This is a genomic window from Pricia sp. (assembly GCF_041745955.1).
Lineage (GTDB): Bacteria > Bacteroidota > Bacteroidia > Flavobacteriales > Flavobacteriaceae > Pricia.
In genome coordinates, this window is record NZ_JBGTHY010000488.1 from 1 (window position 1) to 57,671 (window position 57,671).

A 57,671-nucleotide genomic window follows, 5' to 3' on the forward strand; every position below is an offset into this window, starting at 1 on the left:
GGTGAGGTCACTCCCGAAACGCTGCTAAAGAACAACACCTTTATCATCTGGCAGGACGGCCAACCGGATGATTTTGAACTGAAACTCGAGGTCAAAATAGCGGAATCCGGAAATAGCGGTATCAACTATCGCAGCGAGACAATCGATACCATACCGAACGCCTTGCGTGGTTATCAGGCCGATATTGACGGAAAGAATACGTATACAGGCCAGAACTATGAGGAGAAAAAACGGGCGACATTGGCCTATCGAGGCGAGAAGGTCCTAATTAATTCACAAAACAATCCCGATGATCCAGGGTCATTACGCGCCAACGTGAAAAAAAACTGTTGGCAGAGTAGGGAAGTGGTCGCGTCACTTGGGGAATCCGATTCCCTGAAAACACAGATTAAAAGCGAAGATTGGAACAAAATTCACCTGATTGTCAAAGGAAATCGATTGCAACATTATGTCAACGATGTACTGATGAGCGACGTTACCGATAACGATTCCATCAACCGTAAAATGTCAGGATACATGGGGGTACAAGTACACGTTGGTCCACCAATGACGGTCGAGTACCGGAATATTCGATTGAAGAATCTGTAAATATGATCCTACTAAAAAGGGGCGAATTTTTTTTTCGCCCCTTTTAAACTAACTAACTCAAACAACATGGAGGTTATGAGGCTCCATATATACGATATTACTGCATTTTTAGAAAATCTGCATCCTGTACTGTACTGCTTTTAGAAGATATTTTAGTTTTTTATAAAATATCGTACTTCATCACTATCTATAGCCATTGTTCGTTGGATCTGATTCCAATAAATTAGGATTAATTTGCAACTCTTGTAATGGAATCGGCAAAAGTACATGCCAAGGTCTTATATTTTCATTGGGTTTCCAGAATCGATACTCTAGATTTTGTATCACATCCAGTAAAATACCCCATCTGTTCAAATCATATTTTCTATGGGCTTCCCCGGCCAATTCCCATTTACGTTCATCATAAATCGCTTCTCTGAACTCTTGCTGGGATAAACCAGAAAGTTCCCATTCTGATTGAGTTGCATAAGCGCGTTCTCTTACAGCATGTATATATTGATAAGCGTTTCCTGGACCATTTACCTCATTCTCACATTCAGCAGCCATTAAATACACATCTGCTAGGCGGAAAACCATCCTGTTATCTGAATGATTAAAACGTGGCGATGAATCTAAATTCAAATTCATGAACTTAGGCATATACGGGAATGCCAAATCAAAACCTAAATAATTGTCCAGAACATTCAAAGGTCTCCTTAAATCATTCATTGGAAATTTTTCAACAAAATCTTTAGAGGCTATTTGCAAACCTGTACCATTGAATGCTTCTCCTCTAGCAGTAAGTGCATCAGACAAAGCCGTTCTTTCATCTGTATTAGCTGGTTCGTCTCTTAATCTTGGATTAAACATGCTCGGTCTCCAGTTACCATTACCAGCAATACTAGGTACACCTTCTTCAAATTGCCCCCTAATATCTTTTGCGAAATCCAGAGACCAAATAATTTCTGCATTATACTCATTAGCAGGATCAAATACATCGTCATAATTTGGTAATATACTATGCGGTGACTGATTTATAATTTCAAGACATTTGCTTAAACCGGCTTGCCAGTTTTTTTGTTTCATATAGATTTTGGCCATAACCATAGCCGCTGCCCATTTTGAAGCACTACCCCTTTGATCGTCGGGTATTGTAGCTGGCATATTGTCTTGTGCAAATTGTAAATCTGAGAGCACCCCATTTAAAATTGTTTCCTCATCTGTTCTGCCTAATACTTTAATCTCATCAATACCTAGGTTTTCAGTATAGTAAGGGGCGTCACCCCATAGGCTGGTGATGTGCCAATAGGCCAATGAACGTAGAAATGTGGTTTCCGCAACAATTTCGGTTTGCACTTCTGGTGATAGCGCTTCGTTGCCATTCACTTGGTCGATAATGATATTAGTATTGAGTACAACTTTATACAAATCTTTCCAAGTATCGGATACACTCATTTTCTGTTCCGACCTATCTGCTACGGCTTCATTTATTGTATAATTGCCAATAGGCTCAACAAAACCAATAACACGATTTGGCTCAATGATATCGGCACCATTATCATAGAAATTATCTAACCCCACTTGACCATAAAGGGAGTTGTTTTTAAAAATAGCATAAACTCCCGTAACCGCCTGTTTTGCATCTGCCACTGAAGTAAAAAAAGTTTCTGGAGCTATAATATCTCTGGGTTCCTCTTCTAAAAATTTCTCACAACTAAGACATGAGAAAGTAACTAATACGTATAAAAAAATGCTTTTTGTTCTCATTTTGATTCTTTTAAAAGGTTACGTTAAGGCCAAGGCTTAAAATTCTGGCATTCGGATACTCTCCATTTGAAAAACCTTGGGCAATGTTGCCTAATCCATCTCTTCCAAATTGACTCGTTTCAGGATCAATTAATCTAAAATCTGAGAATAGGAGTAAATTTGTTCCGGAAACGTATACTGACATGTTTTTAACGCTATTCCATCCTAATTTATTAACTGGGAAGTTATAAGTTAATGTTGCAGTCTTTAAACGAAGATGCGAACCATCTTCTACATATTTTGAATTACTTGGTATACTTGTAACGGCATCAGAGCCCGCTCTGGGTATATTTGAATTCGGATTATCTGGTGTCCATCGGTCCGCTATATCCGCATATTTAGTAGTTTCCCCACGGGCAAAATAGTTGTTCCATGTCCTTAAGTTATAAACCTCATTTCCTACCGTACCTTGAAAGAAAAAGTTCAGATCAAGATTTTTATAACTCAAGGTATTATCAAACCCATAAATCAAATCAGGAAATGGGCTGCCCAATACCACATTATCTTCAGTAGATATGATACCATCTCCATTTAAATCTTCAAATCTAGGTCCGCCTAGTACCTGTGTCCCAGGAAGCAAGCCAGATGCATCAATATCAGCTTGACTTTTCCATGTTCCTAAATAATTCACACCGGTAAATACTGGAACTGTTTCCCCAACAAGTATTCGTAAGCTACCAGCACCCGTAATTTGATCGACTACAACATCAATAAACTCTTGGCCTCCAAGATCCAATACCTTATTTTCATTTGATGATAAGGTCAATGTTGTTTTCCAGTTAAAATTGTCGGTTGTGATATTCGTCGAATTTACCAAAAACTCCCATCCTTTGTTTTCAAGAGACCCAACATTCTGCAATTGGCTTGTAAACCCGGTTTGTCTAGCAATAGTCACATCTAGTAATAAATCCTCTGTCTTTTTATAGTAGTAATTAAATTCCGTAAATAGCCTACCTCCAAAAAGCGAAGCTTCTAGCGCTATATCAAACGAGCTTGTAGTTTCCCATTTTAAATCAGGATTCGATGGTCTACCCAATGACAAACCCGGTTGCTGAATACCATTGAGCGGAGTATTTGCTTCAACCAAAACACCTAAGGTATTATAAGAACTTATAGCTTGATTTCCTGATTGACCATAACTTGCTCTTAATTTTAAATCTCGAAAAATATCTTGATCTTGCATAAATGACTCTTCTGAAATTTTCCAAGCTCCCGCTATTGATGGATAGAAATTATACTTGTTTCCCGGAGCAAAAACTGAGCTACCATCACTTCTTCCTACTAATGTTAAAAGATATTTATCTTTAAAGGCATAATTAACCCTGCCAAAAAAGGACGCAATTTGAAACTCATTAAAGCCACTACCAACTAAATTTCTTGTGGGGTCTGTACCTAATCCTATATTATTGAATTCAGTGGCATCTGTTGTAATTCCAAAGGCTTGAGCCTCAAAAGTCTCAACGGCGGTTCGTTGGAAAGATGCCCCGCCAAGAACTGTCAAGCTATGATTTTCTCCAAAATCTGTTTGATATTGAACTGTATTTTCATTGTTCCAACCAAAAGATGAAGCTCCTGATATTCGTGCATTACCATTTTCTCCAACTACAAGAAGATCAGGCCTTTGACTTGAAGTAAATTCGTTCCTTTTAAAATTATTGATTTCAGGATTAAATGTTGATCTTATGATCAAGTTTGAAATAGGACTATACTCTAGGTAAACTGTTCCCAGCAGGTTATTTGAGAACGTCTCATCGGTATCTAACTGAGCAATAGCGACAGGGTTTCCAAATGGCGCTCCAACTACCTCATTAAAACCATTAAAGGAACCATCTTCATTATACACTGGCTGTGTAGGCAGAATATTCAAAAGACCACCATAGCCAACAACACCATTTTCTTGCTTTATTCTGGAATAATTAATACGGAATCCGGCTTTCAACTTATCACCTAGTTTAAAATCGATGTTCGATCTAAAAATATATTTCTCAATGCCTGAATTTTTAATTAAGCCATCTTGATCAAAAAAGTTCAATGAATTATAATAGTTTACGTTTCCATTTTCTGAAGCACCCGCAATGGATACATCTGCATTGTAAATATTTGATGCATCCAATAATAAGTCAAAATAATCATTATCGGGATAAGTTGACGGATCGTTGGGAAAGGGTTCTGAAACTGATCTAAATCGAGCGTCTTCGTTAGTGTAATCTATTTGTTCTGCTTGAGATAAATAATCGGGTCTTTCTGGAACTAACTGGGTGCTTGTATATAATCCTACACTTACTTGGGGTTTGCCCCCTCCCACACGGGCTCCACTTTTGGTCGTTACCAATACTACGCCGTTTGCACCCCTAGACCCATAAATGGCAATAGATGATGCATCCTTCAATACCTCTATTGATTCGATGTCATTGGCATTAAGATTATTCAAATTGAAATTTGTACCCACAATTATACCATCGATGACCCATAACGGTTCGTTACTACCGGTTATAGAATTGCCTCCTCTTACCCTTATGGATGTGCCAGCACCCGGTGCGCCACTGGTTTGGGTTACTTGAACACCCGCTGCTCTACCCTGCAAAACTTGGTCTACTCTCGAACTGGGTATGTTGGCAATATCTTCTGCGTCTACCGATGCCACCGAACCTGTCAAATCAGATTTACGTTGCGTACCATAGCCGATAACTACCACCTCGTCCAACTCATTATCCGCTGATAAATTTACATTGATTTGATTCTGGTTCCCGACCAAAACTTCTTTAGGGGAATAGCCGATGTACGAGAACACTAAGGTATCCTCGGCTCCCGCCTCGATCGCATAGTTGCCGTCAAAATCGGTAACGGTACCCCTTGTACTGCCTTTGACCACAACGGACGCCCCTGGCAACGGTCCGTCTTCACTTCCGACGTTTCCGGTGATGGTCTGCGCAGATGAGAAAGCCGTACCTATAAATAATAGCAGAACGGTCGCGACAGACGTCAACCTATTTTTGATACATTGTTTTTTTTTCATAAGTAGTAGCGTTTAGTTAGTTGTTCGATAGTTAACGCTGTAGCCCTAGAAATCGATTTGGTCAGGTTGTGCATTTTCTATCTTAATTTGGTGTTAAAAGTATTTATAGTATTTATAACGAGTATCCTGTACTGTACTGCTTCATGAATTTTTCCGTCGCTGAAACTATTTAAAAAGTGGTTTCTGTTCGATTATTAAGCGCATTGTTATTTAATTGGGGATGGACAAAAAAATTACGGAAGGGCGAATGCTACATAGGAATCCCCCGAATTAGCGCCTTCTCGACCTCCTCCGCAGGCGATTACCACATACTGTTTGCCATTAACGGAGTAGGTGGCAGGTGTGGCAACCCCGGATGTAGGCAGGTCGGCTTCCCATAATTTTTCTCCGGTTTCGGTATCGAACGCCCTAATTTTACTATCGGCGGTGGCGGCAATAAATAGCAGTCCGCCTTTTGTAACGATGGGGCCTCCATAATTTGGCGTTCCCGTAATTGGATGGCCGGGAATGTTCAATGAATCATAATTACCAAGGGGAATCTGCCATTTAATTTTGGCGCTGTTCAGGTCTATGGCGGTCAATTGTCCCCATGGCGGTTTTATCATTGGCAGACCATCATCCATATTCACTCGCCCGTGACCGCCAAAAGTATAGGGATAGGGCCATTCGCCCTTTTCGGAGATCGTATCTTTTTCTTGTTGGGTCAAAAAAGCGATTATCTTATCGATTTCACTTTCTTTCAATTCCTTAAAGGCCGGCATAACACCACTTCCCTGTGTTATGATCTTATGCATTTCAGGTTTTGACAACGAATCCTTAACATTTTTTAGGGCAGGGACACCCCCGAACATTTGAGATCCTTCCAGTTCACTGCCATGACATGCTTGACAATACATATTGTATAAATTCCTTCCGGGGCTTTCCGCAACCAATGGAGCTAATTTTGGCTTCCAGGGAAAATTGTTGGAATTGACATATAAGACCCCGGTACTGGGGTCTATACCAGGCCCTCCCCATTCACCGCCTCCATAATACCCGGGGAAATTCAGGGTGCCTTTAACGGATGGCGGGTCATACATGCCACTATAAATGGACTCTTCCCAGACCTTGCTGGCTTGCGTATGGCTATCTTCGGTTCTAATGGCCAAATCCTCTTTTGTTAATTTTTGCCATGAAAAGTGTGGGTAAACCGTAGGTATCGGTTGAGTTGGCCAGGCTTCTTCACCATCGAGATCCGAAGCAGGTACCTCAACTTCCTCGATAGGATATATAGGCTCGCCGGTTTCCCTGTCCAAAACGAAAAGAAGTCCCATTTTTGTAGTTTGGGCAAGAATGTCGATTTTACGACCTTCCTTTTCAATGGTCGCCAAAACGGGCGGGGAAGGCAGATCGCGATCCCATAGATCGTGATGGACCGTTTGGTAGTGCCATATTCTTTTGCCCGTATTGGCATCCAATGCAATGATACTGTTGCCAAATAGGTTGGACCCTATTCTATCGCCTCCATAAAAATCGAAAGAGGGTGAACCGGTCGGTGCAAAAACAATTTCCCGCTCCTCGTCCAGGCTGAAACCCGTCCATACATTGGCACCGCCACTTTTTAGATAGGCATCCTTCGGCCAGGTCTCATAACCAAATTCTCCCGGATGGGGAATGGTGTGAAAAATCCACTTTATTTCTCCCGTATGCACATCGTAGGCCCTGATATGACCGGGAATAGGTTTAATGGTCTCGGAAACCTTCCCACCGACGATATACATATCCTTAAAAATAATACCGGGCGTATTCATATGGTAGCGAAACCCATCGACCTCTCTTCCCAGTCCTTTGGTAAGATCTACGATACCGGCATTTCCAAAGGATGTAATCAACTGGCCTGTATTTGGATCTATAGCAAATAGATGTTCTCCAGAGGCATAAAAGATTTTTTTGACATCATCTTTTTCCCAATAGGCCAGGCCACGATTGAGCCCTTTAGTGATAACCGTATCCTTATCGGGTTCGAAAATCCATTTTTGCTGCCCCGTTGCGGCATCCAGGGCAAATACCTTTAATGTAGCGGTCGTGCCATATAAAATACCGTCGATAATCAAGGGGTTGCATTGGATCATGGACCGGTTCTTGGCACTGGCCTCCCCATTATCAAATTCCCATACCTTTTGAAGTCGGTGCACATTCTCCTTATTTATTTGATCCAATAGGGAATAATGGGTCGTGCCCTTGTCGCCGAGATAGGATGCCCAATTTTCCTTGGCGTAATTTTCAGTTGGTCCCCATTGGCAGGATAAGACCAAAATAAGGCAAACAGAAAACAAGGAAACGAATTTTATACTCTTTTGCATAGTTTATTTTTTTTGTCGGGCTTTGAGACGCGCTATCTGTTTTTTGTATTTTTTCGGAATCTCTGTAATCGCCTTTATTCCAATGTCTTTATAGTAGGCCTCTGCCCCTTCGGATTGCAGCAAGATCCTACCACTGGAAAGAGGTTGCGGAGTCTCCTTTAAGGTGGACTTCGCATTCTCCACTGCGGACACCACCTTTCCGTTGATGACGTGAATACTTGAAGTACCCAGACAAACGACTTCCAAAGTGTTCCATTTGCCAACAGGTTTTTCCCTGTCTTCCGTTTTTAAAGCCCGCCCGACATCGACAAGCTTCGCCCTTGGATCGTAGGTGCCCCTGATTTCACCCTTTACCTGATGTATGCTGTCTACGTGGGCCTGTGCGGTAACATCCCCCATCGCAATAAAATCACCAAAATGGGTCTCCTGTATCTGGCTTTGCAGACTGCTCATCCAAGCATTGGCATAAGTGCCTTGTGGGCCTACACAATGATAGAGTATGCCACTGTCCCTATTGCCATCGGGTGATCCCCATTTTTTTCCGGCCCATTTGAACTTTGCCTTAAAATGATAATTCCCGTACTCCTGTTTGGTACTGATCCCCGCATGTATCTCCCCTGTAATGAAGAGCATGGGCTTCCCCTTTTCCTTTACAATGGAATAGACCCGTTTGGGGTCGTTGTTAAAACCTAAGGGCTTATTTTCATCGCGGGTTCCGATATTTGGTATTCCGCTCATATCTACTGTTGGCTTTGGTATTCCAATATAGGTATCCCATTTTTTGAGGCCTTGATCTAATAAATCTTCCCATTTTTTGGGAGTGGGGACATCCATTTTTTTCCCCGCCCATTGTATCGCAGCGATCACATGTTTTTTATAATCCTCGTTGTCATATATTTCATCGGTATGGCCTAAGCCCGTATAAAATACTCTTCCCCCTTCATAATAATGGTACCAGGCTATCGGATGCTCTTCATCCATTTTTTTACCGGTGTAGCTACTTTCGTCCAGGGTTAGAACGACGTTTACATGGGGTAAAACGCTTTCCTCAAAATTGTACCATTCATCGACAATTTCGAAAGTATCGCCCAAGTGCGCAACGGATGGATGCCGAAAAGTATGATTTACGAACATTCTGGCCGATTGCACTTTGGGATGGTCCTTGAACTCGGTCCCGATCATCTGATGGAACCAAGACCAATCGGTCTCCGTGCCAGAGGCAAGATGGATGCCTACAAAACCACCGCCTTTATTAATGTACCTGACAAGTGCCTCTTTTTCAGGATTACCTAAAATGTTACCCGAGGTATTCAAGAACACCAATACATCGATTTGATTTAAAACCTTATCGTTGATTCGGGTCGAGTCTTCGGAAAACTCGATGCCCCAATGTTCCCCCTTCGACCAATCGTCCATTTTCTCGATGCCTTTCGGAATGGATGTATGCCTGAAACCATTGGTCTTGGTAAACACCAGAACGTTTAGATCTTCTTGGCAGCATATACTATTTGAAACCAATAGGGCATAAAAGCAAATTGCCAGCTTTGTTAGGCGAACACCATTCGATTTTTTTGTCATGCCGGCAGATTGTGGATAATCACTGGAATACCTTATAAAATTGGTGATTATGATATAAATAGGTATCCTGTACTGTCCTGCCCCGGTTAAGAACAGGGTAAAACGGTACTAAATTATTGCTTCATTTTAGGGTATGTTAGGTAGAGAATACTTTGAAATTTCTCAGTAATTTATATTTTTCATTTGGTTACGACATCCCAAACTTTGGAACGCACGGATTTGCCCTCCGGGCCGACTATGGTGAGCACGACGGTCCATTCCCCTCCTTTAGTATACTGATGTGATGGATTTTGTTCCGTGGAAGTGTTTCCGTCCCCAAAATCCCAATGCCAATTTTCTAGTTTACCAATGGATTCATCTTTGAACTGAATCCATCTTTTACTCCTGTCGATTTCAATGAAGGACCAGTCTGCCCGAATCGTCTCCATATACTTTTTTTCCAAAGGCATAAGTCGAAAAGTGTTCAAAAAATCGGCATCGAATACCATTCTTGAATCATGGGCAAGGTTCATGAAAGATTCCATTGTACCGCCATCGTATTCAAGTATGCACCAACCCAGGCCGATGACATCGTTCTCGGTCAATTTTGTTTCAGTGGATCTATCCTGACCGGAAAAATCGGCATGATCAAAGGGGGTAATCCAGAATTCCATTCTAAATTTTCCGCTCTCGCCATGTTTGAAGTTGTAATCAACCGCAGAATTGAAATAAGGGAACTCCTTGATCCATGGGGTGTTTCCCCAGACCATAACTTGATCTTTGTTTTGGGCCGGAGTGAATATATGATAGTTTTGGGCGTGGGCTCCGTGGCCCTTAAAATGCAATTCGTCTTTGGAAATCCTGCGGCTATTTGCATTACTTTTTTTAACGATCGGGCCTCCCGACAGATTGCCGTCTACGACCACCTCAAAAATATCCTGTTTTAGGCCCTTGTCATCAAAATCCCAGTAATCATCGTAGGCCTCCACATAAAAATACAGCCGATTCAAGTTCCTGACCCACCCGACCTTTACCTGAATATCATAATCTTTTGGCTCCAAATCTGTACCGAGGCCGAATTTTGTATCCATTAATTGATCAAGTCCGATGGCATAGCTGTCCGGAACCATTTCCCAATCGCTAAAATCGCCATCGATACGCGGCATCATGTGCTTCGGGAACTGAAATATTCGATATTCTGTTTTGGGATTTGAAAAAGCGGCCAACAAAATCCCAATAAAAAATAAGACTATTTGAGAAAAATGACTAGCCTTTGTTTCCATAAACAGTACAAGTGTTAATTCTTTATAGCGTCGATCATCGCACCTAACATTTCACTTAAATTATGTGTGTCAAAGCTCGAATAAAAATGATGCTTATATTTTTAATTATCATCCTGTACTATCCTGCTGTTTTTCTTTCGACCAACAAAATGTAAATTTGGACCATACGGGATAGTACAGGATAGTTCATACTATCTTATTCTCTAATTTTCGTTCCGATAAAACCATAATGAAAAGTAAAAAGAATCCAAACATGAAATATATACAAAACTACCTATTAGCTTTATTTCTATTAACGATTGTCTTTTCATGTCGGAACCAAAATGAAGCTTGGGCGGATCGCAACGATAAGGTAATCGCCGAGTACACTTTGGAAAATCGTACGCGAACCGACATACAGGACACGAAACTGGTATCGAATATAAAACCGGGCGAAAAAGTGAATTATAATGACCTGCCTGCTCTTCAGCTCTCGCAAGGGGTTAGTGCAAAGGCCTATTGGGGAAAAGGGGGCTTAATGAGCTTTATCAGGCTGGAACCCAATAGCTCGATACCCGAAAAAACGATTCAGGGCGAACGCTTTCTTTTTGTTTTGGAAGGAAGTGTCCAAGAACTGGTCAAGGGAGCGTACGCAACCTTAAGCGCGACACCCCGGGAGGCCCCCGGGGCAGTGCTATCGGCCATGCCGGTAAACGAGTTCCTGTACCTGCAGGAGGGAGCCAAAACGTCCATAAAGGCTGGTGACAAGGGTGCCGCGATTTTGGAAGTCTATAGCCCGGCCGCGATGGATTATCTGGAAAAGACAGGATATCGGGACATACCGGAGCCCATATCTATAGAAAAGTATCCGGTGGCACCGAATGTGGAACCCCAAAAAGTATATGACCTGAACGATTTTCAATACACGGAACTGGTGCCAGGGGCGAATTCCAGGATTATATCCGGCAAGGGAGTGCAGATGAGCTTTATCCGTATGGATCCTTCGATAACGTTCCCGCACCACATTCATCCCGAAGAACAGGTCATGACCGTACTTCGGGGATATTCCGATCAAATAATAATGGATACCATAATACGACTTGAGAAGGGCGATGTCATAGACCTCCCCTCGAATATGGTCCATGGAGGAACGATGGGTCCAAATGGCTGCGATGCCCTTGATATATTCTTCCCTCCCCGGGCCGACTATTACGAAATGGGTATGGCACAACAGAACAAGTATAATGCCATCATACCCAAAGATGCCGAGGTGCAGTTGGTCATCGATGGTAGCGAGAGTCAACCAGGCCTGACTTTTACCGAGGGTCCTACTTGGCTCAATGGTAAGCTTTATTTTTCCAATATGTTTTTTGACGAAGCGTTCAACGGCGACCCGGGCAAAAGCACATTGGTCGAAATGGATCCCGATGGCACTTACAGGAACATTGTGGAAAACAAGATGCAGACCAATGGTTTGATATCAAATGGCGATAATTTGATCGTATGCGACATGTTCGGGCATCGTATCGTTGAAATGAATACCAAGGGTAAAAAAATCAAGGTACTGGCCGATAAATACGACGGTAAATCGCTCGACGGACCGAATGACCTGATAATGGATTTAAAAGGTGGTATCTATTTCTCCGATCCGCAGTTTACTCCTGATACTACGAAGAACCAACCTGGACGCACTGTCTATTACCGTACACCACAAGGTAAAGTGATCCGCCTTTTAGAGCCTAACGCTTTCGCCATGCCAAATGGTGTGGCCTTGAGTCCCGACGGCAAGACATTGTACATCAACAATACCTACGACAATGAGGAATGGTGGAATGTGGACAGCGATAAGGATAACTTCATTTGGGCGTATGATGTAAACGAGGATGGCACGATTGCCAACGGACGGAAATTCGCCGAACTATCGTTGATAGAAGATGTGCTCGAACGTGGGGGCAAATCTTCCGGAGCCGATGGAATGAATGTCGATGTGGAGGGCAACCTTTATATAGGTACCTGGGCCGGAGTCCAGATTTTCGACAAAACCGGTAAAGCGGTCGGGATTATCAATACACCTGATTATCCTGTTAGCTGTGCGTTTGGCGGAGAAGACATGAAAACCCTATATATGACGGCAGTGGATAAAATCTATAGTATCCGGACCAATATCCCGGGCTTTGTGGTTTCGCCTAATAAATAATTGCGACCGTTTTCATAAGATGGGATGTCCAAGATGAAAGAATACCGATCCTTTTACTTTTTTGCTTTTTTGCTTTTCTTTGGAACGCATGGAAACAGTCTTTTTGCCCAGGATAAAGAGGACAGCCCACAGCAGGAGGTTAAAAAGCAATCCGAACTTTATTTGCGGGCACCGAACGTGGTACCGGGCACTATGCCCGAAATGCGGGAAGCTTCTTATTGGATATCGAAAATGAAAAGTCCTGATAAGGTGGTGCTCGACCTTGGGGAAATAAAAAGTAGAAATGCGGCCTATCGGCAACGAATGGCAGATTCATCGGAACTGGATAGTGCGGTGGCATTACGAATCGAAAAGCAAATCAAAGACCGTCCAGGGCTTTTGGCAAACGTTCCCGACATTGGTCCCATGACACCTACTGAACTGGCGGACCTTACCCAACGCATGGTGCAAAGTGGGACGGCTTATTTGAGAAGCAGGGAATTCGGTAATATCATGGCCATTGGCTACGGCGAGAGTGAACTTGAAGCCATCGAGAAAGAGATTTCCTATACCCCGGAAAGAAATATAACCACACCTCAAACGGCAATAACGGTTACCCAATGCCGATTGCACATTATACCCCCTATCAAACCGGAATACATCGGTCTTTTTACGAATGGCAAGGCGCGTTGGGACCTTTGGAACCTTGACGTGCTCCCTGTAGGAACCCCGGTCCACGTCTTGTACGCTTCCAAAACAGGTGCGTTTTCGTTCATCCTTTCCGAACGAGGTTATGGTTGGGTGCCATCCGAGGAGATTGCTATCGGTTCAAAATCGGAAATCACTAGTTTCGATAATCCAAATGGTTTCATCATTTGTACAAGCGACCGTGTACCTTTCTATTCGGATGCGGACTGTACATATGTTTCAGGATGGTTGCGTATGGGAGACCAGCTTCCACTGGTCGGTACGGATTCCAGGTCGGTTCGGATACCTTCTCGAAATGCGAACGGAAAATTTAACTTTCAAGAGGCTTGGCTAAGACCGGATGCGGATGTTCATGTGGGTTATTTGCCCTATACACAAAAAAATGTAGCGGTACAGGCATTCAAACTTTTGGATAATCTGTATGATTGGACAGGAGCTTGGTATGGCAGAAACCACGCAACCAATTTGAGGGATATTTTTAGTTGCTTCGGATTTCAGTTACCAGCAAACGGAATTTTGCTAGCTGCCTTTGAAAAAAATCCACAAACGATTAGCCCGAATGAAGGTAGGGAGGCCCAATTCAAGCATATTTTATCCAATGAACCTTTTTTGACGCTCCAAGTTTGCGAAAACAGCCATAGTCAAATGTTTATGGGCGACTATGATGGTGTACCCATTGGCTTTGATGCCCATGGCTACAGTTATAAAGACGGGGACGGAAATGATTTGGAATTAAAGCGCTGGGTGGTAAGCACCATAGAAATGCCCGATTATTTTCTAGAACAGGAGATTACTTTTGTAAAGTTGTATTAAAGACCTGTGCAAATATCAAAAATAGAGACATCCTGTTAGAACCACTTTTTTCTATCGAACAGCTTGGTACATGATGCGTAATTGGAGAATGGGCATTGCATTTCTCCAAAATAACTTAACAAAAGTACATCCTTAACCCCTTGAATCTGATGACCAGAGTTATCCTTCTAATTTTTTCTTCGCTAATGTTACTTGGATGCAATTCCGAAAAACAATCTAAAACTCTGGAGAGCCAGCAATTTCGACCTAACGTCCTAGTAATCCTTACCGATCAATGGCGTGCACAGGCAACCGGTTATGCGGGCGACCCCAATATAAATACACCACATCTTGATAGGTTGGCTTCCAGAAGTGTCAACTTCAAAAATGCCGTTTCCGGTATGCCGGTTTGCTCCCCGTTCAGGGCATCCCTTATCACAGGACAACGACCGCTCACCCATGGTATCTTTATGAACGACGTACAATTGGACACCGCAGCGGTTACTTTCGGGAAAATCTTTTCAAAAGCGGGATATGACACCGGCTACATCGGAAAATGGCATCTGGATGGGCATGGACGACTTTCGTTAATACCCCCAGGGAAAAGAAGACAAGGCTTTGATTTCTGGAAAGCCAACGAGTGCACACACGACTACAACCATTCGGTTTATTACGAGAACCATGATCCGGAACGTAAAATTTGGGAAGGATACGACACCTTTGCCCAAACCGTTGCCGCCATTGACTATATAGTAGGAAAAAAAACGGAAGAAAAACCGTTTTCATTGATCCTCTCCTACGGAACGCCCCATGCCCCCTATCAAACCGCTCCCGAAGCTTACCAAAAACGTTTTCATCCCGATAGCATTCAGCTGCGCGAGAATGTGCCTGAAGATATGAAGGAGCAGGTTAAAAAGGATTTGGCAGGCTACTACGCCCACATTGCAGCGCTCGATGATATGGTAGGAAAATTAATTTTAAATTTGAAAGAAACTGGACAATTGAATAATACGATTATCGTGTTTACCTCAGACCACGGTGATCTGCTCGGTTCCCACGGGGCTTATAAAAAACAGCAGCCTTACGATGAATCCGTTCGGGTACCCATGTTATGGCATATTCCCGAACGCTTGGGTATCGCTACGGGCAAGAAAGACGCCTTGCTAAACTCCGAGGATATTCTGCCGACCTTGTTGGCATTATGCGACATCCCGATTCCAGAAACAGTGGAAGGCATCAATTATAAAGGATATTTGGAGGACGCGGAAAATATAGACCGCGCCGCACTGATTACCTGCGTACAACCTTTCGGACAATGGAACAGAGTACAATACGGGGGCCGGGAGTATCGAGGATTGCTTACCCAGCGTTACACGTATGCCCGCGATCTGAACGGCCCGTGGCTGCTGTTCGACAACGAAAAAGATCCCTATCAAATGAATAATCTCGTTGGAAACGCCGAATACACCGACTTGCAATCCGAATTGGAAAACCGTTTATCAGCAAGGCTAAAGGAAAACGGCGACGAATTTCTGCCCGGTATGACCTACATACAAGAATGGGGCTATCCGGTGGATAGTTTAGGTACAGTACCTTATTCTGAATAAAAGGTCTCTATGGTAACATCTTTACTTTTATAACACTTACTAGATACCAAAAAGGAGGTCGATATAATGGCAATGTTCTGGCCAAAGCCGATTACAAGCTTACGAACTGGTTGACTTTCGATACCCAGATTACGGCCAACTTTGAAAACTCGGATAAACCTGCAGCCGTTGATATCAACACGCTGATACGGATAGAGCCCATCAGGCCCTACCTTGTGCCCCGTCTTGAAGGGTAAGAGCAATACGAGGGAATGAGCTGGAACCATGCTTTTCCAATATATGAACAATTACAGAACGGGGGACGTACCAAATTCACAAATCAAGATATATGGCTTAAGGCAGGCTTAGTCGCCAATCCCGTTAAAGGTTTTACTTTAAACGGTAATTTTTCATATAACGCTTTCAACCGTCAATTCGAGCATGCCAGACCAGCCTTTGAAGTGGTAGACTTTGAGCTAGACCAAGATAATCCGGTTTTCGTGACCGGCGATGACACCATCGATGCACTAAGAAATTACAATCAGAATTATGTACTGAACCTCTTTGCGGAATACGAGATGAGCCAACTTGACGATCACTACTTCAAATTTATAGCAGGTTTTAATCAAGAATGGGACTTCAATACACGGCTTGCAGGTGATGCAAACCAATTGGTATCTTCAAATATCATTGACATCGGGGCCGTTACCGGAAACCGCTTCGTTTCTGGCGGAAAAGGGGAGGCGACCCTTCGGGGCTACTTTTATAGGTTGAATTATATCTACAAGGAAAAATATTTATTGGAGGCCAGCTCACGCTACGATGGAACATCACGTTTCCCAAGCGGAGACCGTTTCGGACTATTTCCTTTCATATCAGCAGGATGGCGTATTTCGAATGAAGGCTTCATGTCAGGTACCCGTGATTGGCTCGATAACTTAAAAATAAGGGCTTCTTATGGGGAGTTGGGAAACCAGCTTTTAGGTTCTGGCAGTCAGCTTTTAGGAAATGACAATTTTTACCCCTACATACCTTCATTAATGTGAACACCTCAAATTTTATTTTATCATCAGGGGAAATACCTATAGTGCAGGCTCCCGGTCTGGTCAGTCCCACCCTGACTTGGGAAAAGGTGGTCAGCAAGAACCTGGGCCTTGACATGGTATTGTTCAAGAACAAACTTGATATGTCCTTCGATATATACAGTAGAGAAACTTTGGATATGTTGTTAAGACGGGCCTATCCCGGTATTTTGGGGGCAACGCCACCACAGGAGAATGGTGCGGACCTGAAGACTACCGGTTGGGAAGCCTCTTTAAAATGGAGGGATAATATTTCGGACGATTTCAGCTATTTTTTGAACCTAAACCTATCGGACTGGACAACGGAAATCACCAAATACGAAAATCCCACCAGAGCTATTGGAGAAAACCCGAATACCGGTAATGCATTGGATGCCAGAGCATCCAACAATTATTATACAGGCCAGTGAATTGTTGAAATCTGGGGCTATGAGACTGTCGGCATCATTCAAGATGAAGAACAATTGGCCAATTTGCCCGACCAAAGTAGGCTCGGAGCGGGATTTAAGGTTGGGGATCTCGAGTTTGCCGACCTTAACGGTGACGGTGAGATCAGTCCTGGAACCAACACTTTGGACGACCCGGGAGACCGACGGATTATTGGCAATACGACCCCTCGGTACACCTATGGTATCAATGGCGGGGTGAACTGGAAGAACTTTTCCATCGATTTCCTTTTTCAGGGAGTGGGTAAAAGGGATTATTATCCGGGCAACCAAAACTGAACGTGGTTCTTTCCATGGCGTTCCTTCAACGGCGACAAATCCTGGTTGACGAACACTTGGACATCCGATAATAGGGACGCCTATTTCCAGAGGCGCAGGTAAGCGATAAGAATAATGTAGAACAGACCAGATTTTTACAGGATGCCAGCTACATAAGACTCAAGAACCTGAACCTTGGCTACGCCTTTCCCGCATCATTGACCGACAAATTGGGCCTATCGGGATTACAAATCTATATTGCGGGCCAAAATCTTTGGGAATATTCAAAAATCCGTAAACCCTTGGATCCCGAGTATGTTTTCGACAGTTCTATCAATTATCCATTATTACGGACTTACAATGCCGGCATGGTCTTGAATTTTTGATTGACCAAAGATGAACCCTGAACCCAATTGAATTACAAATAAAATGAAGATCTGCCCAAAGTATTGTACTGGATAGGCACGGTCCGATAAATAAAAAATGAACCAATGAAGACAAGACACTATTTGCTGGCATCTATATTAATTGGCCTGGTAACTTCTTGCAGCGATGATTTTCTGGAACGTGCTCCGCTGGACGAGATGATATATCACTTGAATATAGTCTAATTTATGTAGACTTTTAACGAATTGAGTTTCTTACTTTGAGTTAGTTCTTCCGTTCGGTAAAAAATGCTTTTTACCGAAGGGATTTTTTTGCAGCCTTCCACAAAGGTATTTTGGTAAAATTATCAGGACAGTACAGGATACCCAAAAACCAGGAAATGCTTAAGTTCGAAGAGTGTCAAAATGAAACTTCCGAATTTAACGGCTAAATAATCCAACTCGCTATAAGAACACTTAAAATCACAACGTAAATGCATATGATAAAAAACGGTACGGCACTCCTTTTAATGGCCTTGTTATATGGGAACATCTTTATCGCTATTGCTCAAAACAGAAAAGGCACGGATGCCGATAAACCGAACATCATCTTCATTCTCACCGACGACCAACGCTTCGATGCCTTGGGATATGCGGGCAACAAACTGATTTCAACACCCGAAATGGACAAGCTTGCCAAAGAGGGCACCTATTTCGAGAATGCTATGGTCACCACGCCGATATGTGCTGCAAGCCGGGCCAGCATCCTGACCGGACTTTACGAACGAACCCATAACTTTAATTTTCAGACGGGCCACATTCGAGACTCTTATATGGAAGATTCCTATCCCACCATCCTCAAAAATAACGGATATAAAACCGCTTTCTACGGCAAATATGGTGTACGCTATGATGATTTGGAAAAACAGTTCGATGACTTCGAATCTTACGATCGTAACAACGCCTTTGATGATAGGCGCGGTTATTACTATAAAACGTTGGGAAAAGATACCGTGCATCTAACCCGCTACACCGGACAACAGGCCTTGGATTATATAAACAAGGCCGATGTATCACAACCCTTCTGCCTTTCGTTGAGCTTCAGTGCACCCCATGCCCATGATTCCGCGAAGGACCAGTATTTCTGGCAAGCGGAATCCGACAAAATTTTACAAGGTATATCTATGCCCGGCCCCGCACTGGGCGAGGACAAATACTTTCAGGCCCAACCAAAAATTGTACGCGATGGTTTTAACCGCCTGCGCTGGACTTGGCGCTACGATACGCCGGAAAAATATCAGCACAGTGTTAAAGGCTACTATCGAATGATTTCCGGAATCGACCGTGAAATCGCAAAAATACGTGCGAAACTTAAAAAGAAAGGACTTGATAAAAACACGGTCATTATTTTTATGGGCGACAATGGCTATTTCTTGGGCGAACGCCAATTGGCCGGTAAATGGCTGCTGTACGATAACTCGGTGCGAGTACCTTTGATAGTTTATGATCCGCGGATCAACAAACAAAAAGACAGCGAGGAGATGGCCTTGAACATCGATGTACCTCCCACAATTTTAGATCTGGCCGGAGTACAACCCCCGAAATCTTGGCAAGGTAAAAGTTTGATGCCGCTTGTCTCGGGTAAAACAAACAGTTTAGAAAGGGATACCGTTCTCATCGAGCATATCTGGGAATTCGAACATATCCCTCCAAGTGAGGGGGTGCGTACCAAGGATTGGAAATACTTTCGATACGTTAACGATAAATCCATCGAGGAGTTGTACCACCTGAAAAGCGATCCCCAAGAAATAGAAAATCTTGCCAGTACTAAAAAATACAATGATACGCTGAAAGCTTTCAGACAGAAAACCGATAAGCTGATCGACAAATTCAGCGACTCCTATTCCGACGGCCCCGATAATTTAATTGTGGAATTCATCCGTCAGCCTAAAGCGGTGAAAATTTTAGATGCCAGGCCCGAATTTGGTTGGGTTGTTCCCGAGGGTGCCGTTACCCAATCGGCCCATCAAATTTTGGTGGCTTCATCCAAAGGAAATATAGCCAATAATATCGGTGACGTTTGGGATAGTGAACAGGTACGTAGCACTATATCCTCCGAAATAGAATACCACGGTCAGGAGCTGAAACCTGGGGAGACTTATTTTTGGAAAGTCCGTATCTGGGATCAAGACAACCGGCTTTCAAAATATTCCGAATCACAGTCCTTCACCATGGCTTCTGCAAAGGGGCAAACCATAACCACACCCAACAGTTTCCAAATCGATAGTATCAAGCCGAAGGTTTTTGAGAAACGCGGAGATACCGATTTTATGGATTTTGGGAAGGCCGCTTTTGCGACCCTAGACTTTAGCTACCTTACAAAAACCTCCCATACCCTAAAATTCCGAATCGGGGAGCAGTTAGATGGTGAGAATATCAACCGCGAAACGCCCGAGAAGAGCCATATCAGATATCAAGAAATCGAAGTCGATGTAGAACCCGGGAAAACCCGGTATCAACTCCCCATAAAGGCGGATGAAAGAAATACACTTCCGGGCAAGGCGTTACCGCTTCCCGAGGGTTTTCCGGTACTTATGCCCTTCCGGTATGCGGAAGTGGATGGTGCGCAAGAGCAACTGTCAGCCGAAAACTTTACCCAATTGGCCTTCCATAGTTATTGGGAAGACGATACGAGCAGTTTTACAAGTTCAGACGATATCCTCAATCAAGTGTGGGACCTCTGTAAATACACGATCAAGGCCACAACCTTTAACGGACTGTATGTCGATGGAGACCGGGAACGCATTCCCTATGAAGCCGACGCCTACCTTAACCAATTGAGCCATTATACGACCGACCGCGAATACGCTATAGCAAGACACACCATAGAATATTTTATGGAACACCCTACCTGGCCCACCGAGTGGCAACAGCATGTCGCGTTGATGTTCTATGCCGATTATATGTATACCGGCAATACGGAGCTTATAGAAAAATACTATGAAGATTTAAAGTATAAAACGCTGTATGAACTTGCCAATGAAGATGGGTTGATCACTTCCACCAAAATGTCGCCGGAGCTCATGAAGAATTTGGGCTTTCCCGAAACCATGAAGGAAACCTTTCGTGATATTGTAGATTGGCCTTCCGCGGGCTGGGGAGGAGACCCTTCGAACAAAGGGGAACGGGACGGCTATGTTTTTAAGGATTATAATACCGTCGTAAATGCCTTTTACTATCAAAACATGGTAATCATGGCAGAGTTTGCCGACGTTTTGGGTAAAACACAAGAATCCCTCGATTTTGAACTTAGGGCACTAAAAGCAAAAAAAGCGATTAATTCCCAAATGTTAGATACCGAAAGAGGGGTGTATGTTGATGGCATCGGAACGGACCACGCAGCCCTACACGCCAATATGCTTCCTTTAGCGTTTAACCTAGTGCCCGAAGAGCACATTGAATCTGTGGTCGAGCACATAAAATCAAGGGGAATGGCCTGTAGTGTCTACGGGTCGCAATATTTGATGGACGGGCTTTACAATGCTGGCGCGGCCGACTACGCCTTATCCCTTTTGACGGATACCAGTGATAGAAGTTGGTACAATATGATCCGTATCGGCTCGACTATGACTTTAGAAGGCTGGGATTTAAAATATAAAAATAATATGGATTGGAACCATGCTTGGGGTGCTGTTCCCGCAAATTCCATACCTCGTGGCCTTTGGGGCATTCAGCCTAAAACACCAGGCTTTGGAGTGGCGATTATAAGGCCGCAAATGGCGAATCTCAAAAATAGCGATATCAAAGTGCCCACTATCAAAGGAACCATTAAGGCGAACTACGAATTTAAGAATCCCCGATTACAGGTGTATAGGATTGAAATTCCAGCCAATATGGTTGCTGAATTCGTAATAGAACCATCACCAGGCAAAGAGTTGATGCACAATGGCAAAAAGGTCAACTCCGCTTTTGAAAGTATCCGATTGACTCCCGGAACGCATGAAATACAGCTCGTAATCAATTCATTTTAAATTTTATATATCATTATTCAATAATTGAAATAAATATAAAATGGTGGGTCATCAAAACGGTTAACCAATATGGGACATAAAATTTTCAGTATTCTTTTAGTAGTACTCAATGGTTCCTGTCAAGCCAAAGCCGAGGTTGAACTTAAGGGGGAACTAAAAAAATGGCATCGTGTCGAAATCTCTTTCGAGGGACCGGACACTGGTGAAATGGACGAAAACAAACCTTTTCTTAATTATCGTTTGGATGTTACGTTTGAAAACCAAGGGAAAAGCTATACCGTTCCCGGATTTTATGCGGCGGATGGCAATGCTGCCGAGACCAGTACCGATTCTGGAAATATTTGGAAAGTCCGTTTTAGCCCCGATGAAATAGGGGAGTGGTCCTATTCGGCATCATTCAAAAAAGGAGGGAATATAGCCATTGAAAATACTCCTAATGCCGAAAGCGCCGGTTTTATGGACGGCCAACAGGGTATTTTTACTATTGCCGATACCGACAAAACTGGGAAGGACAATAGAGCGAAAGGTCGCTTAAACTACGTGGGCAAATCTTATTTGAGATTTGCCGAGACCGGTGATTATTTTATCAAATTAGGTGTTGATGCGCCAGAGAACTTATTGGATTATGAAGACTTTGATGCATCGACCAATGCCCTAGGCTTTCGAAAAAACTGGCAACCACACGCCAAAGATTTTGGGGCGGATGCCGAGGAATTTGTATGGAAAGACAACAAAGGCAAAAATTTGCTGGGTGCAATCAATTACCTAGCTATCGAAGAACTAAACTGCTATGGCGCTACGCATATCAATTCACCCCATCTTGACCGACTGGCATCCGAAGGTACCCTTTTTAGCCGGGCCTACTGTAATGTTCCCGTTTGCGGAGCTTCCCGTGCCAGTATTCTGACGGGTGCCCGCCCGACACGCTATCGTTTTATCGACTACAAAACAAAAAAAGAGGTCGACATGCCCAGAGCCATCGGGTTGCCAATGACGTTTAAAAATAACGGGTATACTACCATTTCCAACGGAAAGGTGTACCATCATGAGTCGGACGATAAAATGGCTTGGGACGAAATTTGGCGTCCCCGTGGAAATATCCGGGATTATTTACTGGAAGAAAATGTGCAACTGAACGCTCGTAAAGGCAAGCGGGGGGCGGCCTATGAAGCGGCAAACGTGAACGACACCGCCTATTTTGACGGTAAAATAGCCAATAAGGGAATCAAAGACCTAGAGCGTCTGAAAGACGGCGGGAAACCATTTTTTCTGGCGTTGGGCTTTATGAAACCCCACCTTCCATTCAATGCGCCCACAAAATATTGGGACATGTATGATATCAAGAACATCAGGCTGCCCGAAAACTACCAACGGCCGGTAACCATTCCTTCCGAAGCCTATCATAACTCTGGAGAGCTACGTAGCTACGACGCTATACCGAAGGAGGGGGACCTGAGCAAAGAAGCGGCCATGAATCTGATCCATGGGTATTACGCCAGTGTCAGTTATGTAGATGCGCAGATCGGGCGAGTGCTACAGGTACTCAAAAATCTCGGTCTGGCCGAAAATACTATTGTTGTGCTGTGGGGCGACCACGGGTATAATCTGGCCGAACACAAGATGTGGTGCAAGCACTGTACCTTCGAAACCTCGATGCGCGCCCCGCTCTTGGTGAAAGTGCCCGGAATCACCACAGGAAAAAAATCGGAGGCTATCACCGAGTTTATCGATATCTATCCCAGTCTTTGCGAGCTTGCCGGTATCGAGCCACCGGTGGAGTTGGAGGGCAAAAGCTTCGTACCCCTTTTACAGGGAAAAACGCGGGAAAAGGATTATGCCATCTCAAAGTTCAAAGATGCCGTTGCCTTGATCAAAGGAGATTTGTTCTATACCGAATGGGTCGACGACAAAGGCGAGGCCTATGCCCGAATGCTCTTCGACCATTCCAATGACCCCTTGGAACTGGACAATCTAGCCGAGAAAGAAGAGTTCGCGACAACGGTGGCGTCCCTGTCGGAAGCATTACATGCCAATTGGGGGAAGGATTTTTTGATCGATGTAAATGGTCAAGCCGAATAACAGGAGACCTATCTTCCGGAAAAATAGGAGAAAAATGCAAAAAGTGTCAGCAAGAATTACAAGTTCAGCGATGATCGGCATGTGTTATTTTTCCCTGGTTTTGATAAGTGTTCAATGCAAACCACAAAAGAATGGCATTAAGAATGAGGTTCAAGCGGTAACACTTCTGCACAAAGATAATTTCAATTCGGGTATGTCAGATTGGGTGGTAGAGCAGATGCCCGGCGGAACGGTGCAAGTATCGAACGCCGCGATGGAAATTATAGATGTTGCCGGATGTACGGTCTGGTATACGAAAAAACTTATAGCTCCGTTGATCATCGAATACGATGCCGTCGTCTTGGACAGGGGCGGCCCAAAAGACCGGGTATCGGATTTGAACTGCTTTTGGCTGGCGAGCGATCTGGAACATCCTGAGAATTTTTTCGCTACCTCCGAAAACCGGAATGGAAAATTCGAGAATTACGATAGATTACAGCTGTATTACGTGGGTTTAGGGGGGCATCACAATACCAAGACCCGTTTCAGGAGGTATACGGGTACGGGCAAGAAACCATTATTGTCCGAACATGACCTTTCCGACCCTAAGTATCTTATCGAGAGCAATATGGTAAACCATATCAAAATCAGTGTCTCCGAAGGTATCGTTCAATACTATCGAAATGATCAGTTGATTTTTGATTTCTATGATGAAAAACCCTACGCTTCGGGATATTTTGGTATTCGCACGGTACACAATCATATGGCCATCGATAATTTTAAGGTATTTTCCTTGAAGGCTGATGATTGAACCTTAATTAATTATTTCCGGTCCATTGCAAGGGATAAAAAAAAATGCGGTTCTTAGTTTCGTTTGTTCAGGATAGTGCAGGACAGTCTTTCTAACAATTTTAGCTATTTTTCAGAAATACGATCGATTTTAAATGGACATACTTTTTATGTTTCGGAACATCATCATAGACTCTTTGAGTAGTTTTCTAAGCTTTTAATGGCAGTGTTACATTTATGAGGAGAAAGTCAGGTATGTGTTTCATGAACTTAATTCTCGGATTAAAAAAGAGAGGGATGTAGTTTCACCATAGCTGGTTGCACCCACAGGTATAGCGTAGATTGTGTAGTATTTTATGAGAGGGATAAATCCAGTTTAAGGAGGACTAAAGAATTATTTAAGAACTAAAAATATGAACAAACGAACATTTATGAGGTTGAAGTCTTTGACCTTTGCTGTAGTAATTTTTGCCATGAATGGCGGGTCGGCTCAAAATAAACCTTCCATAGAAGAAGGATTTACAACGCTTTTCAATGGGGAAAACTGGGATGGATGGTATCTACAACTCCGCAACGGAGATGATAAAATGGCAAAAAAAGTATTTGCAATCGAAGACGGAATGGTACACGTCTTTAATGACACTCCGGACAGTTTGGATCTGAATACCGGAGAAAACAGTACCCATGGTATGTTCTACATCATGAAAAAATACAGTAAGTACATATTGCGGTTCGAATATAAATGGGGTAAAAAAATTGCCAATAACTTTGAACAGTTCCAATATGATGCGGGAATGTTCTATCACGTCTATGATGACAAAATTTGGCCCAAGGGTATCGAATACCAAATTCGATACGACCACACCAAAAATCAAAATCACACAGGCGATTTTTGGGCAAAATTCGTAACTATCAAATGGTATGGGGCTAAGAATGGTAGTTTTCTAATGCCCAAAAATGGTGGGCTACCAAGCGTTCCGAAAACCCCTGAGCATAGGGCGTTGGCCGATGCCCCCTTTGACGGCCTAAACGATCAATGGAATCAGTGCGAGGTCATCGTAATGGGAGATGCCTATACCATTCACAAGCTAAACGATGAAATAGTCAATATAGCTACAGATTTAAGTCAGAACGAAGGTAATTTTGGGTTTCAATCGGAGACTGCAGAAATTTATTACAGGAATATACGCATCAAGGAATTTGAATCGGTCGTCCCAATGAAAGAATTTATAGATTAAAGGGATAATCTTTCCTTTCTAAAGTGCGGGTCATGCAACAAAATTAAACCGAACAACAACATGAAAAAATCTACTTTATTTTCCGCGGCACATCTAGCACTAACTCTTATAGTTGGCCAAATAGTACATGCGCAAACGAATAAAATTTCGGACCAACGGGCCATGATAAAAGCGCTTGAGTGGCAAGAGGCACATCCTATTTATGCCTTGGCACCGACCGACTGGACCAATGGCGCCTATTATACAGGTCTGGTCCAGGCCCACAAATCAACAGATGACCAAGTGTACTTAGCCGCTTTAAAGCATATGGGATGGGAAAACGATTGGCAGACGGCACCGCGGCCCTATCACGCAGATGATGTTGCTATATCGTATGCGTACTTATACATCAATAGTACGCGGAAAAATCTTGTAGACCTACAGCCTACTGAAAAATTTATAGACGAACACCTTTTTGAGTCGAATCAGTGGAAAGATGGAAGCGATGCCGAAAAGAGTATTCTTTGGTGGTGGTGCGATGCCCTGTTTATGGCCCCGCCCGTAATTGTTGAATATGCCCTACTGAAAAAAGACGACAAGTATTTAGAAGCCATGCACAAATACTACAAAGAGACCTACGACTTGCTTTATAATAAAGAAGAGCATTTGTTCGCCCGTGACACCCGTTTTGTCTGGAAAGGGAATTCGGATGATTTAAAAGAAGAAAACGGCAAACGAATATTCTGGTCCCGGGGAAATGGTTGGGTCATCGGGGGCCTTGCTTTAATGCTGGATGCCCTACCGGAAAGTTACGAACATCGTGATTTTTATTTGACTCTTTATAAAGAAATGGCAGCCCGTATCAAAGGGATACAGTCTGAGGACGGCCTGTGGCGTACCAGCCTGTTATCGCCTGAATCATACGACCACGGCGAGGTAAGCGGTAGCGGTTTTTACACTTTCGCAATTGCCTGGGGCATCAATAAAGGCATATTGAACAAAGCCGAATATGCCCCCGTGGTCAAAAAGGCATGGACCGCCCTCCGCGCCTGCCAACACGAAGATGGAAGAGTGGGCTGGGTGCAGAATATCGGCGCCAGTCCCGAACCGGCGAGTGCCGACAGTTGGCAGAATTTTGGCACCGGGGCGTTTTTGTTGGCGGGGAGTGAAATGCTGAAACTTGAAGAATAAATTTACGATACTTAGCTACATAAAAAATGAAGAAAAAACAAAAAGTACGCTCTCGAAGAAATTTCCTAACCAATAGTGCACTAGCTGTGGGCGCCATCTCGATCATCCCGCGACATGTCTTGGGCCAAGGCTTCACCGCGCCGAGTGACAAGATCAATTTAGGCTATATCGGCCTTGGTAAGCAAGGCGGCATTTTATCCAACAAATTTATCAGTAACACCGATGCCCAAATCGTAGCGGGCAGCGATGTCTGGAAATCCAAGCGCAATGCTTTCGAGGAGGTTGTCAGCGGATTCTATGCCGAAAAACGGGGGCAAGCGGATTATAAGGGTGTAAAAACCTATCTGGACTATCAAAAAATACTGGATAGAAAGGATATCGATGCAGTGGTAATCGCAACGCCGGATCATTGGCACGCCATTCAGGCCATAGATGCGATGAACGCCGGAAAGGATGTGTATTGCGAAAAGCCGTTGACCAATACCATGGCCGAGGGCAGGGCCATTGTCGACGCCGTAGAAAAAAATAAGTCCGTTTTCCAGACCGGCAGTATGCAGCGCTCTTGGGACCGCTTCAAAAAGGCCCAGGAAATTGTCAGCTCCGGAAAGTTGGGGGAAATTTCAAGAGTAATCGTCAACGTAGGTGACCCGGCAATAGCGTACAACCTTCCTGAAGAACCTATGCCGAAAGGTCTGGATTGGAATTTGTGGTGCGGCCCGGCGCCTTTGCTGGCCTACAATAGTTTAGTTGCACCCCAAGTAGTCGATAAATATCCCGATTGGCGGGACTATAAGGAAACCGGTGGCGGTATCCTCGCCGACTGGGGCGCGCACATGTTCGACATTGCCCAGTGGTGCTTGGGAATGGATAAAACCGGCCCCGTAAAATTTATGCCTCCCGAAGACCCCAAGGCTGTACGGGGACTAAAAATGCTATATAAAAATGGTATAGAGATGGTTCATGAAGATTTCGGCAGAAGTTGGTCCGTTCGCTTTATCGGTTCAGAAGGAATTTTGGATGTCGGCCGTAGTTTTTTGGAGTCCCTACCCCTTAATATCGTCTATGAAGAGCCGTTCGAGAATCCTTCGAAACTATTCGATGACCAGAACAACCATTATCAAGATTGGCTTTCCGCCATCAAAACCAAGGGCGAAACGATTTGTCCCGCAGAGACCGGACATCGATCCGCGTCGGTCTGTAATGTTGGCAATATCGCGTATTGGTTGGGACAGGATTTGGAATGGGATCCTGTCAAAGAACAATTTAAAGATAATGCCGAGGCCAACAACTTGCTGAAACGAACAAATCGGGAGTATTAGGTAAACCATGAACTGAACTGATGGAACATGTAATCTCAAAATGAACAGACAAACTATCCACTGAACCCATGAAACGCTTAGCCTTTAAAATGAAATTGAATCGCGGTCAAAAAGAGCTCTATATAAAGAGACACAACGAAATTTGGCCGGACCTGAAGAAACTGCTCAAAGATTCGGGCGTAAGCGAATATTCCATATTTCTCGAAAATGAAACCGACACGCTCTTTGCCTTTCAAAAAGTATCCGGGGATGACGGTTCGCAGGGTTTGGCCAACACGGAAATTGTTCAAAAATGGTGGGCTTTTATGGCGGATATCATGGAAACGAATCCTGATAACTCCCCGATATCCATCCCCTTGGAGGAAGTTTTTTATATGGATTAGCGAGCATACAGTTATACGGAATTATGAAACGAAGGAAATTTATGTATTTGTCCGCGGCGGCGGGTGCTGCTATGAGACTTCCATTATCGGGATGCACATCCGAAGAAAAAAAGAATCCTGTATTTCAATCCGACTTCCTTAAGCTGGTTGAACGACTGTTAAAAGAGTGGTGCGACGGGCTAATTGCCGTACAAATCGATAATCCCGATAACCCTTTGCTTCACGGCGCCCTGTATTGCCCTGCCTGTGATAAAATCCATGGCCGGGGTATGGATGCCGTATATCCCTTTTTGTATTTGGCGGATAAAACAGGAGATGTGAAATACCGCGATGCCGCCATCAATGTCATGAAATGGTCGGAAAACGTCTCCATGCCCGATGGAAGCTGGACGGTCGTTCCCGATCCAAAATCGTGGAAGGGTATTACCGTTTTCGGTGCAATTGCCTTAGGGGAAGCCTTACATCATCATGGCCATGTACTATCCGAAGAAATTAAGACACAATGGACCCAACGCTTGCAGAAAGCGGCGGAGTTTATCCATAAAAACTTTACGATCGACTATAGCCATATCAATTATGCCTTTACCGCCGTGTATGCGCTGAATTTTCTAGGACGTATGTTCTATAACCAAGACTATATCGCCCACAGTAGGCAACTGGCGAAGGAGGTACCGAATTGGCTGACAAAACCCAACAAGTTACTTTTTGGGGAGAACAAACCCGCCGATGAACGTAGTTCAAAAGGGCTTTTACCAGTAGATCTTGGCTACAACGTAGAAGAAACCCTAAACGGGTTGGTTCAGTACGCCTTTTTAGAAGAGGATGAAGAACTCCTTACCCTATTACAAATCTCAATGGAAAGCCATTTGGAATTTTTGCTTCCCGATGGGGCATGGGACAATAGTTGGGGCACCCGTCAGAACAAATGGAGCTATTGGGGCAGCCGTACCACCGACGGTTGTCAGCCGGCCTTCGGACTGATGGCGGACCGGAACCCAGCTTTCGGTACCGCCGCCTATCTCAACACCGAGCTATTGCAAAGGTGCACGGTTGACGGATTACTTGCCGGCGGGCCGCACTACGAATCCCATGGTGTAAAACCTTGCGTGCATCACTCTTTTACGCATGCAAAATCCTTGGCCTTTGTTTTGGACAATCCACTGAAATTTAAAGCGATTTCAAAGAAAACAGCAATACCCCGAACGATTGCCGACGGGGTACGGCATTTTCCCGAACTCGATGTTTGGCTGGTAGCCCGGGGACCGTGGCGGGCAACGGTATCTTCCTACGATGTAGTTTTCAAGAAAGAACATTCCCAAGCGGCTACGGGAGGGGCCTTGGCGGTTCTTTGGCACGAAAGGGTCGGTCCTGTTTTTATGGCAAGTATGGCGGAATATATTTTGGTGGAAGCGAACAATCAACAACCTCAGCCCGATGGGGAAGATATTCCTCTTACGCCTAGAATCGAACGTATAGCAGACGGTACGTGGTACAGCAACCTTTTCGATTTGGAAGCGACGGTAGGGTATGGCGATGAAAACGGAACCATCAACTTCGAGGTACAAACAAACCTGACCGATCGAAATCGGAAAATTTTACCGAACAGTACCTATGGATTGCACTATACCATAGATAAGGAAAAAACTATAATTACCGCAAAAATAAAAGATGGTCAAAATGATACGAAAGTAGCCTTGGCCCTCCCCGTTATCTCTCCCATTGAAGATGAGATAGTGATTGTTTCCGAAAATAGAATTGAAATCCTAAAAAAGGAAAGCAAAGTAGTTGTTGAGGCCAACGTTCCGCTTTCGATTAAAGAAACCCAAAAGTCGCGGGTTTTCAATATGGTACCTGGAATGGAAGCCTTGCCGATTATGGCCTATTTTACCGAAGGGCAGGAGAAGGTGGTCTGTACGGTGAGGGTGGGTTAATTGACTATTGAAACATCCCCGGCACCGGATGTTCCCACCCCTCACGATAGCCCCGTTGCAATAATTTCGTCGCTTCGGGGTCATCGAGTACGGTCATGGATTCTTGATTATAGACCACAGGCCTTTTGAGCTCCATCGCCATATTCGCCAAGATACAACTTGCTGTCGAGATATGGCCTTCCTGTATGTTCGCTATAGGTTTGGTGCCCTGATCGATGGCGGCCAGAAAATCCAACATATGGCCTCGGGTCGCGGGGGCAGCGTGCAGCTCGATATCCTTTTCCGTAAGATCTTCGGGATATTTTTCCCGTTCGTAGATGACGTCTTTTTGGATGTTGTTCCCATCGCCTTCGGGTATAAACTCGTACTGCATGACACTGCCCAATAGCGTTCCTTTGTCGCCATAAAGTTTAAAGGACCAGGGATAATCGGGGTCCGCGGGCGTACCCCATGATCGGTGGTTCCAAACACAGTCCAAATCTTCATATTCGAAAATGGCGGTCTGGGTATCCGCTATATTGGCATCGGCATCCTTTTGTACGTAAATGCCGCCGGAGGAACTGATGCGTCTCGGCCAACCGAGATCGAGCATCCACCTTACGGTATCGAGCATATGCACGCACATATCGCCCATAATGCCGTTTCCATATTCCATAAACGCGCGCCATCTCCGGTGGGGGAGGCCGTCGAATTCACGCAGGGGGGCAGGTCCCGTCCACATATCATAATCGAAAAAATCGGGCACCGGTTGGGGAGACCGAACACCGGTATCGCGCATGTGGTAATAACAGCACATCTCGACATGTGATACCTTACCCAATAATCCGGCATCGACGATATTCTTTTTGGCTTCGATCAAATGGGGAGTACTCTTCCGCTGGGTTCCCACCTGAATTACCTTGCCATATTTTTTAGCTGCCGCGACGAGCGCTTCCCCCTCTATAACATCGACACTGATGGGCTTTTGCAGGTATACATGTGCTCCCGATTGTAGGGCCTCGATTCCCTGAAGGGCATGCCAATGGTCGGGTGAACCGATGAGAACCATATCCAAATCCTTTTCGGCGAGCATTTTGCGGTAATCGGAATATAGCCTGGGTTTTTTTTCGGATTTCTGGCGTTGGCTTACCAGTTCTGCGGCATCCGCCAACATATTTTTATCGACGTCGCAAAGGGAAATCACATCGACATTGGCCACTTGGATCAATCGGAACAGATCGCTCTTGCCGTACCAACCTGTACCGATCAATCCCACCCGTATCGGTTTTTCGCTGTGCATCAGGTCGATACCGTAAGCGCCAAAGGAAGAGAGTACCATGGCGGCTGTAGTGCCTTTTAGAAAATTTCTTCGGTTGATGTTCATAAATTCTCGTTGGTGTTTAGTGTTTTTCAGGTTAAATATAGGTAAATCCAAAAAAACCGTAATCAATCATCCGCAAGTTTCTCCGATAACCTGTCAAACTTCGATCCGGTGGGCGATAAAAATTGGGAAGTAATCGAATAAGACTCTAGTTTCTGTGCGGTTTGAAGAGGTCAAATTAATTTTGTTCCATCCATTGATTCCAAGTCAATAGGTGTTTTGAACCAAATCTAACATAACCTATGATACAATTCTACGCCAGGCGGAGCCTGCTCCCCTGTTTGATTACCGTTCTGATTCTCACCTTTTTTTCGTACGCTCAAAGTTTTAATTCGAAAGGGCTCAATGGGGTAAACCTCGAAAATCCGACTTCTTTGGACTTCGGTCCGAACGGCAAGCTATATGTTTCGCAACAAGACGGAACACTTTTCGAGTACACGATAGTTCGTAACAACGCGGACGCAGGTCAGGGATCTTACAACGTGGCTGACACCAACGTCATTTCGGTTATAAAAACGGGAGTGCCAAACCACAACGACGACGGCTCGATAAACACCTCGAACACTAGGCAGGTAACCGGACTTCTTGCCGCAGGAACCGCTTCGGTTCCGGTATTGTATGTGAGCTCTTCCGATTCGCGTATCGGTGGTGGGCCCAGCGCCGGTGATTCCAACTTGGATACCAACTCCGGTACTCTTTCGCGTTTAACGTGGACGGGGAGTACTTGGGATAAGGTCGATCTGGTTCGGGGCCTTTCCCGATGTGAAGAGAACCATTCCACCAACGGAATGGATATTTTCGAACGCAACGGCAACACTTATCTACTGCTGCTGCAAGGGGGCAACGCTAACAAAGGGGCTCCCAGTAATAATTTTGCGGGTACTTCAGAAACTTTTCTGTCCGCCTCACTCCTTATTGTAAATCTTACCCAACTGGAAAACATGGAAACTGCAAACGGCGGTCCGTTTTTGGACACCCGGGAAGGCAGCACAAAATATATCTATGATCTGCCGACGCTGAACGATCCTGACCGGACCGATATCACGAATTCAAGTCCCGATTTTCCATATCCCGCAAGCCATCCCCTGTATAATGCGACCATTGATCTGGGTGATCCCTTCGGCGGAAATAATGGTTTGAACCAAGCTTTTCCCGAGCCGGGAGGACCCGTACAGATATTCTCTCCCGGATATCGCAATGCCTATGATGTGGTCGTTACTTCCGATGGCAGAATTTTTACCAGTGACAATGGACCGAACACCAATTGGGGCGGGCAACCGCTTATTTATACTAGTAACGGAACTATAAAAAGCGATCAGACCAGCGCCAACTACAACCCAGCTGCAGGAGATTATATCACCAACGATTTCAATGAAGCGAACAGTAGCGCACATGGCGACGCTTTGCACTATGTGGGTACTATCAACGATGCGAACGGGACGTATTACGGCGGACATCCGGTGCCGACTCGGGCTTTTCCCTCACGTGCCGGAATAAAGGTGCATTCCTATGTCGTTCAAGGTACCGATGGTGATTGGATCGCTACGTCCGATTATAATTTCGGCGATCTTTTAACGGGAGTTACGGGATATTTCAACACGAATTTTGCTATTTCCGATTTTCCCGATGATCCACGACAAGGCGCCTATCTTTCCGGTGTTCAGTCCGATCCCAGGGTAAATATTCTGGATGTCGTAAAATATTCGACCAATGGCATGTGCGAGTATACGGCCAGTAATTTTGGTGGTGCCATGAAAGGCAACATTTTGAGCGCCTCTTATGCTAGCAAAGGATACATAAATAGATACCAACTCGATGCGAACGGGACTGGCCTTGGCACCAAAAATAACAATTTCCTTGGTGGTTTCGGGGCACAGCCTTTAGATGTCATCGCACAGGGCGATTCCGATATTTTTCCCGGTACGGTTTGGGCCGCTACCTATGGTGCAAATAACATTACGGTATTCGAACCTTCCGATTTTGCAGGCTGTCTTGAACCTACGGATCCCGGTTATGTTGGTACCGAGGATTATGATTCCGACGGTTATTCGAACGATGACGAGGTAGCCAACGGAACGGATATCTGTTCAGGCGGAAGCAAGCCGACCGATAGTGACGATGATTCTATTTCCGACCTGAACGACGACGACGACGATAACGATGGCATTGCAGATGTTTTGGATGCATTTGCCCTAGATCCGGACAACGGGACTACTACCAACCTTCCGATTATATACCCGTTTTGGAACAATGATCCGGGAACCGGGCTTTTCGGCCTCGGTTTTACGGGCCTGATGCTAGACCCGAGCGGTACGACCGACTATTTGGACCAACTAGAAGAGAACAACCTAACTTTCGGCGGGGCTGGGGGCAAAGCCACCATAGATGCGGTCAGTTCGGGTGATGCAAGAGGGGCTTCAAACACTCAGGATTATGCGTTTCAGGTTGGGGTCAATGTGGATAGCAATTCCGAACCTTTTACGGCGCACACGAAAATCGAGACCCCTTTTGCCGGTATTACACCCGTAAGCGGACTTTCTTATGGGATGTACCTCGGGAACGGAGACCAAGACCATTATCTGAAGGTCGCAATTACGGAAGGTGTTTCCAATACCGACGATATCTATGGTTTCGAGGTTGTATTGGAAGACGGCAGCTCCAATGTTTCCGTTCAAACATACGACGTAGCCAATGTTATAAAAGGACCTTCCGTGGACATCTATATTAGCGTCAATCCGGCAGCAAACATGGCACAGCCCTATTATTCCATCGATGGTGGTGAGAATGTCATTGCTTTGGGATCGCCGGTTACGCTTCCTGCCAGTCTTCTAAATCCCAACGACAATCAGGGAATGGCGGTAGGTATTATTTCTACTTCCGCAGGCCCCGGTCCGGAATTTACCGCGACCTGGGACTTTCTTAACGTCACCGAGGATGGCGCCGCAAACCTGGCACTTTCCGAAAATCCTTTGAATTTTGGTGTTTTGAAGACTGGGTCGGGGCAGGTGCAGTTAATACCTTCGTTGACCAACGAGGGCGGACCGTCGACCGGAGCTATCCAAATAACGGATATCAGCGTTACCGGCGTAAATGCCGCACTATTCGAAAGCAAGTCCGACTTACCGATGACCATTGGGCCAAATACGGAAAAGACACTGCCCTTAAACTTTTATCCCAATACCAATGCTGGAACAAAGACCGCTAATCTGGTCATTGAGCACACGGGCGACAACTCCCCCTTTATAATCCCACTCCAGGCTGTTTTGACGAATGATGTAGCGTCTTCATACATGGTAATCGCCAGGGTAAATGCCGGTGGTGCCGACGTATCTGCCACAGATGGTAAACTGAATTGGGAAACCAATGTGGGCGAAGGTGCGGTAAACGGAATCAATTATACCGTGAACACGGGAAAAATTCCCGGTCCCAATAATACATTTTTATATGAAAATCGACACGCATCCGTTCCGGTCTACATCGATGAGGCGACCTTTAATGCCCTCTATTTAAAAGAGCGATACGATGCATCGAGCGGTCCTGAAATGGAATTCAAGTTTCCAGTGGCAAATGGCGATTATACCGTAAATATTTTCACGGGTAATGGCTATGAGCCCGCGAACAGTGTTGGGGCAAGAATGTTCGATATTTCTTTGGAAGGGGAAATCAAGGGAGACAACATCGATGTAGTCGCCTTGTACGGTGGTAGCGGAACGGAATTTCATGCCGGAATGTTGGCGTACGACGTCAAGGTAATCGATGGCGAGCTCAACGTGCTGTTCGAACATGGGGCGAACGAAAACCCCGTGCTGCAGGCCATTGAAATTATGGGTATTAATCAGGGTACCGCCCCGATTTCCGTGGCCTCGATTGCCGATCAAATATATCAGGTAAATGAGGGCAGCGTTTTGGCAGTTTCCGCAACCGGAGGTAGTCAACAGGAAAACTTTACCTATACGATTTTCGGCCAACCCAATGGTATCGATATTGAACCTACCAATGGACAGATTTTCGGGAACATTGCGGAGGATGCGCTATTGGGCGGGCCGAACAATGATGGTGTACACCAGGTGACCGTTACGGTCTCCAAGCCCGGTTCGCAAATCGAAAGTATCGGCTTTACTTGGTCCGTTGTCAACCTGCAATGGACCGACAAAAACGAGAACCAGAACTACACGGCACGCCACGAATGTTCGTTGGTACAGGTGGGGGATAAATTCTATCTCATGGGCGGCCGGGAAAATGCCACTACCATTGATATATACGATTATGAAACGGATACCTGGTCACAACTGGTCGATTCACCGCCGGTGGCGTTCAATCACTTTCAGGCAACCGAATATCAGGGCTTGATCTGGGTCATCGGAGCCTTTACCGATAATGGTTTTCCGAGCGAACAACCGGCGGAATATGTTTGGGCTTTCGATCCGGCGAACCAAGAGTGGATCCAAGGACCCGAAATTCCTGTAAACAGAAGAAGGGGATCAGCCGGTCTGATCGTCTACAATGATAAATTCTATATTTCTGGTGGAAATACCATTGGCCATAACGGCGGCTATGTCAACTGGTTCGACGAATATGACCCCGCAACGGGAGAGTGGACGCCCTTGGCGGATGCCCCTCACGCAAGAGATCATTTTCATGCCGGTCTTATCGACGGTAAAATGTATATGGTCGGTGGTCGTCTGTCCGGAGATGCCGGTGGAGTTTTCAATCCTACCGTTCCCGAAGTGGACGTATACGATTTTGCGAACGGTACCTGGAGCACACTTCCTACCGATCAAAATCTACCTACCCCTAGGGCAGCGGCGGCCGTGGCCAATTTGAACGGCAAGTTACTGGTCATTGGAGGTGAGGTCAATGAAGAGATAGTCGATGGTAATTTAACCACTGACGCTCTGGCGATTACCGAGCAGTACGATCCGGTGACCCAGACCTGGAAACGATTGCCTAACCTGAACCATAAGCGGCACGGTACACAAGCGATCGTTTCCGGTAACGGGGTATTTGTTCTCGCCGGTTCCGACAAAAAGGGCGCTGGCCGACAAAAGAACATGGAGTATTTGGGCGACGACAATCCTGTGGGAGTGCCGAGTACCTCAAGCACCTTTACCGCACCGGATATCGTTGATATTGAGACCGATACTACGGTTAATTTCAACTTGCAGGTGAGAGGCGGAAATACAGGAATATTCATCCGTTCCATGCAACTGAGCGGTCTAGATGCCGTAAAGTATCGTATAGTATCCGGTGGATTGGAGAACTCGTTTCTATCCTCCGAAAGTGCACATGGCATTAGCGTTTCCCTAACGGAAACGGGACAAAATACCAGTGCGTTGTTGACCATCGACTACGGCGCAGCATCCACCTTAAAAATCATCCTTAAGAACGGGGAACTGTCCTCAGGTTTCGATAATCCCGGAACGCAATATAATAAGGAAGGTGATGAGGTGTCATTGCCCATTCAAATAGATGGCAACAGCACTGATTTTACGTATACCGCTACCGGGCTACCTCCGATTTTAACCATGGATGCCGATACTGGTATTATCTCTGGTACAGTGTCATCCGGTGAAAATAATGGGCCCTTCTTAGAAGAAAATGGACTCGTAGTGATTGAGGCCGAATCAGGTGAAATCGTACCCGGATGGACGGAAACTAATGCTGGTGGGGCGACCGGTATTATCGCTGGAACCAATAGCTTTAACTCGATAGACGGCGGTACCATTCCGTATCAGGTAACCGTGACCAATGCGGGAGTCTACCGATTTAACTGGAGAAGTTTCTATAGTGGAATATCCGATTCTGATGAGAATGATAACTGGTTGCGTTTTCCTAACAATGATGACGTATGGTTTTTCGGGTATAAAGGGAACCCCATAGATGAGGCATCAATAATCGACAGTTTGCAAGGTGAACCCAAAACTATCGTTTTCCCTAAAGGTAGCTCGAGAATTACTCCGGAGACGACACCGAAAGGCGGTGGAAGCAATGGCTTCTTTAACATTTATCGCAGTAGTGGAGATTCGGAAGTTTACGATTGGCAGGCCAAGACCTTCGATGATATCCCCTATAATATATATGTTTGGTTCGTGAACCCGGGTACCTATACCTTCGAAGTCTCCGAACGTTCGGCGGGTCATGCCATCGATAAAATGGCCCTTTATAAGATCGACGGGGCTAATTATTCCGATACACAGCTGACCGCTACCGCTGAATCGGACAGGGGAGCTGACGGTACCGGTTCCGGTGTTGAAGCGGGCAGTCCGTATCAGGTCGCGGTGACCGTTACCAACAAGGCCAATGTGGCGGATACCACCATGCAAGAATTCACGTGGATCGTTGACAATTCCGGTAAACCTTTGGCCTATTCCAGTGCAACACCGCTACAGGGAGAAGTTCCATTAGAAGTTTCCTTTTTGGGAAGCCGTTCTGTGGATGATATTGCGATTACGGACTATCTCTGGGAATTCGGCGATGCCCTCGCATCGACCTCTGATTTGGCGGACACGAGCTTTACCTTTATGGAGGCCGGAAGGTTCAATGTAACCTTGACCGTAACCGATGCCGAGGGTCAGACCGATAGCGAAACGCTCGAGATTGTCGTAGATCCAAAGCCCATCTATAGTATTTTTGCTTCGGCAGGCGCCAACGGAACGATTTCGCCCGAAGGCCAGATAGAAGTTGTAGAAGGTGAGGCCCTCATTATTACCATCAATCCGGATACCGGATATTTTATCGCCGACATACAGGTCGATGGTATTGGTCAGATGATTGCGGACAGCTATATTTTTGAAAACGTAAGCGAAGCGCATACGATTAGTGTATCTTTTGAAACCATTACCCATGCCATCACGGCTTCGACTAATACGGGCGGAACCATTTCCCCAGAGGGCATCATCAACGTTCTTGAAGGCGGTTCGCAAAGTTTTACCGCTGTGGCCGATGCAGGTTATTCTTTCGATCACTTTATCGTAGACGGCAACGTAATGCAGAACGTTTCGGAATATATTTTCGAAAATGTGACCGAAGCGCACGTCATCGAGGCTGTATTTGCAGCGACCTCGAAACGAACGAAATATACCATCAAGGCGAGTGCCAACACCGGTGGTGAACTTTCGCCCAGCGGAAGTGTCGATGTATTCAAAGGCGAAGCACAGACTTTTGCCATCGTAACGGATGACGGTTTTGAGATCATCGATATGTTGGTGGATGGTATTTCGGTCGAAACCGCTATCAGCTATACGTTCGAGAATGTTGAAGAAGACCATAGTTTCGAGGTGGTGTTCGCGGAAATGATACCGAATGATGCGCCTATTGCCGTGGCTGTCAGCGATGTTTCGGAAAGTTTTGCGCCTTTAACCGTGACTTTTGATGGTAGTAGTTCTTCGGATGACAAAGGTATAACGAACTTTAGTTGGAACTTTGGGGATGGCAGTATCGATGCATCCGGTGAAAGGCTGAGCCATACCTATACTAATGCGGGCACTTTTACCGCAACATTAACGGTAGAGGATGAAGCGGGTGAAATTTCTAAGGCTATGGTCGTTATTACGGTAAAAAAACCTTTGGAAACGGACGATGATTTTAGAGTGTTCCCCAATCCCGCTTCGATAACGGTCACGTTAAAGTTCATAAAATCGGTCGAGCTAAAGAACATTTACGTTTATAATATGCAAGGCAGGTTAATGAAAGCTTTGGACGCCAAACACGTGAAATATGAAGATGGTTATACATTCGACGTATCCCGCTTATCCGAAGGTATGTATTTTATCAGCACCGAAGATCAGGCCGGTAATGAGTATCATAGGCAGATGATTATCAAGCGCTGATCAATGTGATTTTCCATTAGTGATAGAGGCTCCTATAATGGGAGCCTTTTTGTTTTTTAGCAAAGCCTTAACGCGAATACATTGGCATTCGTCATCAAAGAAGAGTAATTTTAGTAAAGATTGAATGAAACCTACAACTTTTAACCCATTTGCCATGTGTAACAAACATCACTGCTTCATCGTGCCACCCCATATTTTGGAAGAACTCGCCAAACGCGGGAATATCAGTTGCAAGGAGGCCCTTAACGATTCCAAACGCTTTTTGGAAAGACGACGTACCGTACTCAATAATCTTCTGACCCGGGAATTCGAGGATGGTAACGGTGATCGTTTTATCTACGATTCCCAGAACAAAAACGAACAAAGGGTGATGTTGGTACGTAAAGAAGGAGACGAGCCTACACAAGACGAAACGGCGAACAAGGCCTATGACACTTCCGGATTTGTACGGGAGTATTTTAAGGATACATTTGGATTGGATTCCATCGACGGAAACGGACTCAAGATTATCTCGAACATACATTATGGCGAGGCCTATAACAATGCTTTTTGGGATGGTGACGAGATGACCTATGGCGACGGCGATGGCAAGGAGTTTACCGATTTCGCCTGTGCCATCGATGTGGTCGCCCATGAACTGGCGCACGGTGTGACCCAGTTTTTGTCCAATTTGGAATATCAAAGCCAACCCGGTGCCTTGAACGAGCATTTTTCGGATGTCTTCGCTACGGTAATCAAGCAAAAATATCTAAAACAGGATATCTCGGAAGCGGACTGGCTCATCGGGGATTCCGTGGTGACCGAGGGTTTTCCGGGAGTGGCCATCCGGTCGATGAAGGCGCCCGGTACCGCCAACGATTTCGATACCCAACCCGATCATATGGACAATTATTATTCCGGGTCGTCCGATAATCAGGGAGTACATATCAATTCGGGCATCCCCAATAAGGCCTTTTACCTCAGCTGCTTGGAAATCGGAATCGACGAATGTGCGCTGATCTGGTTCGAAACCTTAAAAGTGCTGTGGCGTACCGCCAATTTTAACGATATGTTGGAAACTACGATAGCAACCGCACAAAGGTTGACCCAAGAGAATAAAGCATCCGAAATGGCGGTAGATGCCATTGCCAAAAGTTTTTCCCAAGTCGGACTTACGCCGATTATAGCTTGATGTAGCGGAAATAGGAATTATTAAGTAAAAATGTGTAATGTAAAAACGCTCAAGATGGAATATGAAATTTTAATAGAGGGCGGTTTTACGGGTATTCCCAAAGAATTTAAAGGGAATATCGATTTGCAGGATAAAACAAAAGAAAGCCTTTTTGATGCCTTCGATGGTAAACTGACACCGGAAAACCGGGCTTTAAGGGATGGATTGCAGTATCACCTCAAATTGATCGATGGGGAAGAAGAGCACCAGGCCCATTACGATGAAAGCAACTTGCCCTTACCCATTCGGCAGTTTATAGCTACGATTTCAAAAAAAAATAACTGAACCCGTTTGTTCACGGGTCTGGCATAAGATCTGTTTGCGAGGGCTACCCGTTAAACACAGTGTTTGAATACTAACATCGTTCACAAACATTGTCTTAAAGCGTGCACCTTCTCCTGAAAGGTGAAGGCGGTTTTTATATTGGGCCGACATGCCGACATGCCAACATGCCAGCAGAACGGTTTGGAATTTGGTACTTGTCCCGAAAATTCGGGAGGAATTTTCCCTACAGCACTACCAACTGCTTCTCTATATAACTTTGAATCAACATCCAATTCATTTTAAGAAAAAGGGATGCCGAGGGAATGTTGTCCTCTTCAATGGCCGAAATGATAGCGTCGTGCTGGGCATTGGAGTTGTAGTGGAAAGAGTCATTGGCCATAAACGCCCTCTCGTAGAAAAAGACACGGGTCTTAAGATCGGTCAGGATCTGTTGAACCACCGAATTACTATAGTTTTCGGTCAATAAACGATGGAATTCCATATAGGCATTGACCCGCTCCAAAGAATCCTCCGCCTTGGCCACCACATCGCGTTGGTTCTTCAGCCTTTCTATGGCGGCAACATCGAAAGTAGATTCCTCCAAAGCCAGCAGTTCTAAATGGGCGACGAGTTCATAGAGGTTTTTGGCCTCTTCGGGGTTGACCTTGGCAATACTGAAACCGCAATTAGGTATGGCCTGAACGATCTGCGATTGCTGTAACTGGGTAAGCGCTTCCCTGACAGGGGTGACACTTACCTTGAGTTTTCTGGCGAGGGCGGCCAAACTTATGCTTTGCCCTGCCTCTAGGTTTCCTTCCTGCATCTGTTCCAAAAGGTGTTCCCGAACCTTGTCCCTTACGTTGATATTTCCTGACATACTATAAATATATTATATCGTATACGATTCTACAACGTAGCGATTTCTTAAAAAGTATATTCAATTTTTCAAATAGATGGGGACTTTAAAGGAAATGTAGGATTACCGTTGGTCGAATAAACGGTTTTTAAACACTAAAGCCTTAGCAGTTACGTTTATACACCATAAACCCAAAAGTCTTAAAGATGAAAAAAGTAAGTAAAAAAATCCAACAGTTTTTACTGTTAAGCAGTATGGCGCTTGTTGTTTTTAGTTGTAGTACGGACGATAAGGATTCCGTTGAGCAGGAAACAGAACTGTCGACGGCAGAAATCAAGACGGTCCTGGAAATTGATGAAGTTTCCAGTACCGCCGATAATATCGTACGCGATTTGTTCAATCAAGGTGAATCCGGGAAAAGTGCAAAAAACGAAGCTTGTTATCAAGCGGTGTATTCCGATACCGGTTATTCCGTCTCCTTTGATAATTGCAGCGTCGAAGAAAATGGCGAGATCTTAAACGGTTCCTTGTCCGTAGTATATGGAAAGCAAGGTGATTCTTATGCCTATGCCGTAAACTTCGACAATTTGATGGTCGGCAAAATCGGTATTGACGGTACACGAAGTTTCGCGTTCGATACGGAACAGGAAAATTCAATTGTTTTCGATGTAGTTAGCGATATGACCATTACCATGGCCGACGGTGAGGTTATCTCCGAAAAGGGAAGCAAGACCTTTGCTATCGTTTTTGGTGCGGAATTCGGCGAGGGAATGCTTACCCTAAATGGCGATTGGACCGTAAAGGCCGATGGCAATACCTACTCCGTCAGCGTCCCCAAGCTTCTGGAGGCAAATTTCGGCTGTGATTATATCGGAAAGGGACTTATGCTTTTGAGCAAGAACGGCCTCGAAGTATCCGTAGATTTCGGTGACGGCAGTTGCGATGAAGTGGCTGAATTGGCCTATCCTAATGGTAGTAAGGAGAATATTTCATTGAAAAAATAGTGCCTATCCTATAGTGTGACAATAACCCTTATCCGAATTGGATGAGGGTTATTTGTTTAAACTAGTGTTAAAAACAGTAAACAAAATTTTTTATTTCCAGATTTTGTACTACTATTATTTACTATTAGCACTTTCCGACCAGACCACTAAAGTTTTACACCTAAATTTTATATGTATTATGGAGTTACTAGAAAGAGCTTCCAACTTTGAAAATAGAAAATGGTCGGGATTGACAACGAGTGATCGTGTAAATGCCGCAAGGGAAGCCAAGGAACTGATTTTATCGATCAATGAGGAGTATAAGAAAACGAAGGATATACAGTTAATGGACGTGATGAAACGCCTGACCGCCATTAAGCAGAAAATAGAAAAACGACTTAAAGGTCGATTATTGTAGTGGGGATCAAATAAAATACATACCTTATCCTCCTAAATTTTAAAAGGACAAAATAACGAATGGCTAAATCGCAGCAGACTTATAGTAAGACTGAAAAAGAAAAAAAACGCTTGAAAAAGCGTGAAGAGAAACAAAAAAAGAAAGAGGCCCGCAAAGCGGAAAAGGATAGTGGCGGAGGCATACCTTTCGCGTATGTAGACCACATGGGCAACCTTGTGGATACTCCACCAGATCCCTCTAAGAAAGTAAAAGTAGATGCGGAGGATATCGTGCTGGGAATACCGAAAAAGGAAGAGGGCGACGAAGAAAAGTTCGATCCGGTAAGAAACGGCAAAGTCTCTTTTTACGACTTTAACAAAGGATTCGGCTTTATTATCGATTCTGAAAACAACGAGAAATATTTTGTACACGTAAGTGGCCTCATCGACGAAATCGACGAAGGTAACGCTGTTTCTTTTGAGCTAGAAAAAGGTATGAAAGGGATGAATGCCGTTCGAGTGAAGCGAATATAAACACCTTTGTTTTAAGATCTTCTTTATGGCGAACGCTCGTCTTAAATTTTTAGAAAATTCTATAAATTAGGGACATACAGTAAGCTAATTTTATAAGGTCGCATTCGTTAAAAAGCGAATGCGATTTATTTGTTTTTGGATATTACCAACCGCTGTGGCTCTAAATGGCCATTTTGATTTTAACTGATCGAGCAGGTACAAAAAGCATTGCCTACATACCTCTCCATATCCGCCTTAGGTAATTCCGATACTTCTCCCGGTGCTAAATCCCCAAGTCCAATCGTGCCCACCCGAACTCGCACCAGTCGCAATGTTGGAAAACCTACGGCAGCGGTCATCTTACGTACTTGGCGGAACTTACCTTCCGTTAGGGTGATTGAAATCCACGACATTGGGCGGTGGCGACCTAATCGCAGTGTTGCATTCGGTTCTGGAAGTTGGGGATTTGCAGCCAATCGTTTTGCAAGGCAGGGTCTTGTAGCATATGTAGTTCCTTCAAGTCCGATTTCAACACCATTGGATAACAATGCGATGGCCTCATCCGATATTTCGCCGTCCAGTTGCGCGTAGTATTCCTTCTCGACTCCGGAGCGATTGATGGCATAGCTGATTTTTCCATTCGTGGTCATTAAAAGAAGACCTTCCGATTTTTCGTCCAGTCGTCCTATGGGCATAATACCGTCCGGAAAATCATGGAGTTCCGTTAAAAAACGCTTTTTACGTCTCTGCTTCGCGTCGTTCGAATCGAGTTGACTCAGCATTCCAAAAGGTTTGTAGAGTTTGTAATGTAGATGTTCCATAGAAATACAAAGGTTAAGAATAAGGCTTGAAAGAGATAGGGAATACCGTCAAAACTTATTCCTATAAAACGATGCTAATACTCTTATTACTATTAACTTTAACAAAAATACGTTATGGAATTTATAAGAATTGTACTCCAACTGATCGTTGGATTAAGTTTATTGAACGTTTGGCTCTTACAGAACAAAAAACCTACACGCTGGAGGGGAGGCAACGCCACAACCCTGACTGAGGAATTTCAAGTCTACGGGCTACCGGTTTGGATGTGTTATGTGGTAGGATTTCTAAAGGTTGGTCTATCCCTTGTTTTACTAGCCGGCATTTTTTATCCCTTCTTAATCAAACCGGCAGTAATCGGATTGGCGGTTTTGCTTGTAGGCTCCATAATCATGCACCTGAAAATCAAAGATCCCTTGATAAAATCTTTTCCGGCCTTTCTTTTTTTCATACTGTGTTTAGTCCTAATTTACCTATCGTAATCAGAGTTTAGAAAGGTATAATATAGCTAAGTATGCATTAAGCAGGGCATAGCTTAACGAAGGTAGGGCTTGTAGCCACGTATCCTTAATCTTGATTCTGACCCCGAAACCCAAAACCATTAAGAGGGTCAGACCCAGACATGCAAACAGTGCCAGTAGGGAAAAAAATAGCCATCCTAATAATAGCCCTATTCCCCCCAAAATTTGAAGAAATCCCGTGAGCCTTCTCCGGTCCGCCAGTCGGTACCGAATGAATTCGTCTTTCATTCGCGCATCGAATAAACAGGCGGCTCCGAAACATAGAAATGAGATCGACGATACAAGTGTTAATCCCGTTAGTAAATTCATAGATAATAGAATGGATAGATGGTAAAAATAGGCTTTTCCGCACCGAAGAGCGGTTTTAGCATTTGAAAAATAGGGCTATTGACCCAACGGATCGTTGATGAAGGTTTAAAAAGCAGCGCTAGCGATTATTGAAGTAGTGGAAGCAGAAAGGGGCGTTGTATGTTTGATATCCATCAGTATACAAATTACTGAGATAGTTGATCCATAACTAACAAACACATTTCAAATACCAAAAGTAAGCCCAACGCTCAATTTCGAAGACCGGTCGATATCCGTTGTTGTTGAAAAACTACTGTAAAAATAATTATAGAGGGCCGAAAGACTGACGATTTTGGTGATGGGCAGTTCCGCCTTTATTTGATTGAGAATGCGATGGTTGCCGATATCGTCGTACAGGGGTTGAAAGTATACCGTTCCGGTAAGCTCCAATTTGATTTTTCGAAAAGCGTACGATAAAGACACATAGCTGCTGTTCCGATGATTGAAAAAACGCTGGTCAGTAGCATCGTTTTTTTCGATTTCGTACATGTATGCATTGCCCAGATACATTTTGGTCACTTCGGTAGAAATAACTTTTAACCGCACTCCCGCACCGATAAGATTTCGGGAAGTAACAGTAAGCAGCGTGTTATTCTGATTCTGTACAAAAGCTTCCAGACGGAACAGATCGGATAGCTTTTGATTATAGCGCAAATGAAAGAACCATGAATTCTGAAAATCCTGGTCCTTGCTCCGTATCAGATCATAGTTGCCAATAAAAAAGAAAATTTTGTTCAGGTCCTTAGACTTATATTGCGTGGTCAGGTTCGTACCTATCTCAAAAATGTAGTCCCCGTTATTATCTGTATAATCGAAGAGTACATCGCTTTTTAGGGCAAATCGAACGGAATCTTTCTGCATGCGTTTGGACTCAATATTGACGAGTTGGGCATTCGTTATGGCATAGAAGCTGTAAAAGAGTAAAAAGAGCCATTGGTTTTTCGACAGAAACATGTTGGTGATTTTTTAGAGTTGGCAAAGATATTAATCTAGTTTGAAAGTCAGGATTGATTCCTTTGACCTTGCTGCGGACATTCCCGTCCGTATACGTCAATCTTTAAATGTTTTGCAGTACTGAAACGGATTACTTGCCCTTACCTTCGTTCAAAAGAACATAATAGTATGCAAAATATATTAGTAGCCGGTGCACATGGCACCACAGGTCAAAAAATTGTACAGCTTTTAAAAACGTCCGACGGCTTGGAACCTATTGCGATGGTCAGGGCAAAAGACCAAGTCGATTTTTTTGAAAGCCAAAACGTAAAAACGGTAGTGGCCAATCTTGAGGAAGACCTATCAAAAGCTGTCATTGACATTGACAAGGTAATCTTCGCGGCCGGGTCCGGAGGCGAGAAAGTCGTCGAGGTCGATCAAGAAGGTGCCAAACGACTGATTGATGCCAGTAAGAACGCAGGCATCAAAAAATTTATCATGTTAAGCTCGATCGGGGCCGGGCACCCTGATAAAGCCGATCAGTTGAAAGACTATCTCAAAGCCAAACACAATGCCGACGAGTATCTAAAAGATAGCGGACTCGATTATTCGATAGTACGACCTGGCACCTTGAACAATAATCGGGGAAATGGTAAAATAAAATTGGACAAGGAGTTGTCGTCTCGTGGTGAAATTCCTCGGGAAGATGTCGCCCAAGTTCTAGTCGCTGCGCTTGACGATACAACGGCCCAAAACGCAGTTTTTGAAATGGTCTCGGGCGAAGTCCCTCTTGACAAAGCCTTGAAAAGTCTGCCTCGATCCTCAATCAAATAGTTTAAGACAACTTTAAGCAAAGATTGTCAACTTTGTAGTTATCTAGTTCAAAATGTCAAAAAACAATACCGTTCGAAACTTTAGCATCGTATTCCTTTTCAGTATTTCTGTGGGAATGTTCAACTCTTGCGGCAGTAGTTCTAAGCTTACGGACGACAATGGGGCAGGTCAAGCATTGGATAGCCTTGTGTCGCAAAGACGCTTTGAGGTCCGATCGGATTGGGCGATGCCTATGGCGACCGCCAGTATGAACAGTATCTCGAACTCGGGCCTCTTGCCGCCCGGAAGTTCTGCCGGTCAGATCAGTCTCATCGGTAATGCCAATTACCTGAAAATGATGGGGGATAGCGTTGCCATCTACCTGCCTTATTTCGGGGAAAGACAGATGGGTGGCGGGTATGATAACGATGGTCCGGGCATTGAATTCGAAGGTATTCCCGAGGATATGAAAGTTTCGAAAAATGATGCAAAACAGCGTTACGACATCCGGTTCAGTATGAAAGACGATTCGGAAAACTTTAATGTCAATCTCAGCCTATATCAGAATTTGAGCAGTATGATCAACGTAAACAGTTCACAACGATTTCCCATTCGATATAGCGGTACGGTGGACAAAATTCCCATCGAAAATTAGCTGTTGCCATAGGAATGAACATACATCCACTTCGAAAACGTCAAAATCCTTAGCGATAGCAACTCCCAATCCCACTTGATTTTAATAGATTCCATTTTTAAATAGGATGATAGCGCATCCTTTTAATATAAATGTTTTACAGCATTTTTTTTCCAATGAATAACACAAAAATATATGAAAGAACAATCCCTATTGACCCCATACGACATGAACGGCCTAAAATTGCCCAATCGCATCATTATGGCCCCGATGACCCGAAGCCGTGCCGAAAACGATAACAACGCGCCGACCAAAGACCTGCATGTACCCTATTACACACAAAGGGCTACCGCAGGCCTTATTATTTCGGAAGGCAGCCAAGTTTCGAACCGAGGTGTCGGATATATCAACACGGCAGGTATGCACAACGAGGCACAGATCGCCGGTTGGAAAAAAGTGACCGAATCCGTACATAAGGCGGACGGACGTATTTTCGCACAACTGTGGCATGTCGGCCGTATTTCGCATCCCGACTTTCACGATGGGGAATTACCATGGGCACCCTCAGCCTTAAATCCGGATACGGAAGTATTTACGCCAGAAGGGCAAAAAAAAACGGTCAAGCCCAAGGCCATGAGCTTATCAGATATCAAAATAACGCAGAACGAATTCGTACAAGCGGCCAAAAATGCCATTGAGGCGGGATTCGACGGTGTGGAGATCCACGCCTCCAACGGGTATCTTTTCCATCAGTTTTTCAATGGCACTAGCAATCATCGCGATGATAATTACGGAGGTACCAAGGAAAACAAGGCCCGTTTCTTTTTTGAGGTTCTGGATGCCGTGAAAAAAGTCGTACCCGAAAATAGGGTAGGGGTTAGATTCAATCCGTCGCTGCACGGAATTTTCGGAATGACGATGGATGAAGATACCATCCCCACCTTCGATTATATTATCGAGCGGTTGGATAAGGAATATGATTTGGCCTATATCCATCTGTCCGAACCTTTTAACGATGTGTCCGATTTAGACTATGCCGAAAGTAACATTGCCGAGCGTTACCGTCCGAAATACAAGGGCACTATCATGATTAATGCCGGCTTTGATCAAGAAAAGGGAAACAAGGTCATCGACGAGGGCAACGCCGATTTGGTGTCCTTTGCAAAACTTTACGTATCCAATCCCGATTTGGTCGGTCGCTTTCGAGACAATATTCCCGTTTCGGATTGGAATGAGGACACCTTTTACACACCTGGAAAAAAAGGGTATACGAATTATGAGGCCAAAACACGGGAATTGATTCCGAATAAGTAAAAGAACAGGGTTAAGGAACCCGGTTACGGTAGGGAACATGGCGGTTTTGGAACCCGGGAATTTGTCAATGCCAAAGTGGTAATGAAAGTGCATATGGAGTAAGATATTCAAAAAAAGAATTATACATTTAAGTTGTAAAAACTAAAAATAATACACTATGAACATTACACTAGAAAAAGCAGAAAAAGCGATACAGGCCGCTAAGAAAAAAGCGGCAGAAATGGATGTTAAGATGAACATCGCCATAGTCGATTCCGGCGCCAATCTGGTCGCTTTCGCAAAAATGGACGGAGCCTGGTTGGGCTCTATCGATATCGCGATGAAAAAGGCAAAAACCGCCCGATATTTCGATATGCCAACCGGAGAAATCGGAAAGTTGTCCCAACCGGGGAAATCCCTTTACAACCTCGAACATTCCAACGGGGGACTGATAAGTTTTCCCGGTGGAATTCCCATTGAAAACGAAGACGGACATATTGTCGGCGCCATCGGGGTCAGCGGAAGTACCGTCGAAGATGATCACGCCGTGGCAGAAGCGGGTATGAAAGCATTATAAACGCGGTGCGCTTATGCGTTGTGCCAATTGCCGTTCGAACGGATTGTGCATTGCACGGACCGATCAAGTACGAATTAATATAAGTACGAATCAATAATTGTTAACTAATAAATCTCAGCGATATGAATTTCACAAGAAATGCTTCCGCCAACTGGCAGGGAAGCGTAAAAGAAGGCAAAGGGGACATCACTACGGGCAGCGGTGCCCTGAAAAAGGCCAAATACGCCTTTGGTACCCGATTTAAGGACGAAAACGGTACCAACCCAGAAGAACTGATCGGTGCGGCCCATGCGGGTTGCTATACCATGCAGCTCAGTGGTTTATTGGGTGAAGAGGGCTATACACCAGATGACCTGCATACCGACGCCAAAGTCACTTTTAAGGACGGTGAAATCGTGAAAATTGCCTTGAGCGTATCCGGTAAGGTCCCCAATATCAAGAAAGAGGAATTTATAAAGATTGCGGAAAAGGCAAAAAGGGTATGCCCGGTTTCCAAATTGTTGGACACAGAGATTACCTTGGATGCCAAATTGCAGGTATAGGTCCATCCACAAAAAACAGGTACACTACAAATTTAAGAATACTATGAAAGAAAATGTGAAGGCATACGGTGCCAAAGATTCCAAAGCGGAACTGGAACCGATGACCATTAAAAGACGGGACATCCAAAAAGATGATGTTGAAATCGATATCACGTATTGCGGCGTTTGCCACAGCGATATCCACACCGTTCACAACGACTGGGGCAATTCGGTCTATCCGATGATTCCCGGGCATGAAATTATTGGACGTGTGGTATTGGTAGGCGATGGCGTATCCGATTTTACGGAAGGTCAATTGGTCGGTGTCGGCTGCATGGTCGATTCCTGCCAGACCTGTTCCGCCTGTAAGGACGATATGGAACAGTTCTGTGAAAACGGGGCGACCATGACCTACGGAAGTAAGGACAAGCATATGGACGACCATACCCACGGAGGATATACCACGTCAATTGTTGTGGACAAGGAGTTTGTACTCCGCATTCCCGAGAACATCGACGAAAAAGCAGCCGCACCGCTATTATGTGCGGGCATTACGACCTATTCCCCCCTGAAAAACTGGAACGTCAAAAAAGGCGACAACGTAGGTGTAATCGGTCTGGGCGGTCTCGGCCATATGGGCGTGAAATTCGCCAATGCGATGGAAGCACATGTCGTTATGATCACCACATCGCCCGATAAAGCGGATGATGCCGAACGTTTGGGAGCACACGAGGTCTTGATTTCAAAGGATAAGGAGGCCATGAAAAAGCATCAGGGCAGTTTTGACTTTATCCTAAATACCATTCCCGTCGGCCATAAGATGGATCCTTACATTGCGTTGCTTAAAAGGGACGCCACCATGGTATTGGTCGGATCGGTAGAACCATTGGATCCTTTTAACGGGGCCGGATTGATTATGGGTAGAAAACGTGTCGCCGGTTCGTTGATCGGTGGTATTAAGGAAACCCAAGAAATGTTGGATTTTTGTGGAGAGCATAATATTGTTTCCGATGTTGAGATGATCGATATGATGGACATCAATAAAGCCTATGAGCGCGTGATGGACAATGATGTCAAGTACCGTTTCGTTATCGATATGGCTTCGTTGAAAAAATAAAAAAAATACTATAGAAAGAAATATAGCTGTGGATAGCATCACCAATCTCAATCATAATGTAGTACATCTGGTGGCCCAGCGACCCAAAGATTTTAGGTTTACACCGGGGCAGGCCACCGAACGGAATACGTTTTCATTCCATTCGATGAATCAAATTAGAAATTATAAAGTATTTTTGAAAATCTACGGAAGACAGAAAGCAATCACTCCAGTTAAAATATAAAGACTATCGACCGACGAAAATTTCTACGGACATCCGGCACGGCAACCGCTGCTGCTTTTCTGCCCATACCCAGTTTTGCCCTAAACGGTACATCTAACTTTAAAATGGGGCTGCAACTTTTTACCATACGCGATGCGATGCAAAAAGATCCGGTGGCGACCTTGCAGCGGGTGCGGGACCTCGGATATCAAGATTCTGAAATTTACGGTTATGATGGGGACCTTGATCAATATTACGGTATGAAGTCCAAAGACTTCAAAAAACTGCTTGACGACTTACAATTGACGGCCACCAGCGGGCATTATAATTTTACGGATTATTTTGAAAAGTCCGACTCGGATCTAGAGCGTTACCTTGACCAGTGCATTACCGGAGCGCATGCCATCGGGTCAAAATACATAACTTGGCCTTGGTTGGCACCGGAATATCGTGATATCGAAAATTTCAAAAAGCTGAGTGGAAAGCTCAATACAATGGGTGAGCAGGTCAATGCATCCGGATTGGGGTTCGCCTATCACAACCACGATTTCGAATTTACACATCACTATGGTCAAAAGGGGTATGATATCATCTTGAATGAAACCGAACCGGAATTGGTGAAATTGCAGATGGACATGTATTGGATCATGCACTCCTCCGGGTTGTCCCCGGCAGAATGGATAGCAAAAAATCCCGGTCGATTCGTCATGTGGCATATTAAGGATATGGATAAGAAGACTCGAGATTATACCGAACTGGGCAATGGCTCCATCGATTACGTGGAGATGCTTTCACAAATCGATACCAATGCGTTGGAATATTATTATTTGGAACAGGGTGGCAATTTTGCCCAAAATTCTATGCAAAGCATAACGGATAGCGCGGCCTACTTTGAAAAACATTTGAGGAAATATTTATAAGCCGCTTTTTTATAACGAAACGATTACATCGCCCCCGAACGCTTAAAATACCACATCCAATGGCATTAGTGGTTTTAGATTTCTTCTTAGCTTACGGATTAATTCTCATATTGAACTGAACATGCTATGGTACACCTTCGAAACGTTCTCCGCCTCTCCGTTCTATTCTTAATTACGTTGCCGCTCTATCAGTGTATAGGTCAGGATAGCAAATCTAAAAAAGCCGAAGAAAATTACACTTTTAAAACGGGCGACCCCAATGGCATCGGCAAGTGGTATATGGGTCGGGAAATTGCCCATGTTATGGGTTTTCAGGGGATGGGCTGGCTAGAACGTTCTACCCGTGAAGAAGAGGAGAACACCTCCAAGTTACTCGTTAACATGGCTATTGAACCTAGCGACTCCATAGCCGATATCGGCGCGGGAAGCGGTTACCATGTCTTTAAAATGGCACCGCTGGCCAAAGAAGGATTGATTTATGCGGTCGATATTCAGGATGAAATGCTCGCCGCCTTACGTATAACAAAGGAGGAGGGCGATTTAGAGAACATCGCCCTCGTAAAAGGAAGCGAAAAGAGCATCAACCTCCCCGAAAATTCAGTGGACAAGGTATTGATGGTCGACGTCTACCATGAATTTAACTACCCGATAGCGATGATCGCATCCATTAAAAAAGCGCTTCGGCCTGACGGGAAGCTCTACCTTATCGAATACCGGGGCGAAGATGACAGCGTACCTATCAAACAGCTTCACAAAATGACCGAGTCCCAGGCGGTAAAAGAAATGAACGCCGCGGGAATGAAGCTGGAAAGGAATATCGATAATCTGCCTTGGCAGCATTGTATGGTGTTTTCGAAGGACTAATTCCTTAAAATACATCGTAAAAATGTCGTTCGTACCTGTGAGCCCCCTATCGATATATTTAACATAATTTTAATAGTATTTAGGGCGTAAGGAAGATTTATCGAACTACATTAGGTGTAAATAATTCAAACAATTAGTTATGAAAATGAAAAATACAAAAATTTTATTTTTAACCTTGTGTGCCGTCCTCGCCATGGCATCATGTAAAGACCAAGCCAAGTTGGACGCAGATAAAAAAGCTGCGGAAGATAAAATCGCAATGGAAGAAGCGGAAGCCGAAAAAGCGAAGGCCGAAGCTGAAAAGAAGGAAATGATGGCGACTAGCATTGCTGGTGTAGCTGCAGAGAAGGCGGAGCTCTCCACGTTGGTTTCCGCTATTAAAGCAGCAGGACTTGACAAAATGCTGTCCGAACCGGGCAATTACACGGTTTTTGCTCCTACGAACAACGCTTTTGAAAAATTACCGAAGAATCTATCCATTGCGGAATTGGCAAAACCCGAAAACAAAGAAGTGCTGAACGATATATTGAAGTACCATGTCGTAGAAGGCAATATTACATCGGATAAACTCGTTAAAGCTATTGATGGCGCAAATGGAAAATACAAGTTCAATACCGTAGGTGGCAAAGAATTAGAGGCCAGTTTAAATGGTGATCAGATTGTATTAAAAGACGAAAAAGGCAATAAGACCCAAGTAGTTTTAGGTAATGTAAAGGCATCGAACGGAATCGTACACGTAATTAATGATGTGCTGATCGCCAAAAAATAAGATTAAACCTAAATTAGAATCGTTTCTAAAACCCGTTAGGCAACTATAGGGTTTTTATTGGTCGACGTTGCGCTTTTTAGTAAATGCTGGAATTTGAAGTTTATCAGAATCATTTATGAAAGTAGCGCCGACTAAATTTAGTCGGCGCTACTTTTATAATGAGTGGAATATCCTATCTTACAAATACGCCTGCAAAACTTCGTTATTGGATTTTTTCCGTAGTATCCGTATCGCTTTTTCCCTTATCTGTCTAACACGTTCCCTGGTGATATCAAAGAGTTCTCCAATTTCACTCAGACTCTTGGGGGTTCGTTCCCCAATACCTTCGTTGATCTGATCCGAGAGCCGTAAACCGCTTCCTTGATATTGTTTTGCGGCTGAAACCACAAAACGTAAATTGGCATTGACTAACTTATTGAGGGCAATATGATCTCCTTCACGTATTCTTCTGGCCAGTTCTACCTCCTCATCCGCAGTAATCAAATCAATCTTTGATATTTCCTAAAAGTATTTTTCTAATGATTTAGTATCCCTGTTTGTAACTTGTTTCATGATTTTCAGTTGCCTCATATATAATATGTTAGTTAATAATGCTTTTCTATAACTTACTGTTTTTTAGCAGAAATCCTAATTTAATCACAGTTTCTTCATGTTTTCTTTCCAAAGAAAGTCCTAAATGAACGTCCATAGATGTAGAAAATTGAAAAGAAATCGATTAATAGGTTGAATAACAGAAAAATGGCGCCATCTTTGCAAATCAATACATATTATAAATTTAATTACATTACCATGAGTAAAGGAACAGTAAAGTTTTTCAATGACACGAAAGGATTTGGATTTATCACCGAAGAAGGTGTTGAAAAAGATCATTTTGTACACATTTCTGGATTAGTAGACGAAATTCGCGAAGGCGATGAAGTCGAGTTTGATCTACAGGAAGGCAACAAAGGATTAAATGCCGTGAACGTAAAAGTTATTTAATACATAAGCTTTTAAGTGTAACAAAACCCCACCGATATCGGTGGGGTTTTTTTTATGGCCGGCATTAATTTTAATTGGTCCCTGAAAGATAAACCTGTTTCCTTACCTAAGGGTTCAGAATAAAGAGGTAATTTTGCGCCTTCAAAAAAAATCTATGAAGCGTATTAACCAATATAAGAAGCTGTTCGGTGTCGAAAAAGAAATCGATCTTAAAACACTCAAAACGACCTACCGCAATTTGATCAAGGAATGGCATCCGGATAAGTTTCAGGAGAGCGATACCAAAAGGTCAGCCGCCGAAGGGCAAAGCCGTACAATAATTGATGGTTACCATTTTTTGGTGAGTATAGCTCCCGAAACTAAAGCGGCAAATATGGAAGCCTATACCGAAACCATTACGAATTCCGGAATAGCGGATTACGACCTCAAGGGACTGGTTTTGGAAATCACCTTTTTAGACGGTACGACCTACGAGTATTTTGGCGTCACGAAACCCATATTTAGAAAGATGGTCAATTCCAATAAATTGAATCGTTTTGCCAAGCGCACCATCTATCCAAACTATACCTACAGGAAATCAAAACGTACGCTTCAAGAGGTTTAATAGAAAGGCTTTATCGATATCTTTGTAGCTACCGATCTGTGGCGGCCCGCGGTAGTATTGGCCGATTAGGTATCACCGCGTACCGCTAAAAATCCAAAAATAGCGGCGTCCCCAACGAAGTAAACGTATGTGCTAGAGTATATCCATTTTAATCCCATTAGACCAATACATTCAATGGCGAATAGCATTCGGAACCAACACGATATTTTAGAAAAGCTGAACATAGCTGCATTGAACCCAATGCAGCAAGAAGCTATTGCTATCATCGGAAAAACAGCGAATACCGTTTTGCTATCTCCGACAGGGACGGGCAAGACCTTGGCTTTTTTATTACCGCTTATTGACTCTTTGGATGCCGAATTGATGGAAGTACAGGCACTAATTCTATTACCATCCCGAGAATTGGCAATACAAATTGAACAGGTTGTCCGCAATATGGGTTCTGGCTTCAAGGTCAATGCGGTGTACGGCGGCAGACCCATGTCCCAAGATAAATTGGAATTAAAACATACTCCCGCTATTTTAATCGGAACACCGGGGAGAATTGCGGATCATTTTAGCGCTGAACGCTTCTCAAAAGCAAGCATTAAAACACTCATATTGGATGAGTTCGATAAGACTTTGGAAACCGGTTTCGAGAAGGAGATGAACGAGATTATCCATCAATTGCCCCATTTGACCAAACGCATTCTGACCTCGGCAACACAGGGTGTTGAAATTCCCCGTTTTGTGGGCTTGGAAACTCCAACGATTCTAAATTATATAAAGGATAAAAAAGCATCAAGATTGACCGTTGGGACAGTGGTTGCCCCGGATAAAAACAAGCTACAGACTTTGGTGGAATTACTGCAACACATCGGCAATGAACCCGGAATCATTTTTTGCAATTTTAAGGATAGTATCGAACACGTGAGTGCCTATTTTGATCAATATGGAATAAATTACACCTGTTTTTCCGGGGGCATGGAACAAAGAGACCGCGAACGTTCTTTGATCAAGTTCAGAAACGGTACCTGTCAAGTACTGGTCGCGACAGATTTAGCGGCAAGGGGTATCGACATTCCGGAAATACAATTTATCGTTCATTATGAACTTCCCAGAACTGTGGAAGAGTTTACCCATAGAAATGGTAGAACTGCCCGCGTAAAAGCAAAGGGAACTGCCTATGTGCTACAATGGGAAAAAGAGCGTTTGCCCGAATTTATTGAGAAAGACCAACCCATAGTTGTATCTAAAAAATCGGCGCACAAACCACAACTCTGGGAAACCCTGTTTATTTCAGGAGGACGTAAAGATAAAATCTCAAAAGGCGATATCGCCGGCCTATTTTTTAAACAAGGTGGAATTAATAAGGACCAATTGGGGGTTATCGAACTGAAGCAAGATTGCGCATTTGTAGCCGTACCGCTATCCATTGCCAGCGGCTTGGTCGAAAAACTGAACAATACGCGGTTAAAGAAGA

Annotated in this window: 44 protein-coding genes and 1 pseudogene (1 of these 45 running past the window's edge); 34 read left to right on the forward strand and 11 right to left on the reverse strand. The window is 44.3% G+C overall.

Going from position 1 to position 57,671, the window contains the following annotated elements; translation table 11 throughout:
• Positions 1-588 (forward strand): DUF1080 domain-containing protein (locus ACEW8S_RS17150; protein ID WP_373519339.1); only part of this gene is annotated, 588 nt, incomplete at its 5' end.
• Between the two features lie 183 nt (positions 589-771).
• Here the strand turns inward: ACEW8S_RS17150 and ACEW8S_RS17155 are convergent.
• From ACEW8S_RS17155 to ACEW8S_RS17175, 5 genes are all read right to left on the reverse strand, one after another.
• Positions 772-2,334 (reverse strand): RagB/SusD family nutrient uptake outer membrane protein, encoded by a 1,563-nt coding sequence (locus tag ACEW8S_RS17155; protein ID WP_373519340.1) that lies wholly within the window; start codon positions 2,332-2,334, stop codon positions 772-774.
• Between the two features lie 10 nt (positions 2,335-2,344).
• The gene (locus ACEW8S_RS17160; RefSeq protein ID WP_373519341.1) at positions 2,345-5,389 is read right to left on the reverse strand and encodes a SusC/RagA family TonB-linked outer membrane protein; all 3,045 of its coding nucleotides are present in this window, start codon (positions 5,387-5,389) and stop codon (positions 2,345-2,347) included.
• 233 nt (positions 5,390-5,622) lie between these two features.
• Entirely contained in the window at positions 5,623-7,731 is a 2,109-nt protein-coding gene (locus ACEW8S_RS17165; protein ID WP_373519342.1) for a PQQ-binding-like beta-propeller repeat protein, read from the reverse strand.
• Between the two features lie 3 nt (positions 7,732-7,734).
• Positions 7,735-9,309: a ThuA domain-containing protein gene (locus ACEW8S_RS17170; RefSeq protein ID WP_373519343.1), complete on the reverse strand. Its 1,575-nt coding sequence runs from the start codon at positions 9,307-9,309 to the stop codon at positions 7,735-7,737.
• Between the two features lie 179 nt (positions 9,310-9,488).
• The gene (locus ACEW8S_RS17175; RefSeq protein WP_373519344.1) at positions 9,489-10,571 is read right to left on the reverse strand and encodes a PKD domain-containing protein; all 1,083 of its coding nucleotides are present in this window, start codon (positions 10,569-10,571) and stop codon (positions 9,489-9,491) included.
• Positions 10,572-10,824: 253 nt separating this feature from the next.
• Between ACEW8S_RS17175 and ACEW8S_RS17180 the strand changes: the two genes are divergently transcribed.
• From ACEW8S_RS17180 to ACEW8S_RS17245, 14 genes are all read left to right on the forward strand, one after another.
• On the forward strand, positions 10,825-12,747 hold the full coding sequence (locus tag ACEW8S_RS17180) for an SMP-30/gluconolactonase/LRE family protein (protein WP_373519345.1): 1,923 nt from the start codon (positions 10,825-10,827) through the stop codon (positions 12,745-12,747).
• Positions 12,748-12,771: 24 nt separating this feature from the next.
• Positions 12,772-14,247 carry a hypothetical protein gene (locus ACEW8S_RS17185; protein ID WP_373519346.1) on the forward strand — a complete coding sequence of 492 codons (1,476 nt, stop codon included), beginning with the start codon at positions 12,772-12,774 and terminating at the stop codon, positions 14,245-14,247.
• 149 nt (positions 14,248-14,396) lie between these two features.
• The gene (locus ACEW8S_RS17190; protein WP_373519347.1) at positions 14,397-15,833 is read left to right on the forward strand and encodes a sulfatase; all 1,437 of its coding nucleotides are present in this window, start codon (positions 14,397-14,399) and stop codon (positions 15,831-15,833) included.
• Positions 15,834-16,084: 251 nt separating this feature from the next.
• Entirely contained in the window at positions 16,085-16,858 is a 774-nt protein-coding gene (locus ACEW8S_RS17195) for a hypothetical protein (RefSeq protein ID WP_373519348.1), read from the forward strand.
• Positions 16,855-17,304, forward strand: coding sequence for a hypothetical protein (locus tag ACEW8S_RS17200; protein WP_373519349.1), 450 nt, complete (start codon positions 16,855-16,857; stop codon positions 17,302-17,304). Before ACEW8S_RS17195 ends, ACEW8S_RS17200 begins: the two co-directional genes overlap by 4 nt.
• Before the next feature lie 54 nt (positions 17,305-17,358).
• The gene (locus ACEW8S_RS17205; protein WP_373519350.1) at positions 17,359-17,619 is read left to right on the forward strand and encodes a hypothetical protein; all 261 of its coding nucleotides are present in this window, start codon (positions 17,359-17,361) and stop codon (positions 17,617-17,619) included.
• 838 nt (positions 17,620-18,457) lie between these two features.
• Complete coding sequence (locus ACEW8S_RS17210) at positions 18,458-21,994, forward strand: sulfatase-like hydrolase/transferase (RefSeq protein ID WP_373519351.1); 3,537 nt, start codon at positions 18,458-18,460, stop codon at positions 21,992-21,994.
• 69 nt (positions 21,995-22,063) lie between these two features.
• Complete coding sequence (locus ACEW8S_RS17215; RefSeq protein ID WP_373519352.1) at positions 22,064-24,073, forward strand: sulfatase-like hydrolase/transferase; 2,010 nt, start codon at positions 22,064-22,066, stop codon at positions 24,071-24,073.
• Between the two features lie 34 nt (positions 24,074-24,107).
• Positions 24,108-24,863, forward strand: coding sequence for a DUF6250 domain-containing protein (locus ACEW8S_RS17220; RefSeq protein WP_373519353.1), 756 nt, complete (start codon positions 24,108-24,110; stop codon positions 24,861-24,863).
• 391 nt (positions 24,864-25,254) lie between these two features.
• A complete protein-coding gene (locus ACEW8S_RS17225; protein ID WP_373519354.1) occupies positions 25,255-26,079 on the forward strand; it encodes a DUF1080 domain-containing protein in 825 nt (274 codons plus the stop codon).
• 60 nt (positions 26,080-26,139) lie between these two features.
• Positions 26,140-27,249 (forward strand): glycoside hydrolase family 105 protein, encoded by a 1,110-nt coding sequence (locus ACEW8S_RS17230; RefSeq protein WP_373519355.1) that lies wholly within the window; start codon positions 26,140-26,142, stop codon positions 27,247-27,249.
• Positions 27,250-27,275: 26 nt separating this feature from the next.
• Complete coding sequence (locus ACEW8S_RS17235; RefSeq protein ID WP_373519356.1) at positions 27,276-28,568, forward strand: Gfo/Idh/MocA family protein; 1,293 nt, start codon at positions 27,276-27,278, stop codon at positions 28,566-28,568.
• 68 nt (positions 28,569-28,636) lie between these two features.
• On the forward strand, positions 28,637-28,951 hold the full coding sequence (gene rhaM / locus ACEW8S_RS17240; RefSeq protein WP_373519357.1) for an L-rhamnose mutarotase: 315 nt from the start codon (positions 28,637-28,639) through the stop codon (positions 28,949-28,951).
• Positions 28,952-28,974: 23 nt separating this feature from the next.
• Positions 28,975-30,882 carry a hypothetical protein gene (locus ACEW8S_RS17245; RefSeq protein ID WP_373519358.1) on the forward strand — a complete coding sequence of 636 codons (1,908 nt, stop codon included), beginning with the start codon at positions 28,975-28,977 and terminating at the stop codon, positions 30,880-30,882.
• Positions 30,883-30,886: 4 nt separating this feature from the next.
• On the opposite strand, the gene ACEW8S_RS17250 is transcribed toward ACEW8S_RS17245, so the two are convergent.
• Positions 30,887-32,245, reverse strand: a complete 1,359-nt coding sequence (locus tag ACEW8S_RS17250) for a Gfo/Idh/MocA family protein (protein WP_373519359.1) — start codon at positions 32,243-32,245, stop codon at positions 30,887-30,889.
• Positions 32,246-32,484: 239 nt separating this feature from the next.
• Here ACEW8S_RS17250 and ACEW8S_RS17255 point away from each other — a divergent pair, with 239 nt between their 5' ends.
• From ACEW8S_RS17255 to ACEW8S_RS17265, 3 genes are all read left to right on the forward strand, one after another.
• Positions 32,485-40,071 carry a PKD domain-containing protein gene (locus ACEW8S_RS17255; RefSeq protein ID WP_373519360.1) on the forward strand — a complete coding sequence of 2,529 codons (7,587 nt, stop codon included), beginning with the start codon at positions 32,485-32,487 and terminating at the stop codon, positions 40,069-40,071.
• Between the two features lie 154 nt (positions 40,072-40,225).
• Positions 40,226-41,242, forward strand: coding sequence for a M4 family metallopeptidase (locus ACEW8S_RS17260; RefSeq protein ID WP_373519361.1), 1,017 nt, complete (start codon positions 40,226-40,228; stop codon positions 41,240-41,242).
• A gap of 54 nt (positions 41,243-41,296) precedes the next feature.
• The gene (locus ACEW8S_RS17265; RefSeq protein ID WP_373519362.1) at positions 41,297-41,566 is read left to right on the forward strand and encodes a hypothetical protein; all 270 of its coding nucleotides are present in this window, start codon (positions 41,297-41,299) and stop codon (positions 41,564-41,566) included.
• A gap of 223 nt (positions 41,567-41,789) precedes the next feature.
• On the opposite strand, the gene ACEW8S_RS17270 is transcribed toward ACEW8S_RS17265, so the two are convergent.
• Positions 41,790-42,422 carry a GntR family transcriptional regulator gene (locus ACEW8S_RS17270; RefSeq protein ID WP_373519363.1) on the reverse strand — a complete coding sequence of 211 codons (633 nt, stop codon included), beginning with the start codon at positions 42,420-42,422 and terminating at the stop codon, positions 41,790-41,792.
• Positions 42,423-42,607: 185 nt separating this feature from the next.
• On the opposite strand from ACEW8S_RS17270, the gene ACEW8S_RS17275 reads away from it, so the two are divergent.
• The 3 genes from ACEW8S_RS17275 (at position 42,608) to ACEW8S_RS17285 (ending at position 44,314) form a co-directional block, all read left to right on the forward strand.
• Positions 42,608-43,405, forward strand: a complete 798-nt coding sequence (locus ACEW8S_RS17275; protein WP_373519364.1) for a hypothetical protein — start codon at positions 42,608-42,610, stop codon at positions 43,403-43,405.
• A gap of 178 nt (positions 43,406-43,583) precedes the next feature.
• Complete coding sequence (locus tag ACEW8S_RS17280; RefSeq protein ID WP_373519365.1) at positions 43,584-43,802, forward strand: hypothetical protein; 219 nt, start codon at positions 43,584-43,586, stop codon at positions 43,800-43,802.
• A gap of 59 nt (positions 43,803-43,861) precedes the next feature.
• Positions 43,862-44,314: a cold-shock protein gene (locus ACEW8S_RS17285; protein WP_373519366.1), complete on the forward strand. Its 453-nt coding sequence runs from the start codon at positions 43,862-43,864 to the stop codon at positions 44,312-44,314.
• Positions 44,315-44,493: 179 nt separating this feature from the next.
• Here the strand turns inward: ACEW8S_RS17285 and ACEW8S_RS17290 are convergent, their stop codons facing one another.
• The gene (locus ACEW8S_RS17290; RefSeq protein WP_373519367.1) at positions 44,494-45,114 is read right to left on the reverse strand and encodes a pseudouridine synthase; all 621 of its coding nucleotides are present in this window, start codon (positions 45,112-45,114) and stop codon (positions 44,494-44,496) included.
• Positions 45,115-45,228: 114 nt separating this feature from the next.
• Between ACEW8S_RS17290 and ACEW8S_RS17295 the strand changes: the two genes are divergently transcribed.
• Positions 45,229-45,594, forward strand: a complete 366-nt coding sequence (locus ACEW8S_RS17295) for a DoxX family protein (protein ID WP_373519368.1) — start codon at positions 45,229-45,231, stop codon at positions 45,592-45,594.
• Here the strand turns inward: ACEW8S_RS17295 and ACEW8S_RS17300 are convergent, their stop codons facing one another.
• Positions 45,595-45,942, reverse strand: coding sequence for a DoxX family protein (locus ACEW8S_RS17300; protein ID WP_373519369.1), 348 nt, complete (start codon positions 45,940-45,942; stop codon positions 45,595-45,597).
• Between the two features lie 222 nt (positions 45,943-46,164).
• Entirely contained in the window at positions 46,165-46,935 is a 771-nt protein-coding gene (locus ACEW8S_RS17305) for a DUF481 domain-containing protein (protein WP_373519370.1), read from the reverse strand.
• A gap of 168 nt (positions 46,936-47,103) precedes the next feature.
• On the opposite strand from ACEW8S_RS17305, the gene ACEW8S_RS17310 reads away from it, so the two are divergent.
• The 9 genes from ACEW8S_RS17310 to ACEW8S_RS17350 all read left to right on the forward strand — a co-directional run bounded on the left by ACEW8S_RS17310 (position 47,104) and on the right by ACEW8S_RS17350 (position 54,624).
• Positions 47,104-47,748, forward strand: coding sequence for an SDR family oxidoreductase (locus ACEW8S_RS17310; protein WP_373519371.1), 645 nt, complete (start codon positions 47,104-47,106; stop codon positions 47,746-47,748).
• Between the two features lie 52 nt (positions 47,749-47,800).
• A complete protein-coding gene (locus ACEW8S_RS17315) occupies positions 47,801-48,382 on the forward strand; it encodes a DUF4251 domain-containing protein (protein ID WP_373519372.1) in 582 nt (193 codons plus the stop codon).
• 174 nt (positions 48,383-48,556) lie between these two features.
• Positions 48,557-49,675 carry an alkene reductase gene (locus ACEW8S_RS17320; protein WP_373519373.1) on the forward strand — a complete coding sequence of 373 codons (1,119 nt, stop codon included), beginning with the start codon at positions 48,557-48,559 and terminating at the stop codon, positions 49,673-49,675.
• Between the two features lie 157 nt (positions 49,676-49,832).
• Positions 49,833-50,231, forward strand: a complete 399-nt coding sequence (locus ACEW8S_RS17325) for a heme-binding protein (RefSeq protein WP_373519374.1) — start codon at positions 49,833-49,835, stop codon at positions 50,229-50,231.
• A 122-nt stretch (positions 50,232-50,353) separates the two neighbouring features.
• Positions 50,354-50,773 carry an OsmC family protein gene (locus tag ACEW8S_RS17330; protein ID WP_373519375.1) on the forward strand — a complete coding sequence of 140 codons (420 nt, stop codon included), beginning with the start codon at positions 50,354-50,356 and terminating at the stop codon, positions 50,771-50,773.
• A 43-nt stretch (positions 50,774-50,816) separates the two neighbouring features.
• A complete protein-coding gene (locus ACEW8S_RS17335; RefSeq protein WP_373519376.1) occupies positions 50,817-51,869 on the forward strand; it encodes an NAD(P)-dependent alcohol dehydrogenase in 1,053 nt (350 codons plus the stop codon).
• Positions 51,870-52,196: 327 nt separating this feature from the next.
• A complete protein-coding gene (locus ACEW8S_RS17340) occupies positions 52,197-52,991 on the forward strand; it encodes a sugar phosphate isomerase/epimerase family protein (RefSeq protein ID WP_373519377.1) in 795 nt (264 codons plus the stop codon).
• A 126-nt stretch (positions 52,992-53,117) separates the two neighbouring features.
• Entirely contained in the window at positions 53,118-53,855 is a 738-nt protein-coding gene (locus ACEW8S_RS17345; RefSeq protein ID WP_373519378.1) for a class I SAM-dependent methyltransferase, read from the forward strand.
• A gap of 145 nt (positions 53,856-54,000) precedes the next feature.
• Positions 54,001-54,624: a fasciclin domain-containing protein gene (locus ACEW8S_RS17350; RefSeq protein ID WP_373519379.1), complete on the forward strand. Its 624-nt coding sequence runs from the start codon at positions 54,001-54,003 to the stop codon at positions 54,622-54,624.
• A gap of 177 nt (positions 54,625-54,801) precedes the next feature.
• Here ACEW8S_RS17350 and ACEW8S_RS17355 read toward each other — a convergent pair.
• Positions 54,802-55,194, reverse strand: a pseudogene (locus tag ACEW8S_RS17355) (sigma-70 factor domain-containing protein).
• A gap of 219 nt (positions 55,195-55,413) precedes the next feature.
• Between ACEW8S_RS17355 and ACEW8S_RS17360 the strand changes: the two are divergent.
• The 3 genes from ACEW8S_RS17360 to ACEW8S_RS17370 all read left to right on the forward strand — a co-directional run.
• Positions 55,414-55,605 carry a cold-shock protein gene (locus ACEW8S_RS17360; protein ID WP_027075965.1) on the forward strand — a complete coding sequence of 64 codons (192 nt, stop codon included), beginning with the start codon at positions 55,414-55,416 and terminating at the stop codon, positions 55,603-55,605.
• A gap of 154 nt (positions 55,606-55,759) precedes the next feature.
• Positions 55,760-56,209 (forward strand): KTSC domain-containing protein, encoded by a 450-nt coding sequence (locus ACEW8S_RS17365; protein WP_373519380.1) that lies wholly within the window; start codon positions 55,760-55,762, stop codon positions 56,207-56,209.
• A gap of 174 nt (positions 56,210-56,383) precedes the next feature.
• On the forward strand, positions 56,384-57,671 hold the 5' portion of the coding sequence (locus tag ACEW8S_RS17370; protein WP_373519381.1) for a DEAD/DEAH box helicase. Its footprint extends 32 nt past the window's final position; the window shows 1,288 of its 1,320 coding nt (coding positions 1-1,288); it begins with the start codon at positions 56,384-56,386; the stop codon falls past the right edge of the window.

What these genes read in the sequence shown, in the direction of transcription:
- ACEW8S_RS17155 (WP_373519340.1), bottom strand. Translation starts at nt 2,334, where the DNA reads ATGAGAACAAAAAGCATTTTTTTATACGTATTAGTTACTTTCTCATGT.
- ACEW8S_RS17160 (WP_373519341.1), bottom strand. Translation starts at nt 5,389, where the DNA reads ATGAAAAAAAAACAATGTATCAAAAATAGGTTGACGTCTGTCGCGACC.
- ACEW8S_RS17165 (WP_373519342.1), bottom strand. Translation starts at nt 7,731, where the DNA reads ATGCAAAAGAGTATAAAATTCGTTTCCTTGTTTTCTGTTTGCCTTATT.
- ACEW8S_RS17170 (WP_373519343.1), bottom strand. Translation starts at nt 9,309, where the DNA reads ATGACAAAAAAATCGAATGGTGTTCGCCTAACAAAGCTGGCAATTTGC.
- ACEW8S_RS17175 (WP_373519344.1), bottom strand. Translation starts at nt 10,571, where the DNA reads ATGGAAACAAAGGCTAGTCATTTTTCTCAAATAGTCTTATTTTTTATT.
- ACEW8S_RS17180 (WP_373519345.1), top strand. Translation starts at nt 10,825, where the DNA reads ATGAAATATATACAAAACTACCTATTAGCTTTATTTCTATTAACGATT.
- ACEW8S_RS17185 (WP_373519346.1), top strand. Translation starts at nt 12,772, where the DNA reads ATGTCCAAGATGAAAGAATACCGATCCTTTTACTTTTTTGCTTTTTTG.
- ACEW8S_RS17190 (WP_373519347.1), top strand. Translation starts at nt 14,397, where the DNA reads ATGACCAGAGTTATCCTTCTAATTTTTTCTTCGCTAATGTTACTTGGA.
- ACEW8S_RS17195 (WP_373519348.1), top strand. Translation starts at nt 16,085, where the DNA reads ATGAGCTGGAACCATGCTTTTCCAATATATGAACAATTACAGAACGGG.
- ACEW8S_RS17210 (WP_373519351.1), top strand. Translation starts at nt 18,458, where the DNA reads ATGCATATGATAAAAAACGGTACGGCACTCCTTTTAATGGCCTTGTTA.
- ACEW8S_RS17215 (WP_373519352.1), top strand. Translation starts at nt 22,064, where the DNA reads ATGGGACATAAAATTTTCAGTATTCTTTTAGTAGTACTCAATGGTTCC.
- ACEW8S_RS17220 (WP_373519353.1), top strand. Translation starts at nt 24,108, where the DNA reads ATGCAAAAAGTGTCAGCAAGAATTACAAGTTCAGCGATGATCGGCATG.
- ACEW8S_RS17225 (WP_373519354.1), top strand. Translation starts at nt 25,255, where the DNA reads ATGAACAAACGAACATTTATGAGGTTGAAGTCTTTGACCTTTGCTGTA.
- ACEW8S_RS17230 (WP_373519355.1), top strand. Translation starts at nt 26,140, where the DNA reads ATGAAAAAATCTACTTTATTTTCCGCGGCACATCTAGCACTAACTCTT.
- ACEW8S_RS17235 (WP_373519356.1), top strand. Translation starts at nt 27,276, where the DNA reads ATGAAGAAAAAACAAAAAGTACGCTCTCGAAGAAATTTCCTAACCAAT.
- rhaM (WP_373519357.1), top strand. Translation starts at nt 28,637, where the DNA reads ATGAAACGCTTAGCCTTTAAAATGAAATTGAATCGCGGTCAAAAAGAG.
- ACEW8S_RS17245 (WP_373519358.1), top strand. Translation starts at nt 28,975, where the DNA reads ATGAAACGAAGGAAATTTATGTATTTGTCCGCGGCGGCGGGTGCTGCT.
- ACEW8S_RS17250 (WP_373519359.1), bottom strand. Translation starts at nt 32,245, where the DNA reads ATGAACATCAACCGAAGAAATTTTCTAAAAGGCACTACAGCCGCCATG.
- ACEW8S_RS17255 (WP_373519360.1), top strand. Translation starts at nt 32,485, where the DNA reads ATGATACAATTCTACGCCAGGCGGAGCCTGCTCCCCTGTTTGATTACC.
- ACEW8S_RS17260 (WP_373519361.1), top strand. Translation starts at nt 40,226, where the DNA reads ATGTGTAACAAACATCACTGCTTCATCGTGCCACCCCATATTTTGGAA.
- ACEW8S_RS17265 (WP_373519362.1), top strand. Translation starts at nt 41,297, where the DNA reads ATGGAATATGAAATTTTAATAGAGGGCGGTTTTACGGGTATTCCCAAA.
- ACEW8S_RS17270 (WP_373519363.1), bottom strand. Translation starts at nt 42,422, where the DNA reads ATGTCAGGAAATATCAACGTAAGGGACAAGGTTCGGGAACACCTTTTG.
- ACEW8S_RS17275 (WP_373519364.1), top strand. Translation starts at nt 42,608, where the DNA reads ATGAAAAAAGTAAGTAAAAAAATCCAACAGTTTTTACTGTTAAGCAGT.
- ACEW8S_RS17280 (WP_373519365.1), top strand. Translation starts at nt 43,584, where the DNA reads ATGGAGTTACTAGAAAGAGCTTCCAACTTTGAAAATAGAAAATGGTCG.
- ACEW8S_RS17285 (WP_373519366.1), top strand. Translation starts at nt 43,862, where the DNA reads ATGGCTAAATCGCAGCAGACTTATAGTAAGACTGAAAAAGAAAAAAAA.
- ACEW8S_RS17290 (WP_373519367.1), bottom strand. Translation starts at nt 45,114, where the DNA reads ATGGAACATCTACATTACAAACTCTACAAACCTTTTGGAATGCTGAGT.
- ACEW8S_RS17295 (WP_373519368.1), top strand. Translation starts at nt 45,229, where the DNA reads ATGGAATTTATAAGAATTGTACTCCAACTGATCGTTGGATTAAGTTTA.
- ACEW8S_RS17300 (WP_373519369.1), bottom strand. Translation starts at nt 45,942, where the DNA reads ATGAATTTACTAACGGGATTAACACTTGTATCGTCGATCTCATTTCTA.
- ACEW8S_RS17305 (WP_373519370.1), bottom strand. Translation starts at nt 46,935, where the DNA reads ATGTTTCTGTCGAAAAACCAATGGCTCTTTTTACTCTTTTACAGCTTC.
- ACEW8S_RS17310 (WP_373519371.1), top strand. Translation starts at nt 47,104, where the DNA reads ATGCAAAATATATTAGTAGCCGGTGCACATGGCACCACAGGTCAAAAA.
- ACEW8S_RS17315 (WP_373519372.1), top strand. Translation starts at nt 47,801, where the DNA reads ATGTCAAAAAACAATACCGTTCGAAACTTTAGCATCGTATTCCTTTTC.
- ACEW8S_RS17320 (WP_373519373.1), top strand. Translation starts at nt 48,557, where the DNA reads ATGAAAGAACAATCCCTATTGACCCCATACGACATGAACGGCCTAAAA.
- ACEW8S_RS17325 (WP_373519374.1), top strand. Translation starts at nt 49,833, where the DNA reads ATGAACATTACACTAGAAAAAGCAGAAAAAGCGATACAGGCCGCTAAG.
- ACEW8S_RS17330 (WP_373519375.1), top strand. Translation starts at nt 50,354, where the DNA reads ATGAATTTCACAAGAAATGCTTCCGCCAACTGGCAGGGAAGCGTAAAA.
- ACEW8S_RS17335 (WP_373519376.1), top strand. Translation starts at nt 50,817, where the DNA reads ATGAAAGAAAATGTGAAGGCATACGGTGCCAAAGATTCCAAAGCGGAA.
- ACEW8S_RS17340 (WP_373519377.1), top strand. Translation starts at nt 52,197, where the DNA reads ATGGGGCTGCAACTTTTTACCATACGCGATGCGATGCAAAAAGATCCG.
- ACEW8S_RS17345 (WP_373519378.1), top strand. Translation starts at nt 53,118, where the DNA reads ATGGTACACCTTCGAAACGTTCTCCGCCTCTCCGTTCTATTCTTAATT.
- ACEW8S_RS17350 (WP_373519379.1), top strand. Translation starts at nt 54,001, where the DNA reads ATGAAAAATACAAAAATTTTATTTTTAACCTTGTGTGCCGTCCTCGCC.
- ACEW8S_RS17360 (WP_027075965.1), top strand. Translation starts at nt 55,414, where the DNA reads ATGAGTAAAGGAACAGTAAAGTTTTTCAATGACACGAAAGGATTTGGA.
- ACEW8S_RS17365 (WP_373519380.1), top strand. Translation starts at nt 55,760, where the DNA reads ATGAAGCGTATTAACCAATATAAGAAGCTGTTCGGTGTCGAAAAAGAA.